The sequence below is a fragment of the Polaromonas sp. genome (assembly GCF_041689105.1).
Lineage (GTDB): Bacteria > Pseudomonadota > Gammaproteobacteria > Burkholderiales > Burkholderiaceae_C > Polaromonas.
The window spans coordinates 1-57,078 of the sequence record NZ_JBDNGU010000028.1; the positions used below are offsets into that span (position 1 = coordinate 1).

51 protein-coding genes and 1 pseudogene (1 of these 52 only partly in view) are annotated in these 57,078 nt (G+C 62.3%); 32 read left to right on the forward strand and 20 right to left on the reverse strand.

From position 1 onward, the window contains the following. The 9 genes and pseudogenes from ACESMT_RS02325 to ACESMT_RS02365 all read left to right on the forward strand — a co-directional run. Positions 1–372, forward strand: a pseudogene (locus ACESMT_RS02325) (50S ribosomal protein L25); the annotation flags it as partial. 145 nt (positions 373–517) lie between these two features. Continuing rightward, positions 518–1,144 carry an aminoacyl-tRNA hydrolase gene (pth, locus tag ACESMT_RS02330; RefSeq protein ID WP_372824863.1) on the forward strand — a complete coding sequence of 209 codons (627 nt, stop codon included), beginning with the start codon at positions 518–520 and terminating at the stop codon, positions 1,142–1,144. Positions 1,145–1,251: 107 nt separating this feature from the next. Then, positions 1,252–2,406: a rod shape-determining protein RodA gene (gene rodA, locus ACESMT_RS02335; protein ID WP_372824865.1), complete on the forward strand. Its 1,155-nt coding sequence runs from the start codon at positions 1,252–1,254 to the stop codon at positions 2,404–2,406. A gap of 142 nt (positions 2,407–2,548) precedes the next feature. After that, entirely contained in the window at positions 2,549–3,418 is an 870-nt protein-coding gene (locus ACESMT_RS02340) for an NAD(P)-dependent oxidoreductase (RefSeq protein ID WP_372824867.1), read from the forward strand. Positions 3,419–3,537: 119 nt separating this feature from the next. Next, positions 3,538–5,070: a metalloprotease TldD gene (gene tldD / locus ACESMT_RS02345; RefSeq protein WP_372824869.1), complete on the forward strand. Its 1,533-nt coding sequence runs from the start codon at positions 3,538–3,540 to the stop codon at positions 5,068–5,070. 11 nt (positions 5,071–5,081) lie between these two features. Next, positions 5,082–5,648 carry a hypothetical protein gene (locus ACESMT_RS02350; protein ID WP_372824871.1) on the forward strand — a complete coding sequence of 189 codons (567 nt, stop codon included), beginning with the start codon at positions 5,082–5,084 and terminating at the stop codon, positions 5,646–5,648. A 602-nt stretch (positions 5,649–6,250) separates the two neighbouring features. Beyond that, entirely contained in the window at positions 6,251–7,375 is a 1,125-nt protein-coding gene (locus ACESMT_RS02355) for a 3-deoxy-7-phosphoheptulonate synthase (protein WP_372824873.1), read from the forward strand. Between the two features lie 139 nt (positions 7,376–7,514). After that, positions 7,515–8,537: a hypothetical protein gene (locus ACESMT_RS02360; RefSeq protein WP_372824875.1), complete on the forward strand. Its 1,023-nt coding sequence runs from the start codon at positions 7,515–7,517 to the stop codon at positions 8,535–8,537. A gap of 93 nt (positions 8,538–8,630) precedes the next feature. Then, positions 8,631–8,942: a hypothetical protein gene (locus tag ACESMT_RS02365; protein WP_372825007.1), complete on the forward strand. Its 312-nt coding sequence runs from the start codon at positions 8,631–8,633 to the stop codon at positions 8,940–8,942. Between the two features lie 70 nt (positions 8,943–9,012). Here the strand turns inward: ACESMT_RS02365 and mpl are convergent, their stop codons facing one another. Next, positions 9,013–10,437, reverse strand: a complete 1,425-nt coding sequence (mpl, locus tag ACESMT_RS02370) for a UDP-N-acetylmuramate:L-alanyl-gamma-D-glutamyl-meso-diaminopimelate ligase (protein WP_372824877.1) — start codon at positions 10,435–10,437, stop codon at positions 9,013–9,015. Positions 10,438–10,847: 410 nt separating this feature from the next. Between mpl and ACESMT_RS02375 the strand changes: the two genes are divergently transcribed. The 7 genes from ACESMT_RS02375 (at position 10,848) to ACESMT_RS02405 (ending at position 17,440) form a co-directional block, all read left to right on the forward strand. Continuing rightward, positions 10,848–11,456, forward strand: a complete 609-nt coding sequence (locus ACESMT_RS02375; protein WP_372824879.1) for a hypothetical protein — start codon at positions 10,848–10,850, stop codon at positions 11,454–11,456. Further along, positions 11,453–11,995 carry a TlpA family protein disulfide reductase gene (locus tag ACESMT_RS02380; RefSeq protein ID WP_372824881.1) on the forward strand — a complete coding sequence of 181 codons (543 nt, stop codon included), beginning with the start codon at positions 11,453–11,455 and terminating at the stop codon, positions 11,993–11,995. The genes ACESMT_RS02375 and ACESMT_RS02380 overlap by 4 nt, the downstream gene beginning before the upstream one ends. A 336-nt stretch (positions 11,996–12,331) precedes the next feature. Then, positions 12,332–12,775 (forward strand): acetyl-CoA carboxylase biotin carboxyl carrier protein, encoded by a 444-nt coding sequence (gene accB / locus ACESMT_RS02385; RefSeq protein ID WP_372824883.1) that lies wholly within the window; start codon positions 12,332–12,334, stop codon positions 12,773–12,775. Between the two features lie 7 nt (positions 12,776–12,782). After that, positions 12,783–14,132, forward strand: a complete 1,350-nt coding sequence (gene accC, locus ACESMT_RS02390) for an acetyl-CoA carboxylase biotin carboxylase subunit (RefSeq protein WP_372824885.1) — start codon at positions 12,783–12,785, stop codon at positions 14,130–14,132. 294 nt (positions 14,133–14,426) lie between these two features. Further along, positions 14,427–15,419 (forward strand): 50S ribosomal protein L11 methyltransferase, encoded by a 993-nt coding sequence (locus tag ACESMT_RS02395; RefSeq protein ID WP_372824887.1) that lies wholly within the window; start codon positions 14,427–14,429, stop codon positions 15,417–15,419. 67 nt (positions 15,420–15,486) lie between these two features. Further along, complete coding sequence (locus ACESMT_RS02400) at positions 15,487–16,521, forward strand: DUF3426 domain-containing protein (RefSeq protein WP_372824889.1); 1,035 nt, start codon at positions 15,487–15,489, stop codon at positions 16,519–16,521. 16 nt (positions 16,522–16,537) lie between these two features. Then, on the forward strand, positions 16,538–17,440 hold the full coding sequence (locus ACESMT_RS02405; protein WP_372824891.1) for a carbohydrate kinase family protein: 903 nt from the start codon (positions 16,538–16,540) through the stop codon (positions 17,438–17,440). A gap of 168 nt (positions 17,441–17,608) precedes the next feature. On the opposite strand, the gene ACESMT_RS02410 is transcribed toward ACESMT_RS02405, so the two are convergent. From ACESMT_RS02410 to ACESMT_RS02450, 9 genes are all read right to left on the reverse strand, one after another. Beyond that, positions 17,609–18,076, reverse strand: coding sequence for a histone H1-like DNA-binding protein (locus tag ACESMT_RS02410; protein WP_372825009.1), 468 nt, complete (start codon positions 18,074–18,076; stop codon positions 17,609–17,611). Positions 18,077–18,090: 14 nt separating this feature from the next. Further along, positions 18,091–18,225 carry a hypothetical protein gene (locus ACESMT_RS02415; protein WP_372824893.1) on the reverse strand — a complete coding sequence of 45 codons (135 nt, stop codon included), beginning with the start codon at positions 18,223–18,225 and terminating at the stop codon, positions 18,091–18,093. A gap of 31 nt (positions 18,226–18,256) precedes the next feature. After that, positions 18,257–19,465: a ribonucleotide-diphosphate reductase subunit beta gene (locus ACESMT_RS02420; protein ID WP_372824895.1), complete on the reverse strand. Its 1,209-nt coding sequence runs from the start codon at positions 19,463–19,465 to the stop codon at positions 18,257–18,259. A 133-nt stretch (positions 19,466–19,598) separates the two neighbouring features. Further along, on the reverse strand, positions 19,599–22,505 hold the full coding sequence (locus ACESMT_RS02425; protein WP_372824897.1) for a ribonucleoside-diphosphate reductase subunit alpha: 2,907 nt from the start codon (positions 22,503–22,505) through the stop codon (positions 19,599–19,601). A gap of 438 nt (positions 22,506–22,943) precedes the next feature. Further along, positions 22,944–23,537 (reverse strand): 1,6-anhydro-N-acetylmuramyl-L-alanine amidase AmpD, encoded by a 594-nt coding sequence (ampD, locus tag ACESMT_RS02430; RefSeq protein WP_372824899.1) that lies wholly within the window; start codon positions 23,535–23,537, stop codon positions 22,944–22,946. After that, positions 23,524–24,930: a sigma-54-dependent transcriptional regulator gene (locus tag ACESMT_RS02435; protein WP_372824900.1), complete on the reverse strand. Its 1,407-nt coding sequence runs from the start codon at positions 24,928–24,930 to the stop codon at positions 23,524–23,526. The genes ampD and ACESMT_RS02435 overlap by 14 nt, the downstream gene beginning before the upstream one ends. Positions 24,931–24,958: 28 nt before the next feature. Beyond that, positions 24,959–26,680: a PAS domain-containing sensor histidine kinase gene (locus ACESMT_RS02440; protein ID WP_372824902.1), complete on the reverse strand. Its 1,722-nt coding sequence runs from the start codon at positions 26,678–26,680 to the stop codon at positions 24,959–24,961. Further along, positions 26,681–26,923, reverse strand: coding sequence for a PP0621 family protein (locus ACESMT_RS02445; RefSeq protein WP_372824904.1), 243 nt, complete (start codon positions 26,921–26,923; stop codon positions 26,681–26,683). Positions 26,924–26,927: 4 nt separating this feature from the next. Beyond that, positions 26,928–27,728, reverse strand: a complete 801-nt coding sequence (locus ACESMT_RS02450; RefSeq protein WP_372824906.1) for an inner membrane protein YpjD — start codon at positions 27,726–27,728, stop codon at positions 26,928–26,930. An 83-nt stretch (positions 27,729–27,811) separates the two neighbouring features. Here ACESMT_RS02450 and ffh point away from each other — a divergent pair, with 83 nt between their 5' ends. The 16 genes from ffh to ACESMT_RS02530 all read left to right on the forward strand — a co-directional run bounded on the left by ffh (position 27,812) and on the right by ACESMT_RS02530 (position 45,384). Next, on the forward strand, positions 27,812–29,170 hold the full coding sequence (gene ffh, locus ACESMT_RS02455) for a signal recognition particle protein (RefSeq protein WP_372824907.1): 1,359 nt from the start codon (positions 27,812–27,814) through the stop codon (positions 29,168–29,170). Positions 29,171–29,826: 656 nt separating this feature from the next. Then, complete coding sequence (locus ACESMT_RS02460) at positions 29,827–30,411, forward strand: YqiA/YcfP family alpha/beta fold hydrolase (RefSeq protein WP_372824909.1); 585 nt, start codon at positions 29,827–29,829, stop codon at positions 30,409–30,411. A 55-nt stretch (positions 30,412–30,466) separates the two neighbouring features. Next, positions 30,467–32,536 carry a ribonuclease catalytic domain-containing protein gene (locus tag ACESMT_RS02465; protein WP_372824911.1) on the forward strand — a complete coding sequence of 690 codons (2,070 nt, stop codon included), beginning with the start codon at positions 30,467–30,469 and terminating at the stop codon, positions 32,534–32,536. Between the two features lie 18 nt (positions 32,537–32,554). Further along, positions 32,555–33,403: an energy transducer TonB gene (locus ACESMT_RS02470; RefSeq protein WP_372824913.1), complete on the forward strand. Its 849-nt coding sequence runs from the start codon at positions 32,555–32,557 to the stop codon at positions 33,401–33,403. Between the two features lie 23 nt (positions 33,404–33,426). Further along, the gene (gene aroE / locus ACESMT_RS02475) at positions 33,427–34,269 is read left to right on the forward strand and encodes a shikimate dehydrogenase (protein WP_372824915.1); all 843 of its coding nucleotides are present in this window, start codon (positions 33,427–33,429) and stop codon (positions 34,267–34,269) included. After that, positions 34,266–35,021, forward strand: coding sequence for a transglycosylase domain-containing protein (locus ACESMT_RS02480; RefSeq protein ID WP_372824917.1), 756 nt, complete (start codon positions 34,266–34,268; stop codon positions 35,019–35,021). The genes aroE and ACESMT_RS02480 overlap by 4 nt, the downstream gene beginning before the upstream one ends. After that, on the forward strand, positions 35,018–35,635 hold the full coding sequence (locus ACESMT_RS02485) for a lysophospholipid acyltransferase family protein (protein WP_372824919.1): 618 nt from the start codon (positions 35,018–35,020) through the stop codon (positions 35,633–35,635). Before ACESMT_RS02480 ends, ACESMT_RS02485 begins: the two co-directional genes overlap by 4 nt. Beyond that, complete coding sequence (locus ACESMT_RS02490) at positions 35,635–36,615, forward strand: phosphatidate cytidylyltransferase (RefSeq protein WP_372824921.1); 981 nt, start codon at positions 35,635–35,637, stop codon at positions 36,613–36,615. Before ACESMT_RS02485 ends, ACESMT_RS02490 begins: the two co-directional genes overlap by 1 nt. Before the next feature lie 42 nt (positions 36,616–36,657). Then, a complete protein-coding gene (gene ruvC, locus ACESMT_RS02495) occupies positions 36,658–37,206 on the forward strand; it encodes a crossover junction endodeoxyribonuclease RuvC (RefSeq protein ID WP_372824923.1) in 549 nt (182 codons plus the stop codon). 606 nt (positions 37,207–37,812) lie between these two features. Then, entirely contained in the window at positions 37,813–39,297 is a 1,485-nt protein-coding gene (locus ACESMT_RS02500; protein WP_372824925.1) for an ABC transporter substrate-binding protein, read from the forward strand. Next, on the forward strand, positions 39,294–40,340 hold the full coding sequence (locus ACESMT_RS02505; protein ID WP_372824927.1) for an ABC transporter ATP-binding protein: 1,047 nt from the start codon (positions 39,294–39,296) through the stop codon (positions 40,338–40,340). The genes ACESMT_RS02500 and ACESMT_RS02505 overlap by 4 nt, the downstream gene beginning before the upstream one ends. After that, positions 40,337–41,323, forward strand: a complete 987-nt coding sequence (locus ACESMT_RS02510) for an ABC transporter ATP-binding protein (protein WP_372824929.1) — start codon at positions 40,337–40,339, stop codon at positions 41,321–41,323. The genes ACESMT_RS02505 and ACESMT_RS02510 overlap by 4 nt, the downstream gene beginning before the upstream one ends. A gap of 5 nt (positions 41,324–41,328) precedes the next feature. Next, positions 41,329–42,258, forward strand: a complete 930-nt coding sequence (locus ACESMT_RS02515; RefSeq protein ID WP_372824931.1) for an ABC transporter permease — start codon at positions 41,329–41,331, stop codon at positions 42,256–42,258. Further along, positions 42,255–43,154 (forward strand): ABC transporter permease, encoded by a 900-nt coding sequence (locus tag ACESMT_RS02520; protein WP_372824933.1) that lies wholly within the window; start codon positions 42,255–42,257, stop codon positions 43,152–43,154. The genes ACESMT_RS02515 and ACESMT_RS02520 overlap by 4 nt, the downstream gene beginning before the upstream one ends. Before the next feature lie 26 nt (positions 43,155–43,180). Further along, positions 43,181–44,719 carry a phosphoric/sulfuric ester hydrolase PehA gene (gene pehA / locus ACESMT_RS02525; protein ID WP_372824935.1) on the forward strand — a complete coding sequence of 513 codons (1,539 nt, stop codon included), beginning with the start codon at positions 43,181–43,183 and terminating at the stop codon, positions 44,717–44,719. After that, positions 44,716–45,384 carry an HAD family hydrolase gene (locus tag ACESMT_RS02530; RefSeq protein WP_372824937.1) on the forward strand — a complete coding sequence of 223 codons (669 nt, stop codon included), beginning with the start codon at positions 44,716–44,718 and terminating at the stop codon, positions 45,382–45,384. Before pehA ends, ACESMT_RS02530 begins: the two co-directional genes overlap by 4 nt. A 155-nt stretch (positions 45,385–45,539) precedes the next feature. Here ACESMT_RS02530 and ACESMT_RS02535 read toward each other — a convergent pair whose 3' ends face one another. From ACESMT_RS02535 to murD, 10 genes are all read right to left on the reverse strand, one after another. Continuing rightward, positions 45,540–45,716: a hypothetical protein gene (locus ACESMT_RS02535; RefSeq protein WP_372824938.1), complete on the reverse strand. Its 177-nt coding sequence runs from the start codon at positions 45,714–45,716 to the stop codon at positions 45,540–45,542. A gap of 18 nt (positions 45,717–45,734) precedes the next feature. Next, positions 45,735–46,658: a UDP-3-O-acyl-N-acetylglucosamine deacetylase gene (gene lpxC / locus ACESMT_RS02540; protein ID WP_372824940.1), complete on the reverse strand. Its 924-nt coding sequence runs from the start codon at positions 46,656–46,658 to the stop codon at positions 45,735–45,737. A gap of 556 nt (positions 46,659–47,214) precedes the next feature. Next, positions 47,215–48,447: a cell division protein FtsZ gene (gene ftsZ / locus ACESMT_RS02545; RefSeq protein WP_372824942.1), complete on the reverse strand. Its 1,233-nt coding sequence runs from the start codon at positions 48,445–48,447 to the stop codon at positions 47,215–47,217. A gap of 142 nt (positions 48,448–48,589) precedes the next feature. Then, the gene (ftsA, locus tag ACESMT_RS02550) at positions 48,590–49,819 is read right to left on the reverse strand and encodes a cell division protein FtsA (protein ID WP_372824943.1); all 1,230 of its coding nucleotides are present in this window, start codon (positions 49,817–49,819) and stop codon (positions 48,590–48,592) included. Positions 49,820–49,823: 4 nt separating this feature from the next. Then, positions 49,824–50,615 (reverse strand): cell division protein FtsQ/DivIB, encoded by a 792-nt coding sequence (locus tag ACESMT_RS02555; RefSeq protein ID WP_372824945.1) that lies wholly within the window; start codon positions 50,613–50,615, stop codon positions 49,824–49,826. Beyond that, entirely contained in the window at positions 50,612–51,589 is a 978-nt protein-coding gene (locus ACESMT_RS02560; protein WP_372824947.1) for a D-alanine--D-alanine ligase, read from the reverse strand. Before ACESMT_RS02560 ends, ACESMT_RS02555 begins: the two co-directional genes overlap by 4 nt. Further along, positions 51,586–53,019: a UDP-N-acetylmuramate--L-alanine ligase gene (gene murC, locus ACESMT_RS02565; RefSeq protein ID WP_372824949.1), complete on the reverse strand. Its 1,434-nt coding sequence runs from the start codon at positions 53,017–53,019 to the stop codon at positions 51,586–51,588. The genes ACESMT_RS02560 and murC overlap by 4 nt, the downstream gene beginning before the upstream one ends. Next, positions 53,016–54,092, reverse strand: coding sequence for an undecaprenyldiphospho-muramoylpentapeptide beta-N-acetylglucosaminyltransferase (murG, locus tag ACESMT_RS02570; RefSeq protein ID WP_372824951.1), 1,077 nt, complete (start codon positions 54,090–54,092; stop codon positions 53,016–53,018). The genes murC and murG overlap by 4 nt, the downstream gene beginning before the upstream one ends. A 156-nt stretch (positions 54,093–54,248) precedes the next feature. Then, positions 54,249–55,499 carry a putative lipid II flippase FtsW gene (ftsW, locus tag ACESMT_RS02575; protein WP_372824953.1) on the reverse strand — a complete coding sequence of 417 codons (1,251 nt, stop codon included), beginning with the start codon at positions 55,497–55,499 and terminating at the stop codon, positions 54,249–54,251. Further along, positions 55,496–57,078: the 3' portion of a Mur ligase family protein gene (murD, locus tag ACESMT_RS02580; RefSeq protein WP_372824955.1), read on the reverse strand. The gene runs 376 nt beyond the window's last position; only the last 1,583 of its 1,959 coding nucleotides appear in the window; the start codon falls outside the window, past its right edge; the stop codon is at positions 55,496–55,498. The genes ftsW and murD overlap by 4 nt, the downstream gene beginning before the upstream one ends.

Consider the following 57,078-nt stretch of genomic DNA (forward strand, 5'->3'; position numbering starts at 1 on the left):
GGCGAGGAAGAGTCTCCTGCCGTCAAGGCCGAGAACTGCCTGGTCAACCACGTGATGACCGAACTGAGTATTTCCTGCCTGCCCAAGGACCTGCCAGAGTTCATCGCCGTTGATCTGAGCGCCCTGAAAAAAGGCAGCCCGCTGCACCTGAAAGACATCACCCTGCCCAAGGGTGTGAAGTTCCTGGTTAAGGGCCAGGAAAACCCGGTGCTGGTGTCCGTGTCGTCGGTTTCGGACGAAGCCGAGGCCGATGCGGCCGCAGCTGCTGCTGCAGCAGCGCCTGTGGACCCCAAGGCTGCCAAAGCCGCTGCCGCCAAGGAAGCCAAGGCTGGCGTCAAGGCCGATGCGGCCAAGCCTGCTGCCAAGAAGTAATTCGAAGCCACTGGCATGGGCCTGACCAGGCCCGCGGCCCTTGCCCTCCCCGGAGGTCAAGGGCCGTTTTTCTTGGGATGAGCCTGGCCCTGCCCCGATAATCCCGGTGGCGGGCCGAACCGCTGTTTCACCCCTTACCTACCGCATGATCAAACTTTTTGTTGGCTTGGGCAACCCGGGCCCCGAGTACGAAGCCACCCGCCACAACGCCGGTTTCTGGTGGACCGACGCGCTGGCACGCGAACTCAAGGTGTCTCCCGTGCTGGACAAAAACTACCATGGCCGCGTTGCCCGCACGACCGTCGGCGGGCAAACCGTCTGGCTGCTCGAACCCCTGACCTTCATGAATGTGTCCGGCAAGTCGGTCGCCGCGTTGGCGCGGTTTTTCAAGCTCAATGCCGACGAAATCCTGGTGGCCCACGACGAACTCGACATCGTCCCTGGCCAGGCCAAGCTCAAGTTCGGGGGCAGCCATGCCGGCCACAACGGCCTGCGCGATATCCACGCGCAATTGGGCACTGGCGACTACTGGCGCCTGCGCATAGGCGTCGGCCATCCAGGCGTGAAGGCCGAAGTCATCAACTGGGTGCTGAAAAAGCCCTCGCAGGAACACCGCGTTGCGATCGAAGACAGCATCGCCCGCTCGCTCAAGGCCGTGCCCGCGCTGCTGGCTGGCGAGATGGAAAAAGCCACGATGCTGATTCACACCAGCGCGCCGCCACGGCCCAAACCACCGCGCCAGCCGCCGGCGGATACGTCCGGGAACGACTGATGCGCCCGCGCGCATCCGGCGGCACCACGTGCCAGCGCCAGGGAAAAGGCCGGCCGGAAAGCGGCGAATCGTTGCCAGGTCCCCTGGCTGGAAGATAATCCCACCCCATGTCCGCCGTTTTCGACAAACCCTCCATTTTTCAACGCGCCGCCCCGATGCTCCAGGGCTTTGACGGCTTGCTGGCGTTTGCCGTTTTTCTGCTGGCGGGCGCCGGGCTGTTGATCATGTACTCGTCGGGTTTTGATCACGGGAGCCGTTTTGTCGACCATGGCCGCAACATGCTGATCGCCGGCTTCATCATGTTTGTGGTGGCCCAGGTTCCGCCGCAGCGCCTGATGGCTTTTGCCGTGCCCCTGTACGTCGCGGGTGTGGCCCTGCTGGTGGCGGTGGCGATTTTCGGCATCACCAAAAAAGGGGCCAAACGCTGGATCAACCTGGGCATCGTGATCCAGCCCAGCGAGATCCTGAAGATCGCCATGCCACTGATGCTGGCCTGGTGGTTCCAGAAACGCGAGGGCCAGCTGCGCCCGCTTGATTTCCTGGTGGCCAGCCTGCTGCTGATCATCCCGGTCGGCCTGATCATGAAGCAGCCCGACCTGGGCACCTCGCTGCTGGTGCTTGCAGCCGGACTGGCGGTAATTTTTTTTGCCGGGCTGAGCTGGAAGCTGATTCTCCCGCCCGTGCTGCTGGGCCTGATCGGCATCTGCCTGCTGATCTGGTTCGAACCACGCTTGTGCGCCGACGGCATGCGCTGGCCGGTGTTGCACGACTACCAACAGCAGCGCATCTGCACCCTGCTCGACCCGACGCGCGATCCTCTGGGCAAGGGCTTTCACATCATCCAGGGCATGATCGCCATCGGCTCGGGCGGGGTGCTGGGCAAGGGCTTCATGCAGGGCACGCAAACCCATCTGGAATTCATTCCCGAGCGCACCACCGACTTCATCTTTGCGGCGTATTCCGAGGAGTTCGGGCTGGTCGGCAACCTCATGCTGATCGCGGCCTTCATTTTCCTGATTTTTCGCGGGCTGGCGATTGCGCTGGAGGCACCCACGCTGTTTTCGCGCCTGCTCGCCGGAGCGATCACCATGATTTTTTTCACCTACGCCTTCGTCAACATGGGCATGGTCAGCGGCATCCTGCCCGTGGTCGGCGTGCCCCTGCCCTTCATCAGTTACGGCGGAACCGCCATGGTGACGCTGGGCCTGGCGCTGGGCATATTGATGTCGATTTCCAAGGCAAAGCGGCTGGTGCAGTCATGAGCCCAGTGGCGAGGGGCCCCGCAAAGCGGGGATCGACAAGGCGAAGGACTGCGGGGACGCCGAAACCTGGATGTATGCATACTGATGGTGCAGGCGAGGCGTCCAAAGTTGGTGTCGGTAATGCGCCCGGATTTCTGAGGCCATGAATCCGGTCACGCTGATTGGCGCAGGCAACATGGGCGGCGCCATGGCCGCCAACCTGCTGGAGCGAGGCTGGGTAGTCGAGGTCTGCGACATCGATCCGGCGCGGGTTCACAGCTTGGCATCAAAAGGGGCTGTAGCCCTTTCGATACCTGCCCAAGCAGCTATTAATTCAGTAGCGTTTATCGTTTGCGTGGTGGATGCCGCGCAAACTGAAACGGTGCTGTTTGGCGAGCACGGCCTGCACCGCATGCTGCAGCCGGGCCACACGGTGTTGCTATGCCCCACGATCTCGCCGCTGGATGTGGAGTCTTTTGCCCGCCGGCTCGCCGCATTGGGCGTGTTCACCGTGGATGCGCCCATGTCGGGCGGGCCAGCCCGCGCGCTCGATGGTTCCATGAGCCTGATGCTTGCTTGCGCCGACCCGGTGTACGACCAGCAGGCCGGACTGCTGCACGCCCTGTCGGGCAACATCTTTCGCATCAGCGACACCCCGGGCGATGGTGCCCGCACCAAGCTGGTCAACAACCTGTTGGCAGGCATCAACCTGGTCGGCGCCGCCGAGGTGCTGGCCCTGGCGACACGCCTGGGCCTGGACGCAGGCCGCACGCTGGACGTGATCGAGCAGTCCAGCGGCCAGAGCTGGATAGGCTCGGACCGCATGCGCCGCGCCATCGCTGGCGACTACGCGCCGCGTGCGCATGTGACGCTGCTCGAAAAAGACACCCGGCTGGCGCTGGAGGCCGCCCGCGCCGCCGGTTTTGACGGTCCGCTGGGCGCGCGTGCCAGCCAGGTTTTTGTCGATGCCCATCAGGCGGGCATGGCCGGACTGGACGACGCGGCGATCTTCAAATACCTGGCTGGCCGTTAAGAGGGCTCAGCCAGGGCCAGCAGGCAGCGAAACGGCCGTATTTTTTGCAGTCGGCACGCTCAGGGATGGCAGAAGCCTTGCAGCAACGAGGCCACGGACAGACTGCCTACAATGACCGCATGACCTCACTCAAATCCTCGCCGTCCTCTGCCCGCAAGCCAGCTGCCGCATCCACGGCCCGCCCCAGCTCCGACGCCACGTCGGGGCGGCTGGCAATTGCGCAAAAGCTGCTGCTCGCGCCGTTCGGGTTGACCGAGGCGCACTTGGGCCGGGCGCTGGGTGAGATCACCTCCTCGGGCGTGGACGACGCGGACCTGTATTTCCAGTACACCCGCAGCGAAGGCTGGAGCCTGGAAGAAGGCATCGTCAAGACCGGCTCCTTCAGCATCGACCAGGGTGTGGGTGTACGCGCCGTCAGCGGCGAAAAAACCGCTTTTGCCTATTCCGACGACATTTCCGAAGCCTCGCTGCTCGACGCCGCGCGTACCGTGCGGACCATTTCAGCCGCGACCCGCACCGGACGCGTGAAAGTGCCATCGCGCAAAGTCGCGCCCGGCCGCTCGCTGTACCAGGACATGGACCCGATCACGACGCTGGACAGCACGTCCAAGGTCAAGCTGCTTGAAAAAGTGGAAAAGCTCGCCAAGGCCCGGGACCCACGCATTGTGCAAGTGATGGCCGGGCTGGCCGCCGAATACGACGTGGTCATGGTGGCGCGCGCCGACGGCACGCTGGCCGCCGACGTGCGGCCGCTGGTGCGCCTGTCCGTCACAGTGATTGCCGAGAAAAAAGTGGCGGGTGTCAACCGCCGCGAGATGGGCTCTGGCGGCGGTGGCGGCCGCTTTGGTCTGGCCTATTTTGACGACGCGCAGATCAACGAATACGTCAATGACGCCGTGACAGCCGCCCTGTCCAACCTCGAAGCACGGCCAGCCCCGGCCGGCGAAATGACCGTGGTGCTCGGCCCCGGCTGGCCCGGCATCCTGCTGCACGAAGCCATCGGCCACGGCCTGGAAGGCGACTTCAACCGCAAGGGCTCCAGCGCGTTTTCGGGCCGCATCGGCGAACGCGTGGCTGCCAAAGGCGTCACCGTGCTGGACGACGGCACGATTGCCGACCGCCGCGGATCGCTCAATGTCGATGACGAAGGCAACGCCAGCCAGCGCAATGTGCTGATTGAAGACGGCATCCTGAAGGGCTACATCCAGGACTCGCTCAACGCACGCCTGTCCGGCGTCAAGCCCACCGGCAACGGCCGGCGCGAAAGTTATGCCCACGTGCCCATGCCGCGCATGACCAACACCTACATGCTGGGTGGCGACAAGGCACCGGAAGAAATAGTCGCGAGCATCAAGAAAGGCCTGTATGCCACCAACTTTGGTGGTGGGCAGGTCGACATCACCTCGGGCAAGTTTGTGTTCTCGGCCAGCGAAGCCTTCTGGGTCGAAAACGGCAAAATTTTGTACCCGGTCAAGGGTGCCACCATTGTCGGTAACGGCCCGGACGCGCTGACCCGTGTGACCATGATCGCCAATGACATGCAGCTCGACAGCGGCGTCGGCACCTGCGGCAAGGAAGGCCAGAGCGTGCCCGTGGGTGTTGGCCAGCCGACCCTGCGCATTGACGGCCTGACCGTGGGCGGTACCGCCTGAGGCGCTTGCCCATGAGCCCTGCGCCGAGTCCTCCGCTGGCGATTGACCCGTCCACCCACCTTCCCAGCATCCAGAGTTTTGGCGAGCTCAGCCACTTTCTGCGCTCGGCCATGGCCGACGAGGAGTCGCTGCAGCTGGCCGACGGCATGGGCGGCCTGGCGATCAGCATCGAAGCGGTCCTGTCGCAGCTCAAACTCTCGCCCGGGCCGGCCGATGCTGCCGCACCACTGATCGACCTGATGACTACGCTGCGTGAACACCGCGCGCTGGTCATCGGCCTGACCCCAGCCTGGCGCGGCCTCTACGAATACGCGGCCTACCTGGCGGCTCTGAACAACTTTCGCGTGTTGATCGGCCAGTGGCTGCTGCCGCCAACCATGGCGGATGCCTCGCCAGCGCAGGGCATCAGCTTCGAGGACTTCGAGCTGATCGCCTGGCGAACGCTGGGCGAGGGTATGCTGCTGATCGACATGTATGAGCAACTGGCTGGCCGCGAAGGGGGGCCGCCCACGGCGGCCGTCTTCGATAAAACGCGGCTGGAGCGCGCCAGAAGCTGGTGGGGACGGCTGCGTGGGTAGGTATTGCCCCCACGGTCGTTCGCTTCGCATAACTCCCTGCCCCCCGAGGGGCCGCTGCGCCTGCGGACAGGCAAAGCCAGATCCGCGGCCGTAGCTGGACAGCCCCCACGTTCGCTCGCTACGCGCAGCTCTCTGCCCCCCGAGGGGGCGCTGCGCCTGCGGACTGGCAAAGCCAGCTCCGCGGCCGTAGCTGGACAGCCCCCACGTTCGCTCGCTACGCGTAGCTCTCTGCCCCCCGAGGGGGCGCTGCGCCTGCGGACTGGCAAAGCCAGATCCGCGGCCCCTGCTTGAAAAGAGAGTGCTCCACCCACGGTTGCTGGAATGCGTTTGTCCTGAGCCTGTCGAAGGATGCTCCGAGGGTGCCCCTTACTGCGCCGGCCAAATTGAGCCATGCGCCGGGCTGTGCTACATTCCTGTCATGTCTTTCGCGAAATCCTATTTTGCTTACTTTTGGTTCTCAAGCGCCTCCGGCGGTAGAGAGACTCTCGCGTAAGCAGATAAAAACGCAACAGATTCTTGAAAACCGCTGGACCCCCGGCGGTTTTTTTTTGCCGCGCCATTTGCCCCCATTGATCCGTTGAAGTTCTAAAAGGAAGCCAGTCATGAATGCCAAAGCCACCTCAACCAGCGATGCCTGGTATGCGAGCCCTGTCGACAAAACCAGCCAGACAGACGACGAACGCATCAAGGACATCACTGTGTTGCCACCGCCCGAGCATTTGATCCGTTTCTTCCCGATCAGCGGCACTCCCGTGGAGTCCCTGATCACGCAAACCCGCAAGTCGATTCACAACATCATGGCTGGCAAGGACGACCGGCTGCTGCTGGTGATCGGCCCCTGCTCGATCCATGACCCGATGGCCGCGCTGGAGTATGCGCGCCGCCTGGCCGAGCAGCGCAAAAAATACACAGGCACGCTGGAAATCGTGATGCGTGTCTACTTCGAAAAACCGCGCACCACGGTCGGCTGGAAGGGCCTGATCAACGACCCCTACCTCGACGAAACCTTCTGCATTGACGAAGGCCTGCGCATCGCGCGTCAGTTGCTGATCGACATCAACCGGCTGGGGCTGCCGGCTGGCAGCGAATTCCTCGACGTGATCTCGCCGCAGTACATCGGCGACCTGATCTCCTGGGGCGCGATTGGCGCACGCACCACCGAAAGCCAGGTCCATCGCGAGCTGGCCTCGGGCCTGTCGGCGCCGATTGGTTTCAAGAACGGCACCGACGGCAACATCCGCATTGCCACCGACGCCATCCAGGCGGCGGCACGCGGCCACCACTTTCTGTCGGTGCACAAGAACGGCCAGGTCGCGATTGTGCAGACCAACGGCAACAAGGACTGTCATGTGATCCTGCGCGGCGGCAAGGCGCCCAACTACGACGCTGCCAGCGTCGCCGCGGCCTGCAAGGAGCTGGAAGCCTCGAAACTGCCAGCCACGCTGATGGTCGATTGCAGCCATGCGAACAGCTCCAAGCAGCACGAAAAGCAGCGCGAGGTGGCGCGCGAAATTGCCACGCAAGTGGCAGGCGGCTCGCATCAGGTGTTTGGCCTGATGGTCGAAAGCCATCTGAAACCGGGCGCGCAGAAATTCACGCCCGGCAAGGACGACGCCAAAGCGCTCGACTACGGGCAAAGCATCACCGATGCCTGCCTGGGCTGGGACGACTCGATCGCGCTTCTCGACGTGTTGTCGGAAGCGGTGAAAACCCGGCGCGCCCGCTAAACAGCACAGCTCAGTAAAGCACGCACCCGTCTCCTCTATTTAGAGGGGGCGAGGCTATCCAAAACGGAGTAAAGTGCAGTTACGTATTGTTGCAACCTGGCGGCCTCTGGCGTCGCCTTCTTTTGTCCACGAAAGACCCATGTCTCTTGAGCAGCCCGTTCTCTGGTTGGGCCTGGCCGGTTTTACACCTGACCAGGGTAACCATCTGGATGGCTTGCTGGCGCAATTGCCCAAGGGGCTGGCGGCCTGGCAGAGCGGCGCGTTTGCAGAAGCAGATGCCTGGCTGGTCAGCGGCGGGAAAAGCCGCCCACTCAGCGACGACACCCTGAAGATCCTGCCTGGCCGCCCGACCGAACGCGCGCTGCAGCTCAACCTCGCGGAAATCGACCGTCCGATTGCGTTCTCGCTGCCCCTGGCATCCAGCGACCTCGATCCGAGGTACACCTTTGACCCGGGCTCGGCCACCAGCCTTCACACATTGCTGCAGCAGCTCGAGGTCCACTTGCGCTCGCTATGCTGCCAGTTCGTGCTGGGCGGGCAACTGATTGCACGTGAAAGCCAGCTCTTGCCGGGCATCTACCAGATCAGCCACAAGGGAAAATTGCTGGCGGTGATGGATTTTCACGAGTGGCGTATTGGCATTTCGCCCAGCGCCGACCCGCTTGACTTCGAACTGGCCCGCTGGGACCGACGCCCCCTCGCGGCCCGTACCATTCCGGAGCATTTCCTGCCCAACAGCCTCTCGCAGCTGCGCTGGATTTATGCGCAGCGCACCCGACGCGAGGTGTTGCCCCCGCGCTACCGCAGCAAGCCGGTGTATTTCCGCCACGCGCCAGACGTGCCCCTGCGCTGGCTGCGCGACTCGCAGCTGGTGCTTCTCAGGGAGCTTTCGCGGGGTGCCAGTACGTTTCTTACCCTGCAGCAGTCCACCGGCCTGAGCGAAGTGCGGCTCTCGCGCGACCTGGCCAGCCTGTACTTCGCCGGGTCGGTCACCACCACGCCCGACAAGGCCGGAACCGGCAGCTTTGGCAGCCAGGAGGCCGCACCAGCCCCGCCGGTCGCTGGCCAACCTTCACAGGCCGTCGCACCTGGCTCCGCCACCCCGCCACGGCCGCGCGCCCCCAAGGATTTGACGGTGCCTGCGCAGTTGCGGCGCAAATAAAGCGCATTCCGGGTTTCAGCCGATTGCCAGCCAGCACTCGCGCGCTCAAGCTTGACAACGTTCAAACCGTCCGTCCAGATGCCAAGGATTGCCATGCGCAGCGAAGTCACTGTCCTGTTTCACAACTGCCCGTCCGTGCGGCTGGATCTCAATGAGGTGCAACCCCTGCCGCACGACCTGGCCCGCGTCTGGCTGGACGATCAGTTTGCGCAATTGGGCTGTGAGCCGCTGCGGCCCACCGGCAAGCTGCTGACCGCCGACAAGGTGCTGGTGGTCGCGCAGGCCGCAGGCCCACAGCGGTTTACCGACGTGGCCTGGGCCCAGGCCTTTGCCCGCGCCGCCAGCGCGGCGTTGGCCAAACCCGTGGTTCACATTGACGTGGCGGCCATGAGCATCAGTTACTAACATTCTCCAAGCTATTTCGGCCTCCAGCCCTTGTAGGTCGGTCGCAGGCGGCTATTGAATCAGGAGCAAATCATGCGGCCTGGAGTGCTTCCAGCAGCCGCGCGTGGATGCCGCCAAAGCCACCGTTGCTCATGCACAGCAAATGATCGCCGGGGCGGGTCGCTGCCTGCACCTGAGCCAGCAAAGTATCGAGGTTGTCGCCCACCTGCGCGCGTTCGCCCATCGGTGCCAGCGCGGCGCGGGCGTCCCAGTCGAGACCGCCCGCGTGGCAAAACGCCAGGTCGGCCCGCTCCAGGCTCCAGGGCAGCTGCGCGGTCATGGTGCCCAGCTTCATGGTGTTGCTGCGCGGCTCGAAGATCGCCAGGATGCGTTCACCCTGCTTGCCAGCGGCATTGAGCTGACGGCGCAGGCCGTCGATGGTGGTGTGGATGGCTGTCGGGTGGTGGGCAAAGTCGTCGTAAACGGTGATGGCGCCGCCGCCGCGTGGCACCACACCGCGCACTTCCATGCGGCGCTTGACGTTTTCGAAGCTGGCCAGGGCCTGCGCGGCCAGGGCTGGCGCCACGCCCACATGTTCGGCGGCAGCAATGGCCGCCAGCGCGTTGAGCTGGTTGTGCAGGCCACAGATGGCCCATTCGACCCGTGCCAGCGGCTGGCCATCCTTTAGCACTTCAAAAGCGTGCGGCTCCCCGCGGGCTGAAAAGCCTTTTGACATAGCTTTTCCAAAGAGTACACGCTCACTCCAAAAGCCCTGAGCGAGCACCCGCGCCAGACTCTCCTCCCCCGCATTGACGACGATACGGCCCGAACCGGGCACAGTGCGCACCAGGTGATGGAACTGCCGCTCAATGGCGGCCAGGTCGTCAAAAATGTCGGCGTGGTCAAACTCCAGATTGTTCAGCAGCGCGGTGCGCGGACGGTAATGCACGAACTTGCTGCGCTTGTCGAAAAACGCGGTGTCGTATTCATCGGCCTCGATCACAAAGGTGTTGCCGGCGCCCAGCCGGGCCGACACGCCAAAGTTCAGCGGCACGCCGCCGACCAGAAAACCCGGTTCCAGGCCGGCGCACTCCAGAATCCAGGCCAACATGGAAGTCGTGGTGGTCTTGCCGTGGGTGCCAGCCACTGCCAGCACGTGGCGCGGGCCGGTCGCGTGGTGCGTGGGATGGTGGAGCACATGGCCGGACAGCCATTGCGGGCCGCTGGCGTAGGGCAGGCCGGCGTCAAGAATCGCTTCCATCAGCGGGAATTTCGGCTGGCCGGCGGCGTCGCGCGCGCGCGAGACCACGTTGCCCACCACAAACGCATCTGGCTTGAACGCCAGTTGCCCGGCGCCGTAACCTTCGACCAGTTCAATGCCGAGCCCGCGCAGCTGGTCACTCATGGGTGGGTAAACGCCGGTGTCACAGCCCGTCACGGTATGCCCTGCTTCGCGCGCCAGCGCCGCCAGGCCGCCCATGAAGGTGCCGCAGATTCCCAGAATATGTATGTGCATGCGGGTATTCTAGGAGCCTGTCGGACTTGGGGCGTCGAGAGCGAAAATCGGGCCCAGCGAGGACAGTTTTTGCCGGATTTGCAGACCCATAGCCCAGCTACGGGACAAAAAGACGGTGAAAAATGGACCGCTGCGGTCGATTTGCAGCCGACGATTCCCAAGTCTGACAGGCTCCTGGTGACCACTGGGGGCGCAAAGCCGCCGATGACCGACCGCCGTGCCCGCAAGCCACCAATAGTGATGAAAATGAGCTCCAGCCCTTACCCTTCATGCGTAATCTGCTATTGCTTTTGTAGCACAACAGTACCCGCTGGCATCCGCCCGCAACTTCAGGGTCAGCCGGCGGGTCCATCTTCTATCCAGCCGACTCGCCACCTCTACAGAACAAGCAAGTCAAACTGAGCAAGCACGTGAATCCACACACCCTGAAGCTGGAAATCGCCGCCGCCGCCGCCGCCCTGATCGTGGAGGAAGGGCTGGAGTACGGCCCGGCCAAACACCGCGCAGTCAAACAGATGGCCTTGCCGGGCCGCACCGAACTGCCGGGCAACGCCGAGGTGGAAGACGCTGTGCGCGAGTACATTGCGCTGTTTTGCGCCGACACCCAGCCCGCCGAGCTGGCGGCCCTGCGTGAACTGGCCGTGACATGGATGGCGCGCATGGCGGTGTTTCGCCCCTATCTGGGCGGCGCCGTCTGGCATGGCACGGCCACACGCCTGTCCGACCTCTATATCCAGCTGTTTTGCGACGATCCCAAGTCGGCCGAAATCGCCCTGATCGACCACAACGTCGACTATGAACCGCGTACCGTGACCGGCTTCACCGGGGAACGGGTTGAAGCGCTGAGCCTGAGCAGTTTTTGCCAGGGCTTGAACGAGCCCGTCGGCGTGCACCTGATGGTGTACGACCACGACGACCTGCGCGGTGCCTTGCGGGCCGACGACAAAGGCCGCAAACCACGCGGGGACCTGGCCGACGTGCAAAAATTGCTGCTTTCCCAGCCGGAGTCCCCTTCTTGAAACGCAGACAACTGATTTACGCAGGCGCCGCTGCAGCGATGACTGGTGCTGGGGTAGCCTGGTGGCAAATTCGCCCCCATGACAGCGGTACCACGGCACAGGGTCTCGCCGGGTCCGGCGCTGCGATCAATACATTCTGGCAACAAAGTTTTGACACGCCCGAGGGCACGCCACTGCCCATGGCGGGGTTTGCCGGCAAACCCCTGCTGCTCAACTTCTGGGCCACCTGGTGCCCGCCGTGTGTCGAAGAGCTCCCCTTGCTTGACCGCTTTTACCGCGAGCACCAGTCCAGAAACTGGCAGGTGCTGGGCTTGGCCGTGGACCAGCCCAGCGCTGTTCGCGCCTGGCTGCAGCGCAAGCCACTGGGTTTTCCGGTGGCCATGGCCGGGCTGCAGGGGACGGAGCTGAGCAAGTCCTTGGGCAATCTCGCGGGCGGCCTGCCCTTCACGGTGGTGTTTGGCGCGGACGGCCGGCTGCTGCACCGCAAGAGTGGGCAGGTTTCCCCGCAAGACCTTGAACAATGGGCGCAACTCGCCTGACGAGCAATCACTTATTGCCGATTTATTAGAAATTGGCAGCACTTGTCAATAATAAGAATCATATTAAAGAAAATTGACGGAAGTAAGCCATAGGAAATCAGAAATTTTCGGCTCGATCAATGTGGGCTTCTTTGGCAGACACGTGGGTCATCCTCTTTTTCATGAAACAGCTCCTGAATGGGTTAGACTTCGCCTTTTCCCATCAGACTTGTAACTAAACTTGTAACTGATTTAGTAAATTTAGTGATTTTTAGGTGCCAAAAGGTGTAAAAAGCAGAGCTTAGCTGCCAATCAGCTCTGCCTGCACCTGCAGGACCATCCGTCGTTGGAGCTCCCATGGATTTAAGAAAACTCAAGACCCTGATCGACCTTGTTTCAGAGTCCAATGTGTCAGAACTCGAAATCACCGAAGCCGAAGGCAAGGTGCGCATCGTCAAGTCTGGTGGCGCACCCATGGTCATGCAGCAACCGGTTATGCATGCCGTTGCTGCGCCCGTTTCCGGCCATCCCGCCGCTGCCCCGATCGAGGCCGCTGCCGCGCCAGCTGGCCATGCCGTCAAGTCACCCATGGTGGGCACTTTTTACCGCTCGGCCAGTCCGGGCGCCAAGGCTTTTGTCGAGGTCGGCAGCCAGGTCAGGGAAGGCGAGACCATCTGCATCATCGAAGCCATGAAGATCCTCAATGAAATCGAAGCGGATAAGTCCGGCACCATCACCCGCATCCTGTGCGAGAACGGCCAAGCGGTTGAATACGGACAGCCGCTCTTCATGATCGAGTGATCGCCGCATGTTCAAAAAGATACTGATTGCCAACCGGGGCGAAATCGCCCTCCGCATCCAGCGCGCCTGCCGCGAGCTCGGGGTCAAGGCCGTGATGGTCTATTCGGAGGCCGACCGCGAAGCCAAATACATCAAGCTTGCCGATGAGTCGGTTTGCATCGGCCCGGCGCCGTCGGGACTGAGCTACCTCAACATGCCGGCCATCATCTCGGCCGCCGAAGTCACTGACGCCGAGGCCATCCACCCCGGCTACGGTTTTCTGAGCGAAAACGCCGATTTTGCCGAGCGCGTGGAAAAAAGCGGCTTCAAGTTCATCGGTCCGACACCTGAGTCAATCCGCATCATGGGCGACAAGGTCTCAGCCAAGCAGACCATGATCAAGGCCGGTGTGCCCTGCGTGCCCGGCTCCGAAGGCGCCCTGCCGGACGACGCGGTCGTCATCAAGCGCACCGCCAAGCAGGTCGGCTACCCGGTCATCATCAAGGCGGCCGGCGGCGGCGGCGGCCGCGGCATGCGGGTGGTGCACACCGAAGCAGCGCTGCTGCACGCGGTGCAGACCACCAAGGCCGAAGCCGGCGCAGCCTTCGGCAACCCCGAGGTCTACATGGAGAAATTCCTGCAGAACCCACGGCACATTGAAATCCAGATCCTGGCCGATCAGCACAAAAACGCAGTCTGGCTGGGCGAGCGCGATTGCTCCATGCAGCGCCGCCATCAGAAAGTCATCGAAGAAGGCCCGGCACCCGGCATTCCGCGCAAACTGATCGAGCGCATCGGTGAGCGCTGCGTGGCGGCCGTCAAAAAAATTGGCTACCGCGGCGCGGGCACCTTCGAGTTCCTGTTTGAGAACGGGGAGTTCTATTTCATCGAGATGAACACGCGCGTGCAGGTCGAACACCCGGTGACCGAATGGATCACGGGGGTGGACATCGTCAGGACCCAGATCATGGTGGCGGCCAACGAAAAGCTGCCTTTCGTCCAGCGCGACATCCAGATCAAAGGGCATGCGATCGAGTGCCGCATCAATGCCGAAGACCCCTACAAGTTCGTGCCCTCGCCGGGGCGCATCACCACCTGGCACATGCCGGGCGGGCCGGGGGTGCGTGTGGACTCGCACATCTATACCAATTATTTCGTGCCGCCCAACTACGACTCGATGATCGGCAAGATCATCGTGCACGGCGATACGCGCGAGCAGGCGCTGGCCCGTATGCGTACAGCACTGGCCGAAACCGTGGTCGAAGGCATCAACACCAACATCCCGCTGCACCGCGAGTTGATGGTGGACGCCAAGTTCATGGACGGCGGCACCAACATTCACTACCTTGAAGAGTGGTTGTCCAAGCGGTCTAGATGAAGCCCCCACGCTCGCGCACTGCGTGTCCCTCCCTGCACCTTGCAGGCCGCCGCTCGCCGGAGGCCTCGCTTCTGTCGCCTGTCCAAAGCTGCGCCGGCAGCTTTGGAGCCGCAGGCTCCAGCCCCGAGGGGGCGCTGCGCCTGCGGCCCGGCAAAGCCGGACCCGCGGCCCCTGCTGAAAGGGAGACATGCCCCCGCAGTTGCTTACTAGAGGGAGCCGCTGCGCTTGCGGACCGGCGAAGCCAGATTCGCGGCCTTGACTTGCAGAGATCGCTTCAGTCTTGCCGTAATAACGATGTTTGAACTGATCCTGCTTGCGCCGGTTGACGAGGTAGAGACGCTGAGCGATGCGCTTGATGCGCTGGACGCGCTCAGTGTGTCGGTGGAAGACGCCGATGCGCAGACTCCCGCCGAGCAGGCGCTGTTCGGCGAACCCGGCATGCCGCCACCCAAGGCGGGCTGGGAGCGCTCCCGCGTGGTGTCGCTGTTTTCCACGGAAGCGCTTGCCCGCGATGCAGCGGCCGTAGTCGCCGCTCAGGATTTTTTTGCCAGCTGCCAGATGGTCGCCATCCAGCCGGTGCCCGAGCAGGACTGGGTGCGGCTGACGCAATCCCAGTTCACGCCGGTGGAGATCACCCCCGAGTTCTGGATCGTGCCGACCTGGCACGAGCCGCCGGCGCAAGCCAGACAGGTGATCCGGCTGGACCCGGGGCTGGCGTTTGGGACCGGTACTCACCCCACCACCCGCATGTGCCTGCGCTGGATCGCTGCGCAGGGCACCAGTGCGCGGAGCGAGTGCAGCGACGGGCCGCCATTGGCAAGCACAGTCCTTTTTTCTGATGAAGGGGGCAGTGCAACGCCGGAGGCTCGCGAAGCGAAAAGCGTTGGGGCAGGTCTCGGCCGCGTGCTCGATTACGGCTGCGGCTCGGGCATCCTGGCGATAGGCGCAGCCAAGTTCGGCGCGACAGCCATTGATGCTGTCGATATCGACGAAGCGGCGGTGCAGTCCACCCTGACCAATGCCGAGGCCAACCATGTCAGCCTCAACGCCGGTCTGCCCGACAAGGCAGCTGGCATGTACCAGACCGTGCTCGCCAACATCCTGGCAACACCCCTGAAAGTGCTGGCACCGCTGCTGTGCGCCCATGTTGAAAAGGGCGGTCATCTGGTGCTCGCCGGCATTCTGGATCGCCAGGCCGACGAACTCAAGGCGGCCTATTCCCCTTACTGCCAGTTGCAGGTTTCGGACACGCAAGACGGCTGGATCCTGATGACCGCGCGGCTCTGACCCTGCAGTTGCAGCGCGCCAGCAAGCAGTACTCTGGCCGCATTGCCACCTTACAATACGGCGCTAGATGAGCCTTATTACGCGCTGTCCCGCCTGCGGCACGATGTTCAAAGTCGTGGCCGACCAACTCAAGATTTCCCAGGGATGGGTGCGTTGCGGCCAGTGCTCTGACGTCTTCGATGCTGCTGCCCATCTGCAGCCGCGCGCTTCGGCCCCGCCGCCACAGGCTTCCGCGCCAGTCAGCGGCAACGAGCGGTCGTCCACCGAACCGCGGGACGCGGAACCGGTGGCCTCACTGGCGACCTTGCTGCTAACACCTGAGCCGGCCGCAGCGCCAACGCCCCTGCCCGAACGACCCGAAGCCGCGTTTTCCGTGCCTGAAATCCAGGTGTCCATGCCTCCCGACCTGGCCGCCGAGGTGTTCGCGTCCTCCATGAACCCGGACGCCTATGTGTTGCCCGACCCAGCGCATGGCTCGCAGCAGGAGGTCAGCAACGGGCTGGGGGAATCCGAACCGCCCCTGCAAGAGGCTTACCCCGACGTGTCCTTTGTGCGTGATGCCCGTCGCCAGGCATTCTGGCGCCGTCCTGTCATGCGTTGGTCTCTGGGCGGCGCCGCACTGCTGCTGCTGGTGGCACTGCTGCTTCAGGCGGCGCTGTTCCAGCGCAGTGCGCTGGCTGCGCGCGAGACCAGTCTGCGGGCTGGCCTGCAGGTATTGTGCGGCTACCTGCGCTGCGAGATCCCGCCCTTGCGGCAGATCGAGTCCATCGTGATCGACAGTTCGTCGTTCAACAAGATTGCGCCCGACGCCTACCGCCTCAAGGTGGTGATCAAGAACACAGGAGCCGTTGCGCTGGCCATGCCTGCGCTCGAACTGACCCTGACCGACAACCAGGACCAGGCGCTGCTGCGGCGCGTACTGGCGCCGGGGGAGCTCGGCGCCGATGCCGACACGCTGGCAGCTGGCTCAGAGTTCTCGGGTACGCTGGCCATCTCAATTTCCAATTCCGTTCCCGGTGCCAGCGCCTCTCAGGCATCTGCGCCAAAACCTTCCGGTCCATTGCGGATCGCCGGTTACCGGGTTCTTGCTTTTTATCCCTGACTGAATCGAGACCTTCATGCCTGCTGTGATTTGTGGTTCCCTGGCCTTTGACACCATCATGACGTTTGAAGGGCGCTTTGCCGAGCAAATCCTGCCCGACCAATTGCACATCCTCAACGTATCCTTCCTGGTGCCGGCCCTGCGCCGGGAATTTGGTGGCTGCGCCGGCAACATCGCCTACGGCCTGAAGCAACTCGGCGGCACACCCCTGCCCATGGCCACGGTCGGCAGCGATGGCGCCGATTATGTGGCGCGTCTGGACACGCTGGGTATCAGCACCGAATTCATCCGTGAGGTACCCGATGCCTACACGGCCCAGGCCATGATCATGACGGACCGCGACAACAACCAGATCACGGCCTTTCACCCCGGCGCCATGGGGCAGGCTCACACCACGACCATCCAGGCGCGTGCCGACGTTGTCATCGGCATCATCTCGCCGGACGGACGTGACGCGATGCTGCAGCACGCCGAACAGTTCAAGGCGGCCGGCATTCCCTTTGTTTTCGATCCGGGCCAGGGCCTGCCGATGTTTGACGGCAAGGACCTGGCGCACTTCGTCGAGCTGGCGACCTGGGTCACAGTCAACGACTACGAAGCCAAGCTGCTGTGTGACCGCACCGACCTGTCCTGCGCCGAGATCTCGCGCAAAGTCGAAGGGCTGGTCGTGACCCTCGGCGGCGAAGGCTGTGAGGTCTGGGTGGCCGGCGAAAAAACGCTGGTGCCGCCGGTCAAGGCCGCCGAGGTGGTGGACCCGACCGGCTGCGGCGATGCGTTTCGCGGCGCGCTGCTGTTCGGCCTCGAAAAAGGCTGGCCGCTGGTGCGCTGCGCCGAGCTGGGCAACCGTGTCGGCGCCCACAAGATTTCCTACCGGGGCGGCCAGAATTACACGCTGACTTCGGATAAAATCGGCTTCTAGCCCATGATTGACGTGGGCGAGCAGCTATCTATTCGATAGCGCTTCGCCTGTACCGGTTGACCGACTGCGCAGGCGGCACACGCGCGCGCAGACATTCTATTCTGCGTGGGGAAAATAAAAAGCCCGGCGTCTTGCGACGCCGGGCTTTAAGCAAAACTACCTTGTTGCTTACGGCTTGCTGGCTGTTGGAAACGGCCAGGCAGCTTGCGGGTTCAGAGTTGTCTGAGCCGCAGGGGCAGCCGGGGCAGCGGGTGCTTTGGCAGCGGGTTTTTTCGCGGCTTTCTTCGCAGCGGGCTTTTTCGCTGCTTTCTTGGCTGCAGGCTTCTTGGCAGCGGGTTTCTTCGCAGCAGCTTTCTTCGCTGGTGCTTTTTTCGCTACTTTTTTCGCCGCAGGCTTTTTCGCCGCTGCTTTTTTCGCAGCTGGCTTTTTGGCCGCTACTTTCTTGGCCGGGGCTTTTTTCGCTGGCGCTTTTTTCGCAGGAGCTTTTTTAGCTGCTACTTTTTTCGCTGGCGCTTTTTTGGCCGGGGCTTTTTTCGCTGCTACTTTTTTAGCAGGCGCTTTTTTAGCCACTACTTTTTTCGCAGGGGCTTTCTTCGGAGCAGCTTTTTTAGCCGCAGATTTTTTCGCAGTTGCCATAGTTTTCTCCTTGATCACATTGCAAAGAGCACTTCACGTTTGGAGTACGCGAAGCGATTCACGGCGTTGGGCTGGCGGATAACCGCGCCCAGCGCCGCGAACACAGGAGCAAAGCCCAACGCGCACTCTTCGGTAGCGTCACTGGTCATTGCAATTCTTGAAATCATTGGTCGTCGCCTGTCAATCCCAGGAGAGAGCGCCACCGGACTGGTACTCAATCACACGGGTTTCAAAAAAGTTGCGTTCTTTTTTCAGGTCACTCATCTCGCTCATCCACGGGAACGGGTTTTCCTCGTTCGGGAACAGCGTCTCCAGGCCGATCTGCGTGGCCCGACGGTTGGCAATGTAGCGCAGGTAGCCCTTGAACATGGACGCATTGAGCCCCAGCACGCCACGCGGCATGGTGTCTTCAGCGTAGCGGTACTCCAGCTCGACGGCTTTCAGGAACAGGGCCTTGATCTCGGCCTTGAAGTCGGCGGTCCACAGCAGAGGGTTTTCCAGCTTGAGCTGGTTGATCAGGTCGATACCAAAATTGCAGTGCATCGATTCATCGCGCAGGATGTACTGGTACTGCTCGGCGGCGCCTGTCATCTTGTTCTGACGGCCCAGCGCCAGAATCTGCGTGAAGCCGACGTAGAAGAACAGGCCTTCCATCAGGCAGGCAAACACGATCAGCGACTTGAGCAGGGTCTGGTCCGCCTCCTGGGTGCCGGTCTTGAAGTTCGGGTCAGAAATCGCGTCGATGAAGGGAATCAGGAACTGGTCCTTGTCCTTGATCGACTGCACCTCGTTGTAGGCGTTGAAGATTTCGCTTTCGTCCAGGCCCAGCGACTCGGTGATGTACTGGTAGGCATGGGTGTGAATGGCTTCTTCGAAAGCCTGGCGCAGCAGAAACTGGCGGCACTCGGGCGCCGTGATGTGGCGGTAGGTGCCCAGCACGATGTTGTTGGCGGCCAGCGAATCGGCGGTGACAAAGAAACCCAGGTTGCGCTTGACCAGGCGACGTTCGTCTTCGGTCAGACCGTTCGGATCTTTCCAGAGCGCGATGTCGCGCGTCATGTTGACTTCCTGCGGCATCCAGTGGTTGGCGCAGCTGGCCAGATATTTTTCCCAGGCCCATTTGTACTTGAACGGAACCAGCTGGTTCACATCGGTCTGGCCGTTGATGATGCGTTTGTCGGCGGCCTTGACGCGGTGTCCAGTGGGGGCGACGGCAGCAGGAGCGGCAGCACGTGTCTGCGTGGAAGTCAGGGCGCTGTCGTCAAGCATGCGGGGCGCTGCTTGAGACTGCAAAGAAAGAGGCGGAAAATCCATCGAGCGGCCTTCAGGCAAGCCGCTGTTCAAAGATTTTTGCAACGATGGTTTAGCTTCTTCGTCCCAGGTCAACATAGATGTTTCCAATAAGTTGGATTATGAAAGCAGCGATACAAAATGAAAAGTGTTCATTCACATCGCTATAAATTAGTGTTGCTCAATTACATCGAATCGGGCACCGAAGTTTTCAGCGCCGCGATCCGTTTTGTTATTGGCAAGCCTCGCAACCCGGATCATCAATCGCACAAAACTTGATGTCGGTGGCAGGCGATGCATTCATCTGCGCCTGCGCTGTTGCAGCGGCTGCGTCGAGCGCGTTCATGCTGCCCGTGTCGTCGGTGTTACCCGAAGCCACTGCATTCATCTTGCCGGCTTTGACCGTGGATTTTTCGGCATGTGTTGCGCTCATGGTGCGCAGGTAGTAAGTGGTTTTCAGGCCGCGCAACCATGCGAGCTTGTAGGTGTCGTCGAGCTTCTTGCCTGAGGCGCCCGCCATGTAGATGTTGAGCGACTGCGCCTGGTCAATCCACTTCTGCCGGCGTGAGGCTGCTTCGACCAACCAGGTGGCGTCGACTTCAAACGCCGTGGCGTACAGGGCCTTGATGTCCTGCGGCACACGGTCGATGGGGCGCAGCGATCCATCAAAATGTTTGAGGTCTACCACCATCACATCGTCCCACAGCCCCAGACGCTTGAGGTCGCGCACCAGGTAGTGATTGATGACCGTGAACTCGCCGGACAGGTTGGACTTCACCGAGAGGTTGCCGAAGCAGGGCTCGATGCTGGCGTCCACGCCAATGATATTGGAGATGGTGGCGGTCGGGGCGATGGCCGCGCAGTTGGAGTTGCGCATGCCGTCCAGAGCGATTTTCTGGCGCAGCGCATCCCAGTCCAGGGTCGCCGAGCGGTCCACTTCCAGGTAGCCGCCACGTTGCTTGGCCAGCAGGTCCAGTGTGTCCAGCGGCAGGATGCCCTGGTCCCACAGCGAGCCCTTGTAGCTGGTGTACCTGCCGCGCTCTTTGGCCAGCTCGGTCGATGCCCAGTAAGCGTGGTAACACACGGCTTCCATGGACTTGTCGGCGAAATCGACGGCGGCGTCCGACGCATAAGGGATACGCAGCTCGTACAGGCAGTCCTGGAAACCCATCAGCCCCAAGCCCACCGGGCGATGACGCATGTTGGAGTCGCGCGCCTTCTTGACGGCGTAGTAATTGACGTCGATCACGTTGTCCAGCATGCGCATGGCCGTTGTGATGGTCCTTTTCAGCTTTTCATGGTCAACAGCACCGTCCTTCAAATGCTGGACCAGATTCACGGAGCCGAGATTGCAAACTGCGGTTTCGGTGTCGCTGGTATTGAGCGTGATCTCGGTGCACAGATTGGACGAGTGCACAACGCCGACGTGCTGCTGGGGTGAACGCACATTGCAGGCATCCTTGAACGTGATCCAGGGATGGCCAGTCTCGAACAGCATCGAGAGCATCTTGCGCCACATGTCGATGGCCTGCAGCTTGCGGGAAGGCTTGATTTCCCCGCGTTCGGCTTTGGCTTCGTAAGCCACATAGGCCTTTTCGAACTCGACGCCGAACTTGTCATGCAGATCCGGCGTGTCCGACGGCGAGAACAGCGTCCAGCTGCCTTTTTCCATGACGCGGCGCATGAACAGGTCGGGGATCCAGTTGGCGGTGTTCATGTCGTGTGTACGGCGGCGGTCGTCGCCGGTGTTTTTGCGCAACTCCAGGAACTCCTCGATGTCCAGATGCCAGGTTTCCAGGTAGGCGCAGACCGCGCCCTTGCGTTTGCCGCCCTGGTTGACGGCGACGGCGGTGTCGTTGACCACCTTGAGGAAAGGCACCACGCCTTGCGATTCGCCGTTGGTACCCTTGATGTGGGCGCCAAGCGCGCGCACCGGGGTCCAGTCGTTGCCCAGGCCGCCGGCGAACTTGGACAGCAGTGCGTTTTCCTTGATGGCGTCGTAGATGCCGCCCAGGTCGTCGGCCACCGTGGTCAGGTAGCAGGACGACAACTGTGAGCGCAAGGTACCGGCGTTGAACAGCGTCGGTGTGCTCGACATGAAGTCGAAGGAGGACATGATTTCGTAGAACTCGATCGCGCGGGCTTCGCGGTCAATCTCGTCAAGCGACAAGCCCATGGCCACACGCATGAAGAAAGCCTGCGGCAGCTCGATACGCTGCTTGCGCACGTGCAGGAAGTAGCGGTCGAACAGGGTCTGCAGGCCGAGATAGTCGAATTTCAGGTCTCGCTCGGGCTTGAGCGCAGCGCCCAGCCGCTCCAGGTCGAACTGCTGCAGTCTTTCATCGAGCAGTTCGTTCTGCACACCCTTGGCGATGAACTGCGGGAAGTACTCGGCGTAACGCGTGCCCATGTCCTCCTGGACAACTTCCTCGCCCAGCACTTCGCGGCGTATCGTGTGCAGCAGCAGGCGAGCCGTGGCGTAGGTGTAGTCCGGGTCTTTTTCGATCAGGGTCCTGGCCGCCAGGATGGAAGCCTTGTAAACCTCGTCGATAGGCACGCCGTCGTACAGGTTGCGCATGGTTTCAGCAACGATGGGGTCCGGCTTGATGTCGGTGCCGAGGCCGGCGCAGGACGCTTCGATCAGCGCCGTCAGCTTGCCGATGTCCAGCGCGACCTTTTTGCCGCCATCCAGCACATGCAGCTGCGGCGCCTCGGAAACCGCTGGTTGCGGCTGCCGGGCGCGTTCCTGCGTGCGTTTTTCGCGGTACAGCACATAGGCCCGGGCGATTTCGTGGTGGCCGCCGCGCATCAGGCCCAGCTCGACATGGTCCTGCACGTCTTCTATATGAAAGGTGCCGCCGCCTGGACGCGAACGCATCAGCGCCCGCATGACGGCCTGTGTCAGCTCATCGACCGTCTCGCGGACGCTGGCCGAAGCCGCGCCCTGGGTGCCGTGCACTGCCAGGAAGGCTTTCATCATGGCGACGGCAATCTTGTTTGGCTCAAAAGGAACCACTGAGCCGTTGCGTCGGATGATCTGGTAGTGGGTCAGGGGGTTGGGCTGGGCGGCGTGGCCGCCGGACTGGGGGGCCACCGGCACCGCGGTGGCGACGGATGTTGCATGTTGGACTGTTTGCATGGTTCCTCTTTGTGCTTGTTGTTGGATGAGCTTGATGGTGCAGGGTCAGGGCAAAAGGGAGGGCTGACGGTTGCCGGGGGTGGACACGTTTGGCTGCTGTTCCTTGGGGTTGGGGCACCCTGCATGCATCAAATTGAATATAGGGCCTAGACACTATACCTAGGGTCTGAATTGATTTCAAGCACTACAGGTAGTGTATCGCGCGCTTTTGGGAGCGTTACTTTGTGTAGCGATTTTGGCTCGGTAAAAAATGCACATCTTTGGTCAGGGTGCGGCCTGGACGACGCGTTCCATGCATGCCAGGGAAAGACCGCAAATGGCTTGCCGCCCGCAGTGGGATTGGCTTTAGCCGGTACGCTGGCAAGTCAGCCGGCTCTCAGCAAGCGTATTCATTTTTCTGCCGTGCACCCCAATAGGGTGTTTTGACTGGTCGGCGATTCAGGCGTTTGCGGGAAAACACTTAGACGGCAAACCCAGCGAGGCCTGCAATTGCGACCAGTCAAAGCCCTCACCCGGGTCGTGCTTGCGGCCGCTGGCGATGTGCTCGTGGCCGGCCAGGTGTTCAATCGGGTAGCGCAGCAGCAGCGCCGCGCAGATGCTGGAAAGCGTTTCGTATTGGGCGGCTTCAAACAGCCCGCCCTCCAGGCCTTCGAGCTCGATACCGATAGAGTCGTCGTTGCAGTTGCTGCGGCCCCGGTAACTCGATTGCCCCGCGTGCCAGGCGCGCTGGTCGCAGCTGACGAACTGCCACAACTGGCCATCGCGGGTGATGAAAAAATGCGAGGACACCTCGAGCCCCCGAATACTCTTGAAGTAGGGGTGGGCGTCCCAGTCCAGTTCGTTGATGAACAGCTTTTGCACCTGGCTGGTTCCGAACTGGCCAGGCGGCAGACTGATGGAGTGAATCACGATCAGGTCAATCAGGGCACCTTCCGGTCGGGCACCGAAATTGGGCGAAGTCAGCCCCCGTGCGTAGCGATACCAGCCTTGTTGCCACAGCGGCGGTCCGGCAGGCATCTTATCCGGGCTCATCGGTGGCGTCGTCGCCGTTGGGGGTGACGATGTTCAGCCGGGCAATGCGGTAACGGATCTGGCGCAGACTGATGCCCAGCCTGGCGGCGGCGGCGGTGCGGTTGAATCCTGTTTCCTGCAGCACCCTCGACAAAATGCCGCGCTCCTGCCCGTCGAGAAAGTCCTGCAGGTTTTCCGGGACCACCACCTGCTCGGGCGGCGGCGGCTCCAGGTGCAGGTCGCTGCCTTCGCCGAGCGCGACGGCGCGGTGCAGGATATTTTCCAGCTCGCGCACATTACCGTTGAACGGATGGGCCTGCAGACTTTTCAGGACCTGGCCGGAAATGTCAGGCGCAGGCAGGCCCGACTCCTTGCAGATCCGGCCCAGCAGGTCCCGGCACAGCGCCGGCAGGTCCTCGCGGCGCTCGCGCAGCGCCGGCACATGGATCTCAATGACGTTGAGCCGGTAATACAGGTCCTGGCGAAAGTGCCCGGAGGCCACCCCGGCACCCAGGTCCTTGTGCGAGGCGCTGACCACACGCACATCGACCGTGTCTTCCTGAGCCGAACCCAGAGGCCGGACCACTCGCTCCTGGATCGCACGCAGCAGCTTGGACTGCATGGCCAGCGGCAGGTCGCCGATTTCATCGAGAAACAAGGTGCCACCCTCGGCCGCCTGGAAGTAACCCAGGCGGTCCTGCGCCGAACCGGTGTAAGCACCTTTGCGGGCGCCAAAAAACTCCGCCTCCAGCAGGGCCTCGGGGATGGCGCCGCAGTTCACCGCCACAAAAGGCCCTGCGGCGCGGTGGCTGCAGTCATGCACCGCACGCGCGACCAGCTCCTTGCCGGTGCCCGATTCTCCCTGGATCAGCACCGGCGCCATGCTGCCCGCAACCTTGACGATGCGGGCCTTGACCGCCTGCATGACGGGCGACTCGCCAACCAGGCGTTGCAGGGTGAGCGCGCCATCCTGGGATTTTCCGGCCCGGGGGAAGGCCGCGCCGGGTTCGCCATCGGATCTGCTTTTTTCCGGGTTGGCCGGGCCCTGAATGGCGGACGCCACCACGCTGCGGAACTGCTTGAGATCCACGGGCTTGGTGAGGTAGTCAAAGGCGCCTGCCTTGAGCGCTTCCACTGCATTTTCAGCGGACCCATGCGCGGTGATGACGACGCAGCGTTCTGATCGCTGCTGCCTCTCCATCTCGCGCAGCAGCTCCAGCCCCAGGCCGTCGGGCAATCGCATGTCGGTGATGACGGCGTCAAAACGCCGCTCCTGCAACTGGACACGCGCCTGCGCCAGATCAGCGGCTGTTTCCACCCGATAACCCTCCCGCAGCAGCGTCAACTCGTACAGGGTGCGCAGGTCCGGCTCATCGTCGATGACCAGGATGTGGGCCTGAATGGGAGTGTTCATGGTCTGGTGCCAGGGTCGGGACCGCAGATCAAAACAAGGTGTCGCTGGTGGCCGGAGGCAACACCATGTCGGCAGACACTGGCCGGAAAATCACAAAAAACTCGTTGCCTTCCACACGCTCGCGCGCCACCCGCTGATAGCCCACGGCTGCGCCATGGCGTTCGCAGAGTTCCCTGCAGATGTACAGGCCCAGTCCGCTGGATCGGCTCTCGGACGAAAAAAAAGGTTCGAACAAATGCGACTGCACGGTTTTTTCGAGTGGCTGCCCGTCGCTCCAGACCATCAGTCGTATCTGCCCCGCCGACACATCGGTGGAGACCTGAATGGCATCGGCGGCAGGGCTGGCATAACGCAAGGCATTGTCCAGCAGATTGACCATCAGGCGCCGCAGATGTTCAGCCTCAAACAGGACAGCAGTCTGGCCGGTGTCCGGCCGGATGCGCAGCCGCTGGCTGGAGCCGGTCTGCTGCGCCCAGTCCGCGCAAACGCGCCGCACCATGTCGTCCAGCCGCAGTGCCCGCGTCTGCACCTGGGGCGTCTGTTCCTGAACACGCGACAGGTTGAGAATTTCCTCGACGATACGCGCCAGGCGCTGGGCATTTTGCGCGACCATACCCGTGAGTTGCCGGTGCCCGGCATCCTGCAGGTCCTCTTCGAGCAAGGCGTTGGCCTGCGTGATGGCCGCCAGCGGGTTGCGGATTTCGTGGGCGACGGCGGCCGACATGCGGCCCATGGCTGCCATTTTTTCGGTGCGGACCCTGGCCTCCATCTCCCTCAAGTCTTCCAGAAACATGACGCAAAGGCTTTCCTGCGAGCCATCGCGCGAAGCGGCCAGCCGCGTGCGCACCTGCAGCCGCCGGGCGTGGCGCGAGGCATGCTCAAGGCTCACGTCGGCCTGCTGCGGCGCCTGCCGCTCGAAGGTCCGGTGCGCCAGTTCAGCCAGCGGCTGCCAGGCGAATTCGGCGGCGAGCATGAAGGGGGCGGCTCGCGCCTCGCCCTGGGCCGTCAGCAGGCGCCTGGAAGCCGGGTTGGCCGCATGCACGACACCATGGGTGTCAATCACCAGCACGCCATCGACCAGGGTGTCGATCACCAGTTCATTGACCTGGGACTGTATGCGCGCGGCGGACTGGCTGCTGTAGGCCCGCTGCTCTTCACGCGACAGGCGCAGGGCGAGCTGGTTGGCCAGCAGCGCAACGGCAAAAAAACCGGAGCCGCTCAGGCCTGCCTGCAGGAAGCGGGCGGTGGAATCAACCTGCGTTTGCAGCGACACCCACCAGGCATCGGCCAGCAGCAGCAAGGTCACACTGGCGGCCGTCCCCAGTGCCAGCAGGAGGGGCCCCAGGATGGAAGCCAACAGTACCGGCAGTGCAAACAGTGCGGTGTAATTCAGCGTCCCCAGTTGCAGAAAATTCAACGCCGAAAACGCCACCACATCGATGCCGACCGTATACACCCAATGGGCGTCAAAGGTGCTGCCCGGGCGCTGGGGGCGGCCCCACACGCGCACCGCCAGTGTTGCCGCAAAATAAGCCACGGACAGAAAAATCATGGTCGTTGGCATGGGTTGCCCGAGCACGTAAATCGAGGCCTGCAAGGCGAGCAGCACGCTGGCAATGGTGACGCGTGCCGTCATGAAGGCCCGCCACAGACGGCCAAATGATTCGCCGCTGGCCCCTGCATCCCAGGCACCGTTGCCCCCGGCCGTCGGGCCGAACCAGGAGTTGTCCGAATCGGCGTCTGTCGTCATTCAGGCCTCGCCCTGGCGGCGATGTTCCTCGCTGCAATACATGCCGTGATTGCCGGGCAAGGCGTCCGGCCGGGGCAGGTGGACCGCACAGACGGAACAGGCCACGACCTCGGTGGCCTGTTTCGGTCCGGCCACGGGCGGGGCGGGAGGCCGCCGCGTCTTCTCCCGGAGTTCGGTACGCCGGTTGTTGCGCCAGAACCAGACACCGACCAGCACCACAACAAGGACGATCAGGTATTTCATGGGTTCATGCGCGTTTTAAAACAACTTCAAGCACAAAACGCGAACCCGCATAACCGAGCAGCAGCAGGCCGGAGCCCAGATAGAGCAGGCGCACGGCCTGGCGGCCGCGCCAGCCCAGGCGTGCCCGGCCCGCCAGCAAACCGGCAAAGGTCAGCCAGGCCAGCACGGAAAAAACGGTCTTGTGGTTCCATTGCCCGGCCAGGCCCGGCCCGTACAGGGTTTCGGCAAACAGCCAGCCGACCGCCAGCGTGGCCGTCAGCAGCACAAATCCGGCCTGCACAAAACGAAAGGTCAGGCGCTCAAGCGTCAGCAGGGGCACGCCGGTGTCGGGCTGCGAGGCCGAGCGGATGGACCGCTCGGAGCGGTTCATCAGCCAGCCGTGCACCACAGCTGCGGCAAACAGGCCGTAAGAGGCAATTCCCAGCGCCCAGTGCAGCGGCAGCCAGGGCGAGGCGATCCGGTGGTAGCTGGAGCCCGGAAACACCAGCGCGAGCAACACGGCAGCGCTACCCAGGCCGGCCAACGCCCAGCGCGCCTTGAGCTGTGGAAACAGCCGGCTTTCAACCGCGTACACACTGAGCACCAGCCAGACGGTCATCGACAAAGCGGGCGCAAAACCGAAGCGCGGTGGTTCTCCAAGCAGGCCGTCTGCCAGCGCGAGCGCGTGCAGCAGCCAGGCCAGAAACAGCACCACCCGGGTGCTTGACTGAGCCAAGCGGCGGGCGGCCAGCGCCAGCACGGCATAGGCCAGCGCGGCGCCCAGGGCCGTCGCCAGACCCCACCCAGCGCTCAAAGTTAAAATCATGGCTACAGTTTAGCTGTAGCTGCCTGTAGCGCAGGCCGGTTTTATTCATCTACTTCCTTTTGCTCCAGCTGTGGAGCCTGCCCATGGCCTCTGCCCTTACCGACAAACTCTCACGCCTCGTCCAGGAAATGCGGGGCCAGGCCCGCATCACCGAATCCAATGTCCAGGACATGCTGCGCGAGGTGCGCATGGCGCTGCTCGAAGCCGACGTGGCGCTGCCCGTGGTGCGTGACTTCATCGCCCGCGTCAAGGACAAGGCGCTGGGCCAGGAGGTGATGAGTTCGCTGTCACCCGGCCAGGTGCTGGTCAGCATCGTCAACCGCGAGCTGGCCGCGACCATGGGCGAAGGCATCAGCGACATCAACCTGGCTGCCCAGCCGCCGGCGGTGATTCTGATGGCCGGCCTTCAGGGCGCCGGTAAAACCACGACCACGGCCAAACTGGCCAAACACCTGATTGAAAAGCGCAAGAAAAAAGTGCTCACGGTATCGGGTGACGTGTACCGCCCTGCGGCCATCGAGCAGCTCAAAACCGTGACGAAGCAGGCCGGCGCCGAGTGGTTTCCGAGTACGGTTGATCAAAAGCCGGTGGACATCGCGCTGGCCGCGCTGGACTACGCACGCAAACATTTTTTCGATGTGCTGCTGGTCGATACCGCCGGCCGACTGGCCATTGACGAAGCCCTGATGGCCGAGATCAAGGCGCTGCATGCCGCGCTGAACCCGGTCGAAACCCTGTTCGTGGTCGATGCCATGCAGGGCCAGGATGCGATCAACACCGCCAGGGCTTTCAAGGAAGCACTGCCGTTGACCGGCATCATCCTGACCAAGACCGACGGCGACTCGCGCGGCGGCGCAGCGCTGAGCGTGCGGCAGATCACCGGTGCACCGATCAAGTTCTCGGGTACCAGTGAAAAGATCGACGGGCTCGAAGTCTTCGATGCCCAGCGCCACGCCGGGCGCATCCTCGGCATGGGCGACATCGTCGCGCTGGTCGAGCAGGTCACCGCTGGCGTGGACATGGAGGCGGCGCAAAAACTCGCCGCCAAGATGAAGTCCGGCAGCGGCTTTGACCTCAATGACTTTTTGAGCCAGCTGCAGCAAATGAAAAGCATGGGCGGCCTGTCCAGCCTGCTGGACAAGCTGCCCGCGCAAATGGCCGCCAAGGCCGGCCAGGTCGATATGAACAAGGCCGAAAAAGACATCCGCCGCAAGGAAGGCATCATCCAGAGCATGACGCCGCTGGAGCGGCGCAAGCCCGAACTCATCAAGGCCACGCGCAAGCGCCGCATCGCCGCCGGCTCCGGCGTACAGGTTCAGGACGTGAACCGCATGCTCAAGGAATTCGAGCAAATGCAGGACATGATGAAAAAAATGAAAGGCGGCGGCATGATGAAGATGATGAAACGCATGGGCGGCATGAAAGGCATGCCCAAGTTTTGAGCATGCACCGGGGTTGTTGAATAAAATAGTCCACCAGCCCTTATGTATCGGGCGCCAACAGCTATCTTGTTTGTAGCATCACGCTGCGCCTGGGGATCGCAGCGGGCAGTAGGACTGACTCCCCACTCCCAACCCCCCGCCCTTCCCTCGCCCCGCTGGGCGATGGAAGGGAGCTTCATGTGGCCGCGTGTGCTGCGCTCGCGTGCACACATGACTGTCTATTGGGATTCCCGTGCAGGAAGCGCTGCGCGCTTCCTGCACTCCGGACGGGAGTCTGTATTTGTCTTTTGTCTTTTGTCTTTTGTCTCCGCTCCCCCACCCGTCGGGCTGGGCCGAGGAGCGCAGCCGAAAACGGATCAGGGCGAGCGATTGTTTGAGCCGAAGGCGAGTTCGAGCTTGACCCCGTTTTCGGCGAGCACCGCAGGTTGCCTGGAGCGAAGCGGAAGGACCCAGACCATCGGGTCGCCTTTTCTTTTGCTTACTTTTCTTTTGGCGACGCAAAAGAAAAGTGAGTTGCTGCCGGGCAACCCCCGGCCAGTTGGCAAACCACGACAACTCAGATCACAGAGGACTTAGACAAGCTCGGCCCGAACGCAGGGAGTTCGGCCAAGGTGGTGAGGCAATTGCGGCTAAGCCCGCGCAACTACCATACCCCCATGCCCACCACCCACCTCCTCTACCTCCACGGTTTCCGCTCTTCCCCGCAGTCGACCAAGGCCAGGCAGGTCGCAGCGTGGATGCAAGCCCACCACCCCACCGTGACGTGGTGGTGCCCGCAACTGCCCCCCTCCCCGCGCGAGGCAATGACCATGGTGGCCCCGGGCATTGCCTCCTGGCCGCACACGTCGATGGCGGTGGCCGGCTCGTCACTGGGCGGGTTCTACGCCACGCACGTGGCCGAGACCCGCGGCTGCCGCGCGGTGCTGCTCAATCCAGCGGTGAACCCGGCACGCGACCTCGCGAAATACATCGGCGAGCAGACGGCCTGGCACGACCCGAGCGAGCGCTTTTTATTCGAACCGGGCTTTGTGGATGAGCTTCGGGCGCTGGAACACGGGCCGGTGGCCAGGCCCCACGATTACCTGGCCATCATCGCCAAAGGCGATGAGGTGCTGGACTGGCGCGAGATGACCGGGCGTTACCCCGGTGCCCGCATCAAGCTGCTTGAAGGCGGTGACCACGCGCTGAGCGACTTTGACACGCACATGCAGGACATGATGGACTTCCTGGACCTCGCCTGAGGGCTGCGGAAAGCTTGCCTCATTACACTAGGCGGACTAACCAAAGGATGTTGTTTTGTTTGTATTGTTTGAAGAAGCCGGCAAGTTTCTGGCCGGCCGTATTTTGTCCGAGGCCGACAGCTCGCTGCAGGTCGAGCTGGACTCGGGCAAAAGGGTCAAGCTCAAGGCCGTCAACGCGCTGCTGAAGTTTGAGAAACCCACCCCGGCCGAGCTGGTCGCCGCCGGGCAGAAGGTCAGTGAAGAGATCGAGCTGGACCTGGCCTGGGAGTTCGCCAGCGACGAGGAATTCAGCTTTTCCGACCTGGCGCGCGACTATTTCAGCGCCGACCCGGCCAAACCAGCATCCACGGTGCAGCAGGCCGCCGCCCTGTTCCGCCTGTTCGAGGCGCCCCATTATTTCCGGCGCGCCGGCAAGGGGCGCTTTCGCAAGGCGCCAGCCGAGATCCTGCAACAGGCGCTGGCCGCCATTGAAAAGAAAAAGCAGGTCCTCGCGCAGATCACCGCCTGGGCGGAAGAGCTGGCGCAAGGCAGTTGCCCGACGCCGGTGCGCGAGCAGCTCTACAAAATCCTGTTCAAGCCTGACAAGAACAGCCCGGAATACAAGGCTGTGGTCGAGGCTTCGCGCGCCGCCCACAAGGCACCGCTCGATTTGCTGCAGCAAGCCGGCGCCATTGCCTCGCCCTACCAGTTCCACTGGAAGCGCTTTCTCTTCGAAAACTTTCCCAAAGGCACCGGCTTTCCCACGGTGCAGGCGCCACCCATCAAGGACGTGTTGCCGCTGGCCGATGTGCAGGCGTTTTCCATTGACGACTCCAGCACTACCGAGATCGACGATGCGCTGTCGGTGCAGGGCTTGGGCAGCGGCGCGATCACGCTGGGCATCCACATCGCCGCGCCCGGCCTGGCCGTGCTGCCAGGCAGCCCCATCGACACGCTGGCGCGCGCGCGCCTGTCCACCGTTTACATGCCGGGTGACAAGCTGACCATGCTGCCCGACGAGGTAGTGCAAAGCTACACCTTGCAGGAGGGGCGCAACTGCCCGGCCCTGTCGCTCTATGTCACCCTCGACGAAACCACGCTGGCCATCACCGGCACGGCCACGCGGCTCGAACAGGTCCCGATAGCCGCCAACCTGCGTCACGACAAACTGGACACGGTGTTCACCGAGGATTTTTTCGAAGCCGCCACAGCGGGCGCGCCGCCGGCCGGTGTGCCCTGGGCCACCGAGCTGTCGTTTTTGCACCGGCTGGCGCGCCACCTCAAAGCCAAGCGCGAAGTGGTACGCGGCAAGCCCGAAAACTTCAACCGGCCCGACTACAACTTCAGCCTGGACAACCCACCGGGCCAGGAGCCCGAAGGCAACGAGAAGGTCAGCATCAGCATCCGAAAGCGCGGCGCACCGCTGGACCTGATCGTGGCCGAAGCCATGATCCTGGCCAACAGCACTTGGGGCGAATGGCTGGCCGAACACAGCGTGCCCGGCATCTACCGCAGCCAGGCCAGCCTGGCGCCCGGCGTGAAGGTGCGCATGGGCACCAAGGCCCTGCCGCACGCCGGAATAGGCGTCAAAAGCTACGCATGGGCAACCTCACCGCTGCGCCGCTACACCGACCTGGTCAACCAGTGGCAGATCATCGCCTGTGTGACACACGGCCGCACCGCTGCGCTTGCCGCGCCCTTCAAGCCCAAGGACGCAGAACTGTTTTCCATCATCTCGGGTTTTGACGGTGCCTACAGCGCTTACAACGGTTTCCAGGCCGGCATCGAGCGTTACTGGACCCTGAAGTACCTGCAGCAAAACGGCATCACCGAACTCACGGCCACGGCCTTCAAGGAAAACCTGGTGCGTGCTGACGACCTGCCGCTGGTGCTGCCGGCCATGGGCGCGCAAGGCCTGCCGCGTGGCGCGAGGGTGCGCATCCGTCTGGGCGAGATCGATGAGATCACGCTGGACGTGAGCGGCACGGTGGTCGAGCGCCTCGACGCGGTGGTCGATGAGGCCGCCGCGCAGCAGGTGAATGAAGAAGACAACGAGTCAGAGATCGCCGCCGGTCCGATTTCGATTGCCGTCGATCTGAACGAAACGCCAGCTGATGCGGCAGGCGCACAGGACCAGGCTGCTTAACACCGATAATCCTGTCCTGTGAAGTCCCCCAGCACCCTGTACATCGCCCTGGGCTTTTCGGTCGCCCTGCATGCGGTGCTGCTGACCGTGCGTTTTGTCGATCCCGAGCGTTTCAACCGCGTGTTCCAGGACACCCCGCTGGAAGTGATTCTGGTCAATGCCAAATCCAAAGAACGGCCGGACGTGGCCAAGGCGATTGCACAGGCTTCGCTGGCCGGCGGCGGCGACACCGACAAAGGCCGTGCCACCAGCCCCCTGCCCCCCTCGGCGCTGACCGAACTCGGCGACGCCAACGAAGATGCGCAACGCAAAATCGAGGCCATGCAGGAGCAGCAAACCCTGCTGCTGGCGCAGATCAAGAAAGAGCTCGCGGCCATGCCGCTGTCCGACCCCAAGGTGACAGCGCGCGAGACAGCGCAGGCCGAGCGCGAGGAGAAGCGCAAGAAGTTGATCAATATCCTGGCCGAGATCGAGCGTCGTATCAACGAAGAGAATGCCAGGCCGAAAAAGCGCTACATCAGCCCTGCCACGCGCGAAGAGGTCTACGCGGTGTATTACGACGCGCTGCGCCGCAAGATCGAGGAAAAGGGCACGGTCAACTTTCCCCAGATGGCGGGTAAAAAACTCTATGGTGAGCTGACCATGGTGCTCACCATCAACTTTGACGGCCGGGTATTGGCGACCGAGGTAGCCGAGACCTCGGGCAACCTGACGCTGGACCGCCGGGCTCAAAGCATTGCGCGCAGCACCGGCCCTTTCGGCGTTTTTAATGCCGCCATGCGCCGCAAGGCTGATCAGATCGTGGTGGTTTCGCGCTTCAAGTTCACGCGCGACGAAACGCTCGAAACAAAACTCACCGAACGCTGAACTCTTCGCATGGATCATTTCTGATGGATCACTACTGCGTCCTGGGCAACCCGGTTGCACACAGCAAATCACCGGCCATCCACGCGCGCTTTTCCGAGCTGACCGGCCAGGCCATGGTCTACAGCAGGCAACTGGCACCGCTGGACGGTTTCGCCGCCACGCTGCGCGCGTGGATCGCGGGCGGCGGCCGCGGCTGCAATGTGACCGTGCCCTTCAAGTTCGAGGCCTTCAACCTGGCCGGTACGGCCAGTGAGCGCGCAAAGCTGGCGCAAGCCGCCAACACGCTGAAGTTCAGCGGCGACCGTCAGCTTGAAGCCGACAACACCGACGGTGTTGGCCTGGTCAACGACATCCAGGTCAACGCTGGCGTCAGCCTAGCCGGGCGCGATATCCTGCTGCTGGGCGCTGGCGGTGCGGCGGCCGGCGTGCTGGGCCCACTGCTGGCGGCCAGGCCGCGCCGGCTGGTGGTTGCCAACCGCACACACGGCAAGGCGGTTGAACTGGTAGCGCGCCATGCGGCCCATCCGTCGCTGCAGCAGCTGCTACAAAAAACAGAGCTGCTCGCGCAGGCACCACAAGGGCTGGAGGGCGATTTTGACGTGATCATCAACGCCACCGCGAGCAGCCTGGGCGGCGGCGAGGTCCCCGTCGACGCGCGTGTGCTCAAACCCGGTGCGCTGGCCTACGACATGATGTACGGCGCAGCGGCCCAGGGCTTTGCCAGCTGGGCGCGCTCCCACGGCGCGGTACCACGCGATGGCCTGGGCATGCTGGTTGAGCAGGCCGCCGAGTCATTTCTGTTCTGGCGCGGCGTGCGGCCGCCCTCGACCCAGGTGCTCCAGGAAATGCGAAAGGCGCTGGCATGAAAGCCCTGGTCCGCTGGATGTTGCTGGTGTTGGTCGCGGCGCTTTCCGTGCAGCTTTATTTCGTCGGTCGCATCGCACTGATGGCGCTGCTGGACCCGCAATCGACGGCTTTTCAGCGCTCGGAAATCTACCGCCTGGTGGCCGAAAAAGGCAGTCTGAAATGGCGCCAGCAATGGGTGCCTTATTCAGAGCTGTCCGACAACCTAAAACGTGCAGTCATCGTGTCCGAGGATGCTACTTTTATCGAGCACGAAGGTGTGGATCTTGAAGCGCTGGAAAAAGCCTGGGAGAAAAACACCCAGGCCGAGCAGCGCGCCGAAAAAGCCGCCAGCCGGCTCGGCAGCAAGGCGGCACCTGCCGGCAAGGCTGCCGCAAGGCCGCTCAAAATTGTGGGCGGCTCCACCATCACCCAGCAACTCGCTAAAAACCTGTTCCTGTCCGGCGAGCGCACACTGCTGCGCAAAGGCCAGGAGCTGGCGCTGACGCTGATGCTGGAAGCCCTGCTGAGCAAGCAGCGCATCCTGGAGATTTACCTCAACAATGTCGAATGGGGTGAAGGCGTTTTCGGCGCCGAAGCCGCAGCGCAGCACTACTATCGCAAGCCAGCATCAAAACTCAGCGCCTACGAGGCGGCGCGACTGGCGGTGATGCTGCCGCGCCCCAAATACTTCGAGACGAGGCCCGGCTCGGGCTACCTGGCTTCGCGCGCTTCCACCATCGCGGCGCGCATGGGCGGGGTGACCGTGCCATGAATCTACCTGCCAAACTGATGAGCCTTTTCCTGCTCGGCCTGATCCGCGCGCTAACCGGCGCGCAGGCACGCTGGCAGGGTTGCCCGCCCAAGGCCGAGCAGCGCATTTATTTTGCCAACCACCAGAGCCATGCCGACCTGGTGTTGATGTGGGCCGCGCTGCCGCAGGAACTGCGCAGCATCACGCGGCCCATCGCAGCCAAGGACTACTGGACCAAAACGCCGTTCAAGCAGTGGATCACCACGGCAGTGTTCAACGCCATCTACGTGGACCGTACGAAAACCAACGACCAGGACCCGCTGGAGCCCCTGATTGATGCGCTCGAAAGCGGCGACTCCATCATCCTGTTTCCTGAGGGTACGCGCGGCAACCAGGAAGAGCCGCAGGCCTTCAAGTCCGGGTTGTACAACCTGGCGCAGCGTTTTCCCCAGGTGGTGCTGGTGCCGGCCTGGATCAACAACGTGCAGCGGGTCATGCCCAAAGGCGAAGTGGTGCCGGTACCCATCCTGTGCTCCGTGACCTTCGGTGCGCCGCTGGCGCTGGAAGCCGGCGAAGACCGCGGCAGTTTCCTGACGCGGGCGCGGCAGGCCGTCATCGCCTTGAGAGATTCCTGATGAGCAGCTTTCTGCGCAACCTCAGCCCCTCGCAGCAGGTCGGCCTGCTGTTTGTCATTGTTTTCGGCCTGCTGATTGCCGCCAGCATCACAGCGCTGGTCATGTCCTTGCGCGACCACGGCGACAACGACATCCGTACCCAGGACATCAAGGAGCTCACCAGCTTGGTCAACACCTCGTGGGTCGTGTGCACCGTGTTCTGGCTGAGCTGGGCTTCGGGAGAAACCGTGGCCACACTGCTGTTCGCCATTGTGGCTTTTTTTGCGCTGCGCGAGTTCATCACACTCTCGCCCACCCGGCATGGCGACCACCGCAGCCTGGTGCTGGCGTTTTTTGTGGTGTTGCCGCTGCAGTTCTGGCTGGTCATCAATGAGCGCTTCGACCTGGTGACGGTGTTCATCCCGGTGTATGTGTTCCTCGCCATCCCCGTGGTCAGCGCACTGGCCAACGACCCGCAGCGCTTTTTGGAGCGCAACGCCAAGCTTCAGTGGGGCATCATGGTCTGTGTCTACGGCATCAGCCACGTGCCAGCCCTGCTGCTGCTGGACTTTCCGGGTTATGTTGGAAAAAACGCCTTCCTGATTTTCTTCCTGGTGTTTGTGGTGCAGACCGGTATGCTGGTTCAGCACCTGGCGGCGCGCAAATGGCCCCGCCCGCCCACAGCGCCCCAGGTGAGTCAAACTTTTCACTGGTCGAGCTGGTTGATGGGCTTGGCCGTGGGCGGCTTTGTTGGCGGCCTGATGTCCGGCCTGACACCGTTCAAGCCGGCACAGGCCGTGGCCATGGCGCTGATTGCCTGCGTCGCCGGCTCGCTCGGCCACCTGGTGATGAAGGCTCTCAAGCGCGACCGCGGCATCACCAACTGGGGCAGCCAAGGCAAGTCGGTCACCGGCGCCAGCGGCCTGCTCGACCGTGTTGATGCCCTGTGTTTTGCCGCACCGGTATTTTTTCATTCGGTCCGGTGGTATTTTGGGCTTTAGCCCATATGCAACGGACGTGGGCAGCTATCAAAAGAAGAGCAGATGAGAATTTTGGGAATTGACCCTGGCCTGCAGATCACCGGTTTCGGCGTGATCGATGTGGACGGTCCGTCCCTGACGTATGTAGCAAGTGGCACCATCAAGACCACGCACCTGGACCGGAGCAACCTGCCGGCTCGGCTCAAGGTGCTGTTCGACGGCATTTGTGAAATCACCGCCCGCTACAGCCCCGACTGCTCGGCCTGCGAGATCGTGTTTGTCAACGTCAACCCGCAGGCCACGCTGATGTTGGGGCAGGCGCGCGGCGCCTGTGTCACGGCCCTGGTCAGCTGCAACATCGAGGTCGCCGAGTACACGCCGCTGCAGATGAAAAAAGCCGTGGCCGGTTACGGCAAGGCCGGCAAGCCGGAGGTGCAGGAGATGGTCAAACGTTTGCTCAAACTACCCGCGCTGCCCGGCAAGGATGCGGCCGATGCGCTGGCCCTGGCCATCACCCACGCGCATGTGGGCGGATCAGCTGCCATTCTGGCGCGCGCCACAACGCTCAGCCGCAAATCGACCGCGTCGTTCAAGGACGGCCGGCACCACTGATCGGCGGGCGGGGTTGCCAAGGCCCACGACCGCTGCAGTATCCGTTTCCGAGCGGGGAATGCTTCACTGAGCCGGCGCCGTGGGATCAAGATCTGAAATGGGTGGCTACGTCACGCCGTTCAGCGCGGCCAGGAGGCCATGGTCCCCACCATGCGCCGATTCACGTCCAACGTCTGCTGCACCAGGGTCAGGTCATCCTCCAAAACAACGAGGCCCTTGAAGAACCGGTGGTGGAAGAACGCTGCATAGCGCTCTGCCCGGCGCGAGCACACGCATCGCCATCAAGCCGCATCAACACCCGCATCAACTTTGGCTTTGGCTTTGGCTTTGCGGCGATGTCACTTCCATCAAACCGGACACTTCCGATGTCATGTATTTGACTTGCTGGCCACCTAACATTAATTCCATTGCTTCAACACAAGGAAGAAACTCATGAATGGTTTTATGCGACAGGCTGCAGTCACTGCGGCCTGCCTTCTCGCCTCTCTGGCTTCGGCTCAGACAGACAATCGACCCATCGTCAGGGTAGCGGTTCAACAGGTATCAACCTCCGGCACACTGACCCCTTTGCGCGAACAGAGCAATGTGGGTTCGCGCAGCTTTCCCATGATCTATTCCGCCTTGATTGACCTTGATCGTCAGGGCGATCTCAAGCTCATTCCTGGCCTGGCCACCTCCTGGAAGCGCATCAACGACCATACGGTAGAACTGACGTTGCGCAAGGGTGTCAAGTTTCATAACGGTGATGAAATGACGGCTGAAGATGTGGTCTTCACCTTTGGCCCGGAATACATGTTTGGCAATACCAAACCGGTTCGCAGTGGACAGGTCGCCAGCACCATCAGGGTTGACGACAGCAAGCCCACGACGGCGACGCCTGACGCAGCCAAAGGCATGTCGCCAGCACTGCCGCCAGAAGTTCCAGCCATCGCCCGCCGACTTTGGCCATCCCTGGAAAAAGTCCAGATTATGGACAAGCACACGGTTCGCTTCATCAATGCCGTGCCGGACGTGACCATGGAAGGCCGGCTGGCCCGTTCGGGATCCGAAATCATTTCCAAACGCGCCTTCATGGCGTCCAAAGACTGGGCATCCTGGGCGCGTAATCCCGTCAGTGCCGGTCCTTTCAAGATCAAGACTTTTACGCCCGACAACCTGCTGGTTCTGGCCGCTCACGACGCCTACTTTGGTGGCAAGCCAACAGTGCGTGAAATACGTTATCAAGTGGTCCCCGAAGTTTCTGGCCGCGTCAACGGCCTGCTCAGTGGTGAATACGATTTCGTCACAGATGTCCCGCCCGACCAGATCAAGACGATTGAAGCCAATCCCAAGTTCGAGGTGGTCGGTGGTCCAGTGCTGAATCACCGCCTGATCGTGTTTGACAAAACCAATCCACAGTTGGCCAACCCGCGCATTCGCCTGGCGATGGCGCACGCCATCGACCGCGAAGCCATCGTCAAATCACTCTGGGCTAACCGCACCAGCGTACCAGCTGGTTTGCAGTGGGAGTACTACGGACCGATGTTCCAGAAAGACTGGACGGTTCCAAAATACAATCCGCAGCTCGCCGCAAAGCTGATACGTGAATCTGGCTACAAGGGCGAACCGATCCCCTTTCGCGTGCTGAACAACTACTACACCAACCAGGTGCAAACCGCGCAGGTACTGGCTGAAATGTGGCGCGCTGTGGGCCTGAAGATAGACATGCAGATGAAGGAAAACTGGCAACAGATTTTTGGCCAGAGCACGCCGCGCGGCATTCGGGACTGGTCGAACTCGGCACCGTTCAATGATCCGGTCAGTTCCATCGTCAATCAGCATGGCCCCAACGGTCAGCAGCAGCAGCTGGGCGAATGGACCAATTCGGAATTCAACACCTTGTCCACCTTGCTGGAGAACTCGACCGACATGAACAGCCGCGGCCGCGCGTTTCATCGCATGCTGGAAATCGCAGAACGTGAAGACCCCGCCTACACCGTGCTGCACCGCAATGTGGTTTTCTACGGCAAGCGCAAGGACATCGCCTGGAAGTGGTCCCCCACCTTCACGATGGACTTCACCGCTGGCAATATTCGCTTCCCGGCAAAATGAGCGCCATCCTGTCAGAGCCGGCGTGGTCACCACGCGCAACCAGTTCAGCCGCGCCGGTTCTTGAGCTGGTGCCCGGCAGCAAACCCCTGATCAGCATTCGCGGCTTGTCTGTTGCCTTCGATAACGGTCCCACCACGGTGCCGGTACTCTATGGCGTTGACCTCGATATCCGCCGCGGTGAAGCGGTGGGTATTGTGGGTGAATCCGGTTGCGGAAAAAGTGTCACCTGGCTGGCCGTCCTGGGCTTGCTGGGAAGCAAGGCCCGCATCACCGGCAGTGTGCACCTCGACCAACAACCTATCCATCAGCTCACCGGGGACCAGCTGGCACCGATCCGCGGCAAGCGGATTGCCATGATTTTCCAGGATCCGGCCTCTGCGTTGAATCCGGTGCACAGCATCGGTAAACAGTTGCTTGAGGTCCTGGAACTGCATCGCGGCCTGCGCGGCCAGGCGGCACGCGCAGAGGCGCTGCGGCTGCTGGACCGGGTACATATCCCGAATCCAACTCAGCGACTGTCGGCCTATCCCCATGAGCTGTCGGGTGGAACCAATCAGCGGGTCATGATCGCCATGGCGCTGGCCGGCGAGCCCGACATGCTGGTGGCAGACGAGCCCACCACAGCGCTTGACGCGACCATTCAGGCGCAAATTCTGCAGTTGCTGACCGAAATCCGGCGCGACAGTCAGATGGCCATGGCGCTGATTTCCCACGACCTCGGTGTGATTGCCGAAGTCTCGGACCGTGTGCTGGTCATGTATGCCGGCCGCGTCGTTGAACAGTCCTCCGCGCGTCAGCTGTTCGACAACGCGCGTCACCCTTACACTCGCGGTCTGTTGGCAGCCATGCCAGACCTGTCCGGTCCACGCCGGCGCCTGGTGGCAATTTCCGGCAGCGTCCCTGAGCCAGGTCGTCTGCCTTCAGGCTGCAGCTTTCGCACACGTTGCCCGCAAGCCGATGACCGCTGTGCAGCCAGCGTGCCAGCGGAACAGGAAGTTTCCCTCACGCACCACGTGTCTTGCCTGCAGACCGTCTCGGCATGACAGGCTTGCTTGAAGTTCGCGACTTGGCCTGCCATTACGCCGTTGCGCAGGGCGGCTGGCGCAAGCCGGCCCCCCTGCGTGCCGTCGATGGTGTGTCGTTTGAGCTGCCAGCTGGAAAAACGCTGGGGCTGGTGGGTGAATCGGGTTGCGGAAAATCCACCACGGCACGGCTGGTATTGGGGCTGCTGCCACCCACCAGCGGCGCTGTTCATTTTGAGGGTGAACTGGTCCCCGCCCGGCGCAATGCGCGCTGGCGCGCTCTGCGCCGCCGCATGCAAATGGTCTATCAAGATCCCTTGAGTGCACTGGATCGCCGTTTGCCGGTGATCGACCAGGTCTCAGAACCCTTGCTGATCTTTGCTCAAGGCAACGCAGCTGAACGCCGTGAAGAGGCCGCCGCCCTGATGGCCTCGGTGGGCCTCACACCGAATCTTTTTGACCGCTATCCGCATGAGCTTTCTGGCGGTCAGCGGCAGCGCGTGGTGCTGGCGCGGGCCATCATCATGCGCCCCAGCCTGCTGGTCTGTGATGAACCCATCTCGGCGCTTGATGTCTCCATACAGGCGCAGGTTATCAACCTGCTGCAGGATATCCAGGAGCGCTTTGGCATGGCCTTCCTGTTCATCAGCCATGACCTCAAGGTTGTACGCCAGATCAGTGACGAAGTGGCCGTGATGTACCTGGGCCGCATTGTTGAGCAGGGCGCTCCCGAAGAGATTTTTCAGCGGCCCGCCCATCCCTACACGCAGGCCTTGGTGTCGGCAATTGCCTCACCCTGGCTGCGTCAAGGGTCGCCCCGCATTGTGCTTGAAGGCGACCCGCCGAATCCAGTCGAGATTCCGTCCGGTTGTGCTTTTCATCCGCGGTGCCCGTCGGCCATGCCGGTATGCCGGCAACAGCCTCCCGGGCTGGTTGACATTGGCGCCGGTCGAACGGCAGCCTGCCATTTACTGACTCGCCAGACATCGGGCACTGCATGCTGAATTACATGGCTTCACGCCTGCTACGCGCCTTGGTCACCATCTTTTTGGTCCTCACCTTCGCTTTCTTCATTTTGCGCATGTCCGGTGACCCGGCCATGATGATCATGTCGGCGGAGGCCCCGCCCGAAGCGCTGGCTGCTTTTCGCAAGGGCTGGGGACTTGATATGTCCCTGTGGCACCAATATCTTGATTACTTCAACAAGTTGCGGCAGGGAAATTTCGGTCAGTCGATGCGCGACGGCCGTCCTGCGATGGACATGGTTCTCGAACGCATACCGGCCACGCTGGCGATTGCCTTGCCCGCCTTTGCGCTCAAGCTGCTGATTGGCATTCCCGCTGGCATCTTTGCTGCGCTCCACCGCAACTCCTTTCTTGATCGCCTGGTGATGAGTCTGTCCGTGGCCGGCTACAGCGTGCCCAGTTTCGTGCTTGGTTTGGTGCTGGTTCTGGTATTTGCTGTCTACCTGGGCTGGCTGCCCAGTGGTGGCAACACCAGTTTGCGCCATGCCATTTTGCCCATCGTCACACTCAGCCTGGGCGGCGCAGCCATCCTGGCACGCTTTACCCGCTCAGCCATGCTTGAGGTCATGGGCCAGCCTTACATCCGGACGGCTTCGGCCAAAGGCTTGAGTTGGCATCAGGTGGTACGCCGGCATGCACTGCCCAATGCGGCGATTCCGACGGTCACCATCATCGGTTTCATGCTGGGCAGCCTGATTGCTGGCGCAGTTGTGGTCGAAAGCGTCTTCTCCTGGCCGGGAGTTGGCCGACTGCTGGTTTCTGCTGTCGCCAACCGGGACCTGGCTGTGGTGCAAAGCCTGCTGCTCCTCGTCGCTGCGACCATGGTGTCGTCAAACCTGCTGGTCGACGCGCTGTACGGATGGATTGATCCACGCTTGCGTGCGGGTGGCAAGACCGCAAGGGCGACCCAGTGAGCAAGGCGTGGGTACCCGATTTAGTGGCGACGCAGCAAACCATCCCATCGACAACACGCTGGAAGGCCTGGCTCAGTGCCTATCCGCCTTTGGTGGTGGCCGGGGTGCTGTGGATTGTGGCGATGCTTGGCATAGCCATCTTTGCCGATCTGCTTGCCCCTTACGCCTACAGCCAGCTCGATCTGAAGGCCAGGCTGCAACCGCCAGTATTTTTCGGCGGCAACAGCGAGCACTGGCTGGGCACCGATGAGTTGGGCCGGGACCTGCTCTCGCGTCTCTTCATCTCGGTGCGCATCAGCCTGCTTGTCGCTTTTATCGGCACACTGCTGTCCGCCATGATTGGCGTCTTGCTCGGCTTTCTGGCTGCCCATTTCAGGGGTTGGGTAGAACAGCTCGTGCTCATGCTGGTTGACTTTCAGGCGTCCATGCCTTTCCTGGTTATCGCCTTGGCAGTTCTGGCCTTCCTGGGAAACACCTTGCCACTTTTTATAGCGCTCATGGGTTTTTACGGCTGGGAACGAGCAGCGCGCATTGCGCGCGGACTGACGATTGCAGCGAATGAGCAGGGATATGCCGCTGCCGCCAACGAAATCGGCGCGTCCCCGCTGCGCGTCTACTTCCTGCATGTGCTGCCCAACATCGCCAGCACCCTGATCGTCAGCGTGACGCTGACCTTTCCGGAACTGATCCTGCTTGAGGCTGGGCTGTCTTTTCTGGGTCTGGGTGTACAGCCACCGATGACCAGTCTGGGCAACATGGTCGGATACGGTCGCGAATACCTGCAGTCGGCCCCCTGGATCTTGCTGGCGCCCAGCGCCGTCATAGTGCTGACCACTTTTTCCGTGAGCCTGGTTGGCGACTGGCTGCGTGACCGGCTGGATCCGACGTTACGCTAATTTTCAACGTTTTATTGAGGTTTTAAGTGAAACAAAAAAATGTACTGCTGATCGTGGTGGACCAATGGCGTGGTGACACGCTGCCCATGGTCGGTCACCCGGTCGTGAAAACGCCAAATATCGAAGCGCTCGCCGCCGAAGGCGTGACCTTCGCCCGGCACTACACCCAGGCCGTCCCCTGCGGCCCCGGACGTGCAAGCCTGTTGACCGGGCAGTACATGATGAACCACAGGGCGGTCCAAAATACCATCCCACTGGATGCACGGCACACCAACATCGCGCTGGAAGTTCGCAAGGCCGGTTATGACCCGGCGCTGGTCGGCTACACCACCACCACACCGGACCCGCGCGTGACGGCGGCGCAGGACCCGCGCTTCAAGGTGCTGGGCGCCGACATGGAAGGCTGGCGCCCGGTTGGCTCCTGGGGTAACAAGATGGAGGCCTATTTCTCGTGGGTCGCTTCTGAGGGTTTTGCCATGCCCGACAACCCGTGGGATATCTGGCTACCCAAAGGACTGGATGCAGGGGATGTAGGTGCCACCGGCAAGCCCAGCCAGATCCCGGCTGAGTTGTCTGACACGGTCTGGTTCACGGACCGCGGGCTGGACTATATGCGCGGCGCTGAGAACAAGCCATGGTTTCTGCATCTGGGCTACTACCGCCCCCATCCGCCTTTTTCCGCGCCGGCACCCTACCACGACATGTACGATCCGGCGCTTTGCCCGCCGCCGGTTCGCGCAGCGACAGTGGAGAATGAATTCGACCAGCATCCTTTGCTCCGCTTTTATGTCGAGAACATCCAGCGTAAAAACTTTTTCCAGAACGGGGAAGGCTTGGCCAGCCAGATGAGCGAGGTCGAAGTACGCCAGATGCGTGCCACCTACTACGGACTCATGACTGAGATAGACGACCAGCTCGGCCGCGTTTTTGATTACCTCAAACAGTCTGGGCAATGGGACAACACCTTGATTGTGTTGACCAGTGACCATGGCGAACAGCTTGGCGATCACCACCTGCTTGGCAAAATAGGCTACTTTGACGAGAGTTACCACATCCCCATGGTCGTGCGTGATCCCAACGTCGCCGCCAATGGTTCGCGCGGCACATTGGTGCAGAACTTTTCAGAAACGGTTGACACCATGCCCACGGTGCTGGAGTGGCTGGGCCAACCGATTCCACGCAGCTGCGACGGAAGCTCGCTGTTGCCCTTTCTGCATGAAGGCGCAGCACCATCGGACTGGCGCACCGAGGTGCACTATGAATTCGATTTCCGTAACGTCTTTTATTCCAAGCCCGAGGCGTCGTTGGGCCTGGAGATGGATGAATGCGCACTGGCAGTGATACAGGATGAGGATTTCAAGTACGTTCACTTTGCCGCACTTCCCCCCCTGTTTTTTGATCTGGAAAAGGATCCTGAGCAGATGAAAAATCAGGCGGCCAATCCGGCCTATGCTGAGCTGATGCTGAAGTACACCCAAAAAATGCTGAGCTGGAGAATGCTCAATGCCGATCGCACATTGACGGGTTATGCAGCTTCGCCCGATGGCCTGTTGTCCCGACAATGAGCACGACCGACCTGATCGCTGCCTACCCGTCACTGGTCTTCGATCTCGATGGCACACTGGTTGATTCGGCGCCCGACATTGGAAACACACTGAGCATGGCGATGGCTGACTGTGGACTGGCGCCTTGGCCCGCCGACACATTGCTACCTAATTTATTCAGCACCCTGCCCGGCATAGTGCAGGAGCTGCTTGAATCCCGGGGCGAGAGCCTCGCCTATGTGGAGCCGGTTGTTGAGGCTTTTCGTATTCGTCAGCAAACATCGGCTTTCACCGCATCCCGCCCTTATCCTGGTGTGCTTGCTTTTTTGGAGGCTTGCCACAAGCTCGGCAAGCGTATGGCGGTATGCACCAACAAGCGCCACGGTGATGCTGTGAAGATGCTGGCGCACTTCAAGCTTCAAGACTATTTCAGCCACGTGATCGGCTGCGACAGCGCAGTCAGAGCCAAGCCTGACCCGGCCCCGCTGCTGATGGTGTTGGCTCATCTGGGCGCCAGGCCGGCAGAGGCCTTGTTGTTTGGTGATACTCATGTGGATGCCTTGTGTGCACAGAAAAGCGAGGTAGGTTTTGTCTGGCACCGGGGCGGCTATGGAGGCGATGAGGTCCTGTCCCATCCGGTCGCAGCAAGCTTTCATTCCTTTCGCGAACTCGGAAAAGCGAGCTGAAAAAACTGGTGGGCTTGAACAAGACGAAAACGCTCGCACCACAACGGCGTTCTCGTTCTTCTCTGTCAGCCAGACGCCGTGGCGAACTGGCAGCCTGGCCAGTGGGAGTGAAGGCCGTGCGTTGAATGGCCCTGCCGCGAATGCCCTATCGCTGCTTACGCGATGCGTTCAAGAATAAGAACAGCAAAAAATCCAAACGCGGTGATCAAAGTCCACTTCAGGATGGTCAAGCCGTAGCGTCTGAACCGGGCCTGACCGGTGCCCGCATAAAAAACAAATGAGACGATGGCTGCCAGCAACAGCATCAGGAAGAGCCAGCGAAACAGCAGCATGGTCTGGTACCCGGCCGCTTACCAGGCGCGGGCCAGCTGCGCAAATCCCTGGGGTGCCATCTTTTCGTCTTCGAAAGTGACCACTTCCCAGGCATCCGCATGTGCCAGCAATTCGCGCAGCAGCTTGTTGTTGAGCGCATGGCCGGAGCGGAAGGCGCTGTACGCAGCCAGCAGCGGTTTGCCCAACAGGTAAAGATCGCCCATGGCGTCGAGTATCTTGTGTTTGACGAACTCGTCGTTGTACCGCAGGCCATCGGTGTTGAGCACCCGGTAGTCGTCCATCACGATGGCGTTGTCCAGGCCACCGCCCAGGGCCAGCCCGTTGGCCCGCATCATCTCGACATCTTTGGTAAATCCAAAGGTCCTGGCACGCGCAATGTCCCGCGTGTAGGAGCCGGTACCCAGGTCAAACTCCACGCGCTGACCGGTGGAGTCAACAGCCGGGTGATCGAAGTCGATCTCGAAGCCGAGCTTGTAGCCGTTGTAAGGCGACAGGCGCGCACACTTTTCCGTCGGCCCCTGCCCTTCGCGCACTTCAACCGGTTTCAGGACGCGAATAAACCGTTTGGGTGCAGCCTGCAACGCAATGCCGGCCGACTGGAGCAGAAACACAAAGGACGAGGCCGAGCCATCGAGGATAGGCACCTCTTCGGCTGTGATGTCGATGTAGAGGTTGTCAATGCCCAGGCCGGCGCAGGCCGACATCAGGTGTTCGACCGTGTGCACCTTGGCACTGCCACTGGAAATGGTGGATGCCAAGCGTGTGTCAGTGACCGCTTCCGCCGAGATCACGATGTCCACCGGCTGGGGTAAATCCACCCGCCTGAACACAATGCCGGTATCGGGCGCTGCCGGCCGCAGCGTCAGTTCGACCCGCTGACCACTGTGCAGGCCCACACCGACCGCTTTGGTCAGGGATTTGAGGGTACGTTGCTGAAGCATGGATCTATTTTAAAGGGGGCGGGTGAAGCGGGCGTAAAGCATGGGTAATCGGAATGCATGGCATACGGTCCTCGGCGTCTGCGGTCCGCCAGCAAGCCGGGTCTCGCCCCGGCGGGCGACTTACTTTTCTTTGCTTCGCCAAAGAAACCTAAGGAAAAGAAAGGCGACCCGATGGTCTGGGTCCCGCAGCGATGCTACGGGCAACCTCCGGTGCTCGCCGAAAATGGGGTCGAGCTCGAACTCGCCTTCGGCTCAGACAATCGCTCGCCCTGATCCATTTTCGGCTCCGCTCCTCAGCCCAGCCCGACGGGGTGGGGGGATTGAAAACCAATACCGAAGAAAAATCCGGAGTCCTTGAAGCGCGCAGCGCTTCAAGGACGGGAATCCCAGCAGACCGTCATGTTTGCACGCGGGCGCAGCACACGCGGCCAAATGAAGTCCCCCTCCATCGCCCAGCGGGGCGAGGGCAGGGGTTAGGGGTGGGAGTGGGGAGTTGCGCTTACTGTCCAGACCGAACCGCAGACGCAGCGTGATGCCTCCACCTTGAGTCGAGAGATCAATCGGCCTGCTTGCGCAGAAAAGCCGGAATCTCGAAGTCGTCCATGCCACCGGACGCCAGCGCATCGACCTTGGCCGCCGCCTGCGTGCGGTTGGTGCGCCAGACGCTAGGAACGGCCATGTTGCCGTAGTCCGGCTGCGCCGAACCCATGCTGCTGCCGCCCGGGTGGGAACCGCTGACGGTTCCGCCACCCACCGCCATGTTGAGCACCGGCATGTTGTCGGTACCGGTACGCAGCACCTGCAGCGGAGGTGCCGTGCGGCGTGCGCCCTGGCGGCTCAGGCCGGTGGCCACCACGGTCACGCGGATGTCTTCACCCAGGTCATCGTCATAGGCCGTGCCGTAGATCACGTGCGCATCGGGCGAGGCGTAGGCGCGGATGGTGTTCATCGCGAGCTTGGACTCATTGAGCTTGAGCGAACCCTTGGCTGCGCTGATCAGCACCAGCACGCCCTTGGCGCCTGACAGGTCGATGCCTTCAAGCAGCGGGCAAGCCACCGCCTGCTCGGCCGCGATGCGCGCGCGGTCCGGGCCGTTGGCTCGGGCTGTGCCCATCATGGCTTTGCCCGGCTCGCCCATCACGGTGCGCACGTCCTCGAAGTCAACGTTGACGTGGCCGGGCACATTAATGATCTCGGCAATACCGCCGACGGCATTTTTCAGCACGTCGTTGGCATGGGCAAAGGCTTCGTCCTGCGTGACGTCGTCGCCCAGCACCTCAAGCAGCTTCTCGTTGAGCACCACAATCAGCGAATCAACGTTGGCTTCGAGTTCGGCCAGGCCGAGGTCGGCGTTGGTCATGCGGCGTCCGCCTTCGAACTCGAAAGGCTTGGTCACCACACCGACGGTGAGGATGCCCATTTCTTTCGCGATGCGCGCGATCACAGGCGCGGCGCCGGTACCAGTGCCGCCACCCATGCCCGCGGTGATGAACAGCATGTGCGCGCCGGCAATCGCCTCGCGGATGTCTTCCACCGCCATCTCGGCCGCGTCACGGCCTTTTTCGGGCTTGCTGCCCGCGCCCAGTCCGCTACCGCCGAGCTGGATCTGCTTGTGCGCGCTGCCACGGCCCAGCGCCTGGGCATCGGTGTTGGCGCAGATGAACTCCACGCCCTGCACATTGCGTTCAATCATGTGTTCGACCGCGTTGCCGCCGCCGCCACCTACGCCAATCACCTTGATTTGCGTGCCCTGGTTGAACTCTTCGATTTCAATCATTTCGATGCTCATGTGAGCCTCCTGTCGGTGTGTTTGCAGTTGCCAAAATTTTTTAGTGAAAGTCTTCAGGTGATCCCGCCTCATGCAGGGGGATCGGCGCCCCCGGAATGCTTGCAACGTGGACTCCGCCAGACAAAAACATGGAATTTTTTCATCAGAAGTTCCCCACAAACCAGTCCTTGACCTTGCCGAAAGCGTTGTGCACGCTGCCTGCCTTCTGCGCGACGCGGTGGCCGCGCATGCGCGCCAGTCGGGCTTCTTCAAGCAAACCCATCACGGTGGCCGCGCGCGGCTGGGCCACCATGTCTGACAGCGCGCTGGAATAACGCGGGATGCCGCGGCGCACCGGCTTGAGGAAAATGTCCTCGCCGAGTTCGACCATGCCGGGCATCACGGCGCTGCCGCCGGTGATGACAATGCCGGAGGACAACACCTCCTCGTAGCCCGATTCGCGGATGACCTGCTGCACCAGCGAGAAGATTTCCTCGATGCGTGGCTCGATCACGCCGGCCAGCGCCTGCCGCGACAACATGCGCGGGCCGCGGTCGCCCAGACCGGGCACCTCGACCTGGGTGTCCGGGTCGGCCAGCAATTGCTTGGCAAAGCCGCTTTCGACCTTGATGTCTTCGGCGTCCTTGGTAGGCGTGCGCAGGGCCATCGCGATGTCGCTGGTGATCAGGTCGCCGGCAATCGGGATCACGGCGGTGTGGCGGATGGCCCCGCCGGTAAAGATCGCTACGTCGGTGGTGCCTGCGCCGATGTCCACCAGGGCTACGCCGAGTTCCTGCTCGTCCCGGCTAAGCACCGACAGACTCGATGCCAGCGGGTTGAGCATGAGCTGATCGACTTCGAGGCCGCAGCGGCGAACGCACTTGATGATGTTTTCCGCGGCGCTCTGCGCGCCGGTCACGATGTGCACTTTCGCTTCAAGCCGGATGCCGCTCATGCCGATGGGCTCGCGCACGTCCTGGCCGTCGATGACAAACTCCTGCGGCTCGACCAGCAGCAGGCGCTGATCGGTGGAGATGTTGATGGCCTTGGCGGTTTCGATCACACGGGCTACATCGGCCTGGGTGACTTCCTTGTCCTTGACGGCCACCATGCCGCTGGAGTTGATGCCGCGGATGTGACTGCCGGTGATACCGGTGTAGACGCGGCCGATCTTGCAGTCCGCCATCAGCTCGGCTTCCTTGAGCGCCTGCTGGATACTTTGCACCGTGGCGTCGATGTTGACAACCACGCCGCGTTTGAGGCCATTGCTGTAGGCAATGCCGAGCCCGGCCAGCTTGAGCTCACCGCCGGGCAGCACTTCGGCCACCACCGCCATGACCTTGCTGGTTCCAATGTCCAGCCCCACAACAAGATCTTTGTACTCTTTGGCCATATCTTTACCTTTTTTCTTTCCCGTTTGCCTTGTCACCCAGCACTGTCGTGGTGACACCCCTCAGCTTGATCGCATACCCATTGCCGTAACGCAGATCGGCGGACTCCAGGGGCTTGCCGAATTTGCCTGTCACCTGCGCCAAGGTGGCGACAAAGCGCCGGGCGCGGGTTTCAATCTCTTCAAGGCTGCCGTGCCCCAGCTCCAGCATGGCGCCATCGTCAAGCCTGGTCCGCCAGCTGCCGCGGCTGGTCAGCTCCAGCTTCTCCATGCGCGCGTCTATTTTTTCAAACACTGGCGACAGCTTGCGGTAACCGTGGAAGACCAGCGCCGCCTGCCCCTGGGGACCGCTGAGCACCGGCAGGTCCTCTGACTCGACATCACCCGGGTTGGCCTCGAACACTTCGCCATAACTGTTGACCAGATGCGAGTCACCCTCCTGCGCCCAGTAGGCGATGGCCTTGTGTTCCTGCAGCACAACGCCCAGACGGTTTGGAAACTCACGCTGCACCATCGCATGGCGCACCCAGGGAACAGCTTCGAAGGCTGCCTGGGTGGCAGCCAGGTCCACCGTGAAAAAATTGCCGTTCAGCCTGGGCACGACATTGGCCCGCAGCGTTACCGCGTTGTTGTGGCTCACGTCACCGCGCACCTTGATCGCCGCCAGCCGGAACAGGTTTTGCTCGGCCAGCCAGGCGATGCCCAGCGTTCCCAGCATGCCCACAAACGCCAGGCTCAGCAGCAGCGATGCCATATTCATCAGCTTGATGTCCATCGGTGCGGGCAGGGCCTGGTTCATGCGGCGCTCCCGGCTTGTGGTTGGTGGTCAAGGCTGGCGGTTCGCAAAACTTCCAGGCACAGGTCTTCGTAACTGATGCCCGCCGCGCGCGCCGACATGGGTACCAGCGAATGGCTGGTCATGCCGGGAGAGGTGTTGATTTCCAGCAGGTAGGGCTTGCGCGTCTTCGCGTCGATCATCACGTCGAGCCGGCCCCAGCCGCGGCAACCCAGCACGCGGTAGGCCTGCAACACCAGCGCCTGAATGGCTTCTTCCTCGCCGGCCGGCAGACCGCAGGGCACCAGATACTGCGTGGTGTCGGTGAAGTACTTGTTCTGATAGTCATAGTTGCCTTCGGGCGCCACGATGCGGATCACCGGCAGCGCACGCGCGCTGTCGCCGCTGCCCATTACCGGGCAGGTCACCTCGTCGCCACGGACGAACTGCTCGCACAACACATCGGCATCCAGCTGCGCAGCCTGCTCTACGGCGTCGACCATGCCGGAGTACCCCTTGACCTTGACGACACCGATGGACGAACCTTCACGCGCAGGCTTGACGATCAGCGGCAGGCCCAGATTGTCCGGCACGGCCAGCACCTGCTTGCGCTCAAAGGCACCGCGTCGCAGCAGGACGTATTTGGGTGTCGGCAGTCCGTCGGCCAGCCAGATGCGCTTGGTGGTGACCTTGTCGATGGAAATGCTCGACGCCATCACGCCGGAGCCGGTGTAAGGAAGGCCCATCAATTCCAGCGCACCCTGCACGGTCCCGTCCTCGCCGAAGCGGCCGTGCAGCGCGATGAAGCAGCGCTCGAATTTCTCATGCCTGAGCTCGCCGAGCTCGCGCTCGGCGGGATCAAAAGCGTGGGCATCGACACCACGCGAACGCAAGGCTTCCAGCACGCCACGGCCCGACATCAACGAGATTTCACGCTCGGCCGAGCGGCCACCCAGCAGCACTGCCACTTTTCCGAATTTAGAGTCTATCAGGCTCAAAGCCCTTTCCCTTCCTTGATAGCTTGCTCTGCTTTTTGTAGCAACTCAATCACTTTTCCCGGCACGAGGCCAATCGTGCCGGCGCCCATGCACATGACAACGTCACCGTCCTGCGCGTTGTCGGCAATGGCTTGCGGCATGGCCTCGATGTCATCGACAAACACCGGTTCGACCTTGCCGGCAACGCGCAGCGCGCGCGCCAGCGAGCGGCCGTCGGCCGCCACAATCGGCGCCTCACCAGCGGCATACACCTCGGACAGCAGCACGCTGTCGGCCTGCCCGATGACCTTGATGAAGTCCTCGAAACAGTCGCGCGTACGCGTAAAGCGGTGCGGCTGGAAGGCCAGTACCAGGCGCCTTCCCGGAAAAGCGCCGCGTGCGGCGGCCAGCGTCGCCGCCATTTCCACCGGGTGATGCCCGTAATCGTCCACCACTGTGAAGGTCCCGCCTGCGGGCGCTGGCAAATCGCCATAACGCTGGAAGCGCCGGCCCACGCCTTTGAAATCGGCCAGTGCCTTCTGCACTGCGGCATCGGGGATGTTGAGCTCGACCGCCACCGCAATGGCCGACAACGCGTTGAGCACGTTGTGCTTACCGGGCAGGTTCAGCACCACCGGCAAGTCGGGCAAGGTCACGCCATTGCGCCGCTGCACCGTGAAATGCATCTGTCCGTCAACAGCTTTCACGTCCACAGCGCGCACCTGCGCGTCCTCGTTGAAGCCGTAGCTGGTGATCGGGCAGGACACCTGCGGCACGATGTCGCGCACCGCCGCATCGTCGGTACACAGGATGGCCGTGCCGTAAAACGGCATGCGATGCAGGAAATCGACAAAGGCTTTTTTCAGGTTGCCGAAGTCATGGCCATAGGTTTCCATGTGGTCAGCGTCGATGTTGGTAACCACCGCCATCACGGGCAACAGGTTCAGGAAGGAGGCATCGGACTCGTCGGCTTCGACCACGATGTAGTCACCGGAGCCCAGCTTGGCATTGGCACCGGCACTGTTCAGGCGGCCGCCGATGACAAAAGTCGGGTCCAGCCCGGCCTCGGCCAGTACGCTGGCCACCAGGCTGGTGGTGGTGGTTTTGCCGTGGGTGCCGGCAATCGCAATGCCCTGCTTCAGGCGCATCAGCTCGGCCAGCATCAGCGCGCGCGGCACGACCGGGATGCGTTTTTCGCGGGCGGCCAGCACTTCCGGGTTGTCGGCCTGCACGGCCGTGGAGGTGACAACGGCATCGACGTTGGCGAGGTTGTCTGCCGCATGCCCAACAAAGGTCTTGATGCCCAGGCTGGCCAGTCGTCGCAACGTGGCGGTGTCGGACAGGTCTGAGCCCGAGATCACGTAGCCCAGGTTGTGCAGCACCTCGGCGATGCCGGACATGCCGGAGCCGCCCAGGCCTATAAAGTGAATGTTTTTGATGGCGTGTTTCATGTCGCCAGTTCCTCGCACGCGGCGACCACCTCGGCGGTGGCATTGATTTTTTGCATCTTTTTGGCCTGTAACGCCCGTTGTACCAGCGTAGATCGCTCTGTTTTTTGTAGCATCCCGGCAAGCCAGGCAGGAGTGAGTTCGTGCTGTGGCATCAGCCAGCCACCGCCAGACTTCACCAGAAAATTCGCATTGGCGGTCTGGTGGTCATCCACCGCAGCGGGGAAAGGCACAAACAGCGCTGCAGCGCCGACTGCGGCGATTTCAGTCACGGTACTGGCGCCGGCGCGGCACACCACCAGGTCGGCTTCGGCAAAAGCCTGCGCGGTGTCGTCGATGAAGGGCACCAGCTCGGCCTGCACGCCTGCGGCGCGGTAATTTTCGCGCAGCTCCTCGATCTGCCGAGCGCCGCTCTGGTGCAGTACTTGAGGCCGCTGCGCCTGTGGAATCAAAGCCAGCGCCTGCGGCACGATGCGATTGAGTGCCTGGGCGCCGAGACTGCCACCAACCACAAGCAGCTTCAAAGGTCCGCTGCGACCAGCAAAACGCATTTCAGGATCAGGCTGCCGGGTGAAGGTCGGTCGCAGGGGATTACCTATCCATTGCGCATTTTTGAGAACATCGGGGAAAGCGGTGAACACGCGGTCCGCCACGCCCGCCAGCACCTTGTTAACCATGCCAGCCACCGAGTTCTGCTCGTGCAGCACCAGGGGCTTGCCCAGCAGCACACTCATCATGCCGGCCGGAAAGGCGATGTAGCCGCCCAGGCCCACCACCACGTCGGGTTTGACACGACGGACCACCGCAATGCTTTGCCAGAAGGCCTTGAGCAGGCGCAGCGGCAGCAGCGCCAACGTGACCGGGCCCTTGCCGCGTACGCCGGAAAAATCAATGGTTTCGAAAGCAAAGCCGCGCGGCGGCACAAGCTGGCTTTCCATGCTGGGACGTTCAGCCGTGCCTTTGCCACCCAGCCAGTGCACGCGCCAACCGCGCTCACGCAGGGCCTCGGCCACGGCCAGGCCCGGGAAAATGTGGCCGCCGGTACCGCCGGCCATGATGAGCGCGCACTTGTTCACGAACGCCCTCCCCGCATCAACGGCGCTGGCGCGCCGCAGCGCTTCGCGCTGAGCCAATTTTGGCGAAACAGGCTACTCATGCGCGGCCTCCGCGCATCACCGCCGCTGACGCGCCGCAGCGCTTCGCGCTGAGCCAGTTTTGATGAAACAGGCTTTTCATGCGCGGCCTCCGCGCATCAAAAGCCTGTTTTCATAATCAATACGCAGCACCACCGCCAGCGAAATCAGGTTCATCACAATCGCCGACCCGCCGTAACTCATGAGCGGCAGGGTCAGGCCCTTGGTCGGCAGCGCGCCCAGGTTCACGCCCATGTTGATGAAAGCCTGAAAGCCTATCCAGATGCCCACGCCCTGCGCCACCAGACCGGCAAACAGGCGATCCAGCGCGATCGACTGGCGGCCGATGTGCATGATGCGGCGGGTCATCCACATGAAGGCGCCGATGACGCAAAGCACGCCGAGGAAGCCGAACTCCTCGCCGATGACTGCAAGCAGGAAGTCGGTGTGGGCTTCCGGCAGCCAGTGCAGCTTTTCGATGCTGCCGCCGAGGCCGACGCCGAAAATCTCGCCGCGCCCGAAGGCAATCAGCGAGTGCGACAACTGGTAACCCTTGCCCATCGAGTACTTGTCGCTCCACGGATCGAGGTAGGCAAATATGCGTTCACGGCGCCAGTCGCTGAGCATCACCATCAGCGCAAACGCAATCACCACCACCGTGGCAATGACGAAGAACATGCGCGCATTGACGCCACCGAGGAAAAGAATGCCCATGGCGATCACCGAGATCACCATGAAAGCGCCCATGTCGGGCTCGGCCAGCAGCAGCAGGCCCACAATCCCGATGGCAACGGCCATCGGCATGACGGCGCGAAAGAAGCGTTCCTTGACGTCCATCTTGCGGACCATGTAGTCTGCGGCATACAGCAGCACGGCAAACTTGGCGAGTTCGGACGGCTGAAAGTTCATGAAGCCCAGCGATATCCATCGGCGCGCGCCGTTGACCTCCTTGCCGACGAAAGGCACCAGCACCAGCATCAGCAGCACCAGCGAGGCAACGAACAACCAAGGCGCCAGCTTTTCCCAGCTCGCGACCGGCACCTGAAAAGCCAGCAAGGCCAGCGCGACAGCGGCGCCCAGCGACAGGGCGTGGCGCAGCAGGAAGTGGGTATGGGCGTAACGCACAAACTTCGGGTTGTCTGGCATGGCCACCGAGGCCGAATACACCATCACCAAACCCCACACCAGCAAGGCCACGGTGACCCAGATCAGCGCCTGATCGACACCCGACATGCGCACCGGCGCGGACGCCGTGCGCGACGAGCTCTGGCCACCCAGCCGGACTGGCAACTCGGCCGCCGCGCCACTCAGGCCAGAGAACCAGCCGGCAAGACGTGTCGCGACGCTCATGCCACCACCCCTGCGTCCCGTGCGAGCGCCTGGACAGCATCGCAAAAAACCTGGGCGCGGTGCCCATAGTTATCAAACATGTCAAAGCTCGCGCAGGCCGGCGACATCAGCACGGCATCGCCGGCCTGAGCCTGACGGGCTGCCAGTTCAACGGCGGCCGGCATGGCGCTGGCATCGAGAAGGGTCACGCCTGTGCCTTCCAGCGCAGCGCGGATCAAAGGCGCGTCGCGCCCGATCAGGACCACGGCCCGTGCGTACTTGCGCACCGGGTCGGCCAGCGGCGAGAAGTCCTGGCCCTTGCCCTCCCCGCCGGCGATCAGCACCAGCTTGCGCTCGGCACCCAGGCCCGTCAGCGCCGCGACCGTGGCGCCCACATTGGTGCCCTTGCTATCGTCAAAATACTCGACGTCGCGAACCACCGCTACCGGCGTGACACGGTGCGGCTCGCCCGCGTAGTCACGCAGGCCGTGCAACATGGACGCCATGGTGCCGCCCACCGCACCGGCCAGCGCCAGCGCCGCCAGCGCGTTGGTAGCGTTGTGGCGACCGCGCAGGCGCATGGCCTCCACCGGCATCAGGCGCTGGATGTGCAAGACCACTTCTTCGTCCTTGTATTGAACGCCGCCGGGCCGCCCCAAGGTGGGAACGGCCCCCTTGGGGGGCAGCGAAGCGTGGGGGCGCCTTTTCTTCACCGTCTCATCCGCTTCGGCAGCGCGCACCAGCCAGGCCATGCCGTTGACGGTTTCGATCCCGAAATCACCCGGGCGCTGCGGTATCCCGAGACCGAAACTCACATAGTCACGCCACTGTGGTTTCTGCAGCTTGACCCGCACGGGTTCTGGCAACATGGCCATCACCGCCGGATCATCGCGATTGAGCACCAGCAGGCCCTTGCTGCCGAAGATGCGCGCCTTTGCCGACCCGTAGGCCTCCATGCTGCCGTGCCAGTCCAGATGGTCCTGCGTCAGGTTCAACACCGTGGCCGCGGTGGGCTCAAAACCCTGCACGCCGTCGAGCTGGAAGCTGGACAACTCCAGCACCCAGACCTCGGGCAAGGTGCCCGCATCGAGCTGCCGGGCCAGCGTGTCCAGCAGACTGGGGCCAATGTTGCCCGCCACCGCCACGGTCTTGCCCGCATGTACGACCAGTTGGCCAGTCAGCGCCGTGGTTGTCGTTTTGCCGTTGGTGCCGGTGATTGCCAGCACCTGAGGGACATAAGCACGCGTTTCCCGGAGCTCCGCGAGCGCCCGCGCAAACAGGCTCAATTCGTTGCCACAGGGCAGGCCCTGCGCCTGCGCAGCGGCAGTCACCAGTGCAACCGCCGCTGGTGACAGCCCCGGGCTCTTGAACACAGCACGAACGTCGGAGCCCACGATCAGACTGGGCTCGAAGGCGCCGGCGCAGAAGCTCACCTGCGGCAACTCCGCCTGCAACTGGGCCAGTTGGGGCGGAATCTCGCGGGTATCGGCCACCGTGACGCGCGCCCCCTGACGCACGCACCAGCGCACCATGGCCAGGCCCGAAGCACCCAGGCCCAGAATGAGAACATGCTGTCCGTTCAGGGACGATGCCGTCACCT

What these genes read in the sequence shown, in the direction of transcription:
- pth (WP_372824863.1), top strand. Translation starts at nt 518, where the DNA reads ATGATCAAACTTTTTGTTGGCTTGGGCAACCCGGGCCCCGAGTACGAA.
- rodA (WP_372824865.1), top strand. Translation starts at nt 1,252, where the DNA reads ATGTCCGCCGTTTTCGACAAACCCTCCATTTTTCAACGCGCCGCCCCG.
- ACESMT_RS02340 (WP_372824867.1), top strand. Translation starts at nt 2,549, where the DNA reads ATGAATCCGGTCACGCTGATTGGCGCAGGCAACATGGGCGGCGCCATG.
- tldD (WP_372824869.1), top strand. Translation starts at nt 3,538, where the DNA reads ATGACCTCACTCAAATCCTCGCCGTCCTCTGCCCGCAAGCCAGCTGCC.
- ACESMT_RS02350 (WP_372824871.1), top strand. Translation starts at nt 5,082, where the DNA reads ATGAGCCCTGCGCCGAGTCCTCCGCTGGCGATTGACCCGTCCACCCAC.
- ACESMT_RS02355 (WP_372824873.1), top strand. Translation starts at nt 6,251, where the DNA reads ATGAATGCCAAAGCCACCTCAACCAGCGATGCCTGGTATGCGAGCCCT.
- ACESMT_RS02360 (WP_372824875.1), top strand. Translation starts at nt 7,515, where the DNA reads ATGTCTCTTGAGCAGCCCGTTCTCTGGTTGGGCCTGGCCGGTTTTACA.
- ACESMT_RS02365 (WP_372825007.1), top strand. Translation starts at nt 8,631, where the DNA reads ATGCGCAGCGAAGTCACTGTCCTGTTTCACAACTGCCCGTCCGTGCGG.
- mpl (WP_372824877.1), bottom strand. Translation starts at nt 10,437, where the DNA reads ATGCACATACATATTCTGGGAATCTGCGGCACCTTCATGGGCGGCCTG.
- accB (WP_372824883.1), top strand. Translation starts at nt 12,332, where the DNA reads ATGGATTTAAGAAAACTCAAGACCCTGATCGACCTTGTTTCAGAGTCC.
- accC (WP_372824885.1), top strand. Translation starts at nt 12,783, where the DNA reads ATGTTCAAAAAGATACTGATTGCCAACCGGGGCGAAATCGCCCTCCGC.
- ACESMT_RS02395 (WP_372824887.1), top strand. Translation starts at nt 14,427, where the DNA reads ATGTTTGAACTGATCCTGCTTGCGCCGGTTGACGAGGTAGAGACGCTG.
- ACESMT_RS02400 (WP_372824889.1), top strand. Translation starts at nt 15,487, where the DNA reads ATGAGCCTTATTACGCGCTGTCCCGCCTGCGGCACGATGTTCAAAGTC.
- ACESMT_RS02405 (WP_372824891.1), top strand. Translation starts at nt 16,538, where the DNA reads ATGCCTGCTGTGATTTGTGGTTCCCTGGCCTTTGACACCATCATGACG.
- ACESMT_RS02410 (WP_372825009.1), bottom strand. Translation starts at nt 18,076, where the DNA reads ATGGCAACTGCGAAAAAATCTGCGGCTAAAAAAGCTGCTCCGAAGAAA.
- ACESMT_RS02415 (WP_372824893.1), bottom strand. Translation starts at nt 18,225, where the DNA reads ATGACCAGTGACGCTACCGAAGAGTGCGCGTTGGGCTTTGCTCCTGTG.
- ACESMT_RS02420 (WP_372824895.1), bottom strand. Translation starts at nt 19,465, where the DNA reads ATGTTGACCTGGGACGAAGAAGCTAAACCATCGTTGCAAAAATCTTTG.
- ACESMT_RS02425 (WP_372824897.1), bottom strand. Translation starts at nt 22,505, where the DNA reads ATGCAAACAGTCCAACATGCAACATCCGTCGCCACCGCGGTGCCGGTG.
- ampD (WP_372824899.1), bottom strand. Translation starts at nt 23,537, where the DNA reads ATGAGCCCGGATAAGATGCCTGCCGGACCGCCGCTGTGGCAACAAGGC.
- ACESMT_RS02435 (WP_372824900.1), bottom strand. Translation starts at nt 24,930, where the DNA reads ATGAACACTCCCATTCAGGCCCACATCCTGGTCATCGACGATGAGCCG.
- ACESMT_RS02440 (WP_372824902.1), bottom strand. Translation starts at nt 26,680, where the DNA reads ATGACGACAGACGCCGATTCGGACAACTCCTGGTTCGGCCCGACGGCC.
- ACESMT_RS02445 (WP_372824904.1), bottom strand. Translation starts at nt 26,923, where the DNA reads ATGAAATACCTGATCGTCCTTGTTGTGGTGCTGGTCGGTGTCTGGTTC.
- ACESMT_RS02450 (WP_372824906.1), bottom strand. Translation starts at nt 27,728, where the DNA reads ATGATTTTAACTTTGAGCGCTGGGTGGGGTCTGGCGACGGCCCTGGGC.
- ffh (WP_372824907.1), top strand. Translation starts at nt 27,812, where the DNA reads ATGGCCTCTGCCCTTACCGACAAACTCTCACGCCTCGTCCAGGAAATG.
- ACESMT_RS02460 (WP_372824909.1), top strand. Translation starts at nt 29,827, where the DNA reads ATGCCCACCACCCACCTCCTCTACCTCCACGGTTTCCGCTCTTCCCCG.
- aroE (WP_372824915.1), top strand. Translation starts at nt 33,427, where the DNA reads ATGGATCACTACTGCGTCCTGGGCAACCCGGTTGCACACAGCAAATCA.
- ACESMT_RS02480 (WP_372824917.1), top strand. Translation starts at nt 34,266, where the DNA reads ATGAAAGCCCTGGTCCGCTGGATGTTGCTGGTGTTGGTCGCGGCGCTT.
- ACESMT_RS02485 (WP_372824919.1), top strand. Translation starts at nt 35,018, where the DNA reads ATGAATCTACCTGCCAAACTGATGAGCCTTTTCCTGCTCGGCCTGATC.
- ACESMT_RS02490 (WP_372824921.1), top strand. Translation starts at nt 35,635, where the DNA reads ATGAGCAGCTTTCTGCGCAACCTCAGCCCCTCGCAGCAGGTCGGCCTG.
- ruvC (WP_372824923.1), top strand. Translation starts at nt 36,658, where the DNA reads ATGAGAATTTTGGGAATTGACCCTGGCCTGCAGATCACCGGTTTCGGC.
- ACESMT_RS02500 (WP_372824925.1), top strand. Translation starts at nt 37,813, where the DNA reads ATGATCTATTCCGCCTTGATTGACCTTGATCGTCAGGGCGATCTCAAG.
- ACESMT_RS02505 (WP_372824927.1), top strand. Translation starts at nt 39,294, where the DNA reads ATGAGCGCCATCCTGTCAGAGCCGGCGTGGTCACCACGCGCAACCAGT.
- ACESMT_RS02510 (WP_372824929.1), top strand. Translation starts at nt 40,337, where the DNA reads ATGACAGGCTTGCTTGAAGTTCGCGACTTGGCCTGCCATTACGCCGTT.
- ACESMT_RS02515 (WP_372824931.1), top strand. Translation starts at nt 41,329, where the DNA reads ATGGCTTCACGCCTGCTACGCGCCTTGGTCACCATCTTTTTGGTCCTC.
- ACESMT_RS02530 (WP_372824937.1), top strand. Translation starts at nt 44,716, where the DNA reads ATGAGCACGACCGACCTGATCGCTGCCTACCCGTCACTGGTCTTCGAT.
- ACESMT_RS02535 (WP_372824938.1), bottom strand. Translation starts at nt 45,716, where the DNA reads ATGCTGCTGTTTCGCTGGCTCTTCCTGATGCTGTTGCTGGCAGCCATC.
- lpxC (WP_372824940.1), bottom strand. Translation starts at nt 46,658, where the DNA reads ATGCTTCAGCAACGTACCCTCAAATCCCTGACCAAAGCGGTCGGTGTG.
- ftsZ (WP_372824942.1), bottom strand. Translation starts at nt 48,447, where the DNA reads ATGAGCATCGAAATGATTGAAATCGAAGAGTTCAACCAGGGCACGCAA.
- ftsA (WP_372824943.1), bottom strand. Translation starts at nt 49,819, where the DNA reads ATGGCCAAAGAGTACAAAGATCTTGTTGTGGGGCTGGACATTGGAACC.
- ACESMT_RS02555 (WP_372824945.1), bottom strand. Translation starts at nt 50,615, where the DNA reads ATGAACCAGGCCCTGCCCGCACCGATGGACATCAAGCTGATGAATATG.
- murC (WP_372824949.1), bottom strand. Translation starts at nt 53,019, where the DNA reads ATGAAACACGCCATCAAAAACATTCACTTTATAGGCCTGGGCGGCTCC.
- ftsW (WP_372824953.1), bottom strand. Translation starts at nt 55,499, where the DNA reads ATGAGCGTCGCGACACGTCTTGCCGGCTGGTTCTCTGGCCTGAGTGGC.